The organism is Candidatus Solirubrobacter pratensis, from assembly GCF_000425945.1.
Taxonomy (GTDB): Bacteria; Actinomycetota; Thermoleophilia; order Solirubrobacterales; family Solirubrobacteraceae; genus Solirubrobacter; species Solirubrobacter pratensis.
On record NZ_AUEK01000011.1, the window covers coordinates 1 to 57,671 of the forward strand.

General features: G+C 71.1%; 34 protein-coding genes and 1 pseudogene (1 of these 35 running past the window's edge). 22 read left to right on the top strand and 13 right to left on the bottom strand.

The window, feature by feature from the left end:
• Window positions 1-224: pseudogene (locus H958_RS38065) on the bottom strand (hypothetical protein); the annotation flags it as partial.
• A gap of 172 nt (window positions 225-396) precedes the next feature.
• On the opposite strand from H958_RS38065, the gene H958_RS0117080 reads away from it, so the two are divergent.
• A complete protein-coding gene (locus tag H958_RS0117080; protein WP_028059563.1) occupies window positions 397-3,150 on the top strand; it encodes a helix-turn-helix transcriptional regulator in 2,754 nt (917 codons plus the stop codon).
• Between the two features lie 111 nt (window positions 3,151-3,261).
• On the opposite strand, the gene H958_RS49105 is transcribed toward H958_RS0117080, so the two are convergent.
• Together H958_RS49105 and H958_RS48255 are read right to left on the bottom strand one after the other, a co-directional pair.
• Window positions 3,262-3,999 (bottom strand): AAA family ATPase, encoded by a 738-nt coding sequence (locus tag H958_RS49105; protein WP_028059564.1) that lies wholly within the window; start codon window positions 3,997-3,999, stop codon window positions 3,262-3,264.
• Window positions 4,000-4,039: 40 nt separating this feature from the next.
• Window positions 4,040-5,191, bottom strand: a complete 1,152-nt coding sequence (locus H958_RS48255) for an MFS transporter (protein WP_051324415.1) — start codon at window positions 5,189-5,191, stop codon at window positions 4,040-4,042.
• A gap of 330 nt (window positions 5,192-5,521) precedes the next feature.
• On the opposite strand from H958_RS48255, the gene H958_RS48885 reads away from it, so the two are divergent.
• Window positions 5,522-13,750 (top strand): OmpL47-type beta-barrel domain-containing protein, encoded by an 8,229-nt coding sequence (locus H958_RS48885; RefSeq protein WP_051324416.1) that lies wholly within the window; start codon window positions 5,522-5,524, stop codon window positions 13,748-13,750.
• Between the two features lie 172 nt (window positions 13,751-13,922).
• A complete protein-coding gene (locus H958_RS38080; protein WP_081685978.1) occupies window positions 13,923-14,960 on the top strand; it encodes a metallophosphoesterase family protein in 1,038 nt (345 codons plus the stop codon).
• A 173-nt stretch (window positions 14,961-15,133) separates the two neighbouring features.
• On the opposite strand, the gene H958_RS48275 is transcribed toward H958_RS38080, so the two are convergent.
• Window positions 15,134-15,385, bottom strand: a complete 252-nt coding sequence (locus tag H958_RS48275; protein WP_231379294.1) for a hypothetical protein — start codon at window positions 15,383-15,385, stop codon at window positions 15,134-15,136.
• A 37-nt stretch (window positions 15,386-15,422) separates the two neighbouring features.
• Here H958_RS48275 and H958_RS0117105 point away from each other — a divergent pair, with 37 nt between their 5' ends.
• Entirely contained in the window at window positions 15,423-17,141 is a 1,719-nt protein-coding gene (locus H958_RS0117105) for an alpha/beta fold hydrolase (RefSeq protein ID WP_231379289.1), read from the top strand.
• A 440-nt stretch (window positions 17,142-17,581) separates the two neighbouring features.
• On the opposite strand, the gene H958_RS43545 is transcribed toward H958_RS0117105, so the two are convergent.
• Window positions 17,582-18,844 carry a protein-L-isoaspartate O-methyltransferase family protein gene (locus H958_RS43545; RefSeq protein WP_028059566.1) on the bottom strand — a complete coding sequence of 421 codons (1,263 nt, stop codon included), beginning with the start codon at window positions 18,842-18,844 and terminating at the stop codon, window positions 17,582-17,584.
• A 554-nt stretch (window positions 18,845-19,398) separates the two neighbouring features.
• Entirely contained in the window at window positions 19,399-19,635 is a 237-nt protein-coding gene (locus tag H958_RS47615) for a hypothetical protein (protein WP_196807403.1), read from the bottom strand.
• On the opposite strand from H958_RS47615, the gene H958_RS43550 reads away from it, so the two are divergent.
• Complete coding sequence (locus tag H958_RS43550; protein ID WP_051324418.1) at window positions 19,625-20,026, top strand: cupin domain-containing protein; 402 nt, start codon at window positions 19,625-19,627, stop codon at window positions 20,024-20,026. The genes H958_RS47615 and H958_RS43550 overlap by 11 nt on opposite strands.
• A 327-nt stretch (window positions 20,027-20,353) precedes the next feature.
• Here the strand turns inward: H958_RS43550 and H958_RS0117130 are convergent, their stop codons facing one another.
• From H958_RS0117130 to H958_RS38095, 3 genes are all read right to left on the bottom strand, one after another.
• Window positions 20,354-23,917: a beta strand repeat-containing protein gene (locus H958_RS0117130; protein ID WP_028059568.1), complete on the bottom strand. Its 3,564-nt coding sequence runs from the start codon at window positions 23,915-23,917 to the stop codon at window positions 20,354-20,356.
• 221 nt (window positions 23,918-24,138) lie between these two features.
• Complete coding sequence (locus tag H958_RS0117135; protein WP_028059569.1) at window positions 24,139-27,282, bottom strand: fibronectin type III domain-containing protein; 3,144 nt, start codon at window positions 27,280-27,282, stop codon at window positions 24,139-24,141.
• Between the two features lie 538 nt (window positions 27,283-27,820).
• Window positions 27,821-32,728 (bottom strand): AAA family ATPase, encoded by a 4,908-nt coding sequence (locus H958_RS38095; protein WP_231379280.1) that lies wholly within the window; start codon window positions 32,726-32,728, stop codon window positions 27,821-27,823.
• A gap of 347 nt (window positions 32,729-33,075) precedes the next feature.
• On the opposite strand from H958_RS38095, the gene H958_RS0117145 reads away from it, so the two are divergent.
• Window positions 33,076-33,744 carry a GntR family transcriptional regulator gene (locus H958_RS0117145; RefSeq protein WP_028059570.1) on the top strand — a complete coding sequence of 223 codons (669 nt, stop codon included), beginning with the start codon at window positions 33,076-33,078 and terminating at the stop codon, window positions 33,742-33,744.
• 1 nt (window position 33,745) lies between these two features.
• Here H958_RS0117145 and H958_RS38100 read toward each other — a convergent pair whose 3' ends face one another.
• The gene (locus H958_RS38100) at window positions 33,746-34,720 is read right to left on the bottom strand and encodes an ornithine cyclodeaminase family protein (protein ID WP_156028033.1); all 975 of its coding nucleotides are present in this window, start codon (window positions 34,718-34,720) and stop codon (window positions 33,746-33,748) included.
• Window positions 34,721-34,934: 214 nt separating this feature from the next.
• Between H958_RS38100 and H958_RS0117155 the strand changes: the two genes are divergently transcribed.
• From H958_RS0117155 to H958_RS0117205, 10 genes are all read left to right on the top strand, one after another.
• Window positions 34,935-36,527: an ABC transporter substrate-binding protein gene (locus tag H958_RS0117155; protein ID WP_051324420.1), complete on the top strand. Its 1,593-nt coding sequence runs from the start codon at window positions 34,935-34,937 to the stop codon at window positions 36,525-36,527.
• Between the two features lie 23 nt (window positions 36,528-36,550).
• The gene (locus H958_RS0117160; protein ID WP_028059572.1) at window positions 36,551-38,599 is read left to right on the top strand and encodes a hydantoinase/oxoprolinase family protein; all 2,049 of its coding nucleotides are present in this window, start codon (window positions 36,551-36,553) and stop codon (window positions 38,597-38,599) included.
• On the top strand, window positions 38,596-40,335 hold the full coding sequence (locus tag H958_RS0117165) for a hydantoinase B/oxoprolinase family protein (protein ID WP_028059573.1): 1,740 nt from the start codon (window positions 38,596-38,598) through the stop codon (window positions 40,333-40,335). Before H958_RS0117160 ends, H958_RS0117165 begins: the two co-directional genes overlap by 4 nt.
• Window positions 40,332-41,243, top strand: coding sequence for an ABC transporter permease (locus H958_RS0117170; RefSeq protein WP_196807405.1), 912 nt, complete (start codon window positions 40,332-40,334; stop codon window positions 41,241-41,243). Before H958_RS0117165 ends, H958_RS0117170 begins: the two co-directional genes overlap by 4 nt.
• Window positions 41,240-42,259, top strand: coding sequence for an ABC transporter permease (locus tag H958_RS0117175; protein WP_028059575.1), 1,020 nt, complete (start codon window positions 41,240-41,242; stop codon window positions 42,257-42,259). Before H958_RS0117170 ends, H958_RS0117175 begins: the two co-directional genes overlap by 4 nt.
• Window positions 42,256-43,266, top strand: coding sequence for an ABC transporter ATP-binding protein (locus H958_RS38105; RefSeq protein WP_051324421.1), 1,011 nt, complete (start codon window positions 42,256-42,258; stop codon window positions 43,264-43,266). Before H958_RS0117175 ends, H958_RS38105 begins: the two co-directional genes overlap by 4 nt.
• The gene (locus H958_RS38110; RefSeq protein ID WP_037410509.1) at window positions 43,263-44,258 is read left to right on the top strand and encodes an ABC transporter ATP-binding protein; all 996 of its coding nucleotides are present in this window, start codon (window positions 43,263-43,265) and stop codon (window positions 44,256-44,258) included. Before H958_RS38105 ends, H958_RS38110 begins: the two co-directional genes overlap by 4 nt.
• Window positions 44,251-45,207 carry an aminopeptidase gene (locus H958_RS0117190; RefSeq protein ID WP_028059576.1) on the top strand — a complete coding sequence of 319 codons (957 nt, stop codon included), beginning with the start codon at window positions 44,251-44,253 and terminating at the stop codon, window positions 45,205-45,207. The genes H958_RS38110 and H958_RS0117190 overlap by 8 nt, the downstream gene beginning before the upstream one ends.
• Entirely contained in the window at window positions 45,204-46,919 is a 1,716-nt protein-coding gene (locus H958_RS0117195) for a hydantoinase B/oxoprolinase family protein (RefSeq protein WP_037410510.1), read from the top strand. The genes H958_RS0117190 and H958_RS0117195 overlap by 4 nt, the downstream gene beginning before the upstream one ends.
• A 235-nt stretch (window positions 46,920-47,154) precedes the next feature.
• The gene (locus tag H958_RS0117205; RefSeq protein WP_196807406.1) at window positions 47,155-47,637 is read left to right on the top strand and encodes a VOC family protein; all 483 of its coding nucleotides are present in this window, start codon (window positions 47,155-47,157) and stop codon (window positions 47,635-47,637) included.
• A 126-nt stretch (window positions 47,638-47,763) separates the two neighbouring features.
• On the opposite strand, the gene H958_RS43555 is transcribed toward H958_RS0117205, so the two are convergent.
• Both H958_RS43555 and H958_RS43560 read right to left on the bottom strand, forming a co-directional pair.
• Window positions 47,764-48,273 (bottom strand): COG4315 family predicted lipoprotein, encoded by a 510-nt coding sequence (locus tag H958_RS43555; RefSeq protein ID WP_156028034.1) that lies wholly within the window; start codon window positions 48,271-48,273, stop codon window positions 47,764-47,766.
• A gap of 14 nt (window positions 48,274-48,287) precedes the next feature.
• Entirely contained in the window at window positions 48,288-50,123 is a 1,836-nt protein-coding gene (locus H958_RS43560; protein ID WP_051324424.1) for a serine/threonine-protein kinase, read from the bottom strand.
• A gap of 292 nt (window positions 50,124-50,415) precedes the next feature.
• Between H958_RS43560 and H958_RS0117220 the strand changes: the two genes are divergently transcribed.
• The 6 genes from H958_RS0117220 to H958_RS0117245 all read left to right on the top strand — a co-directional run bounded on the left by H958_RS0117220 (window position 50,416) and on the right by H958_RS0117245 (window position 56,786).
• Entirely contained in the window at window positions 50,416-51,105 is a 690-nt protein-coding gene (locus tag H958_RS0117220) for an FHA domain-containing protein (RefSeq protein ID WP_081685983.1), read from the top strand.
• Between the two features lie 130 nt (window positions 51,106-51,235).
• On the top strand, window positions 51,236-51,763 hold the full coding sequence (locus tag H958_RS0117225; RefSeq protein ID WP_028059580.1) for a hypothetical protein: 528 nt from the start codon (window positions 51,236-51,238) through the stop codon (window positions 51,761-51,763).
• A 106-nt stretch (window positions 51,764-51,869) separates the two neighbouring features.
• Window positions 51,870-54,161: an FHA domain-containing protein gene (locus H958_RS0117230; RefSeq protein WP_028059581.1), complete on the top strand. Its 2,292-nt coding sequence runs from the start codon at window positions 51,870-51,872 to the stop codon at window positions 54,159-54,161.
• Complete coding sequence (locus H958_RS38125) at window positions 54,158-55,456, top strand: alkaline phosphatase family protein (protein WP_037410512.1); 1,299 nt, start codon at window positions 54,158-54,160, stop codon at window positions 55,454-55,456. Before H958_RS0117230 ends, H958_RS38125 begins: the two co-directional genes overlap by 4 nt.
• A gap of 121 nt (window positions 55,457-55,577) precedes the next feature.
• The gene (locus H958_RS0117240; protein WP_028059582.1) at window positions 55,578-56,048 is read left to right on the top strand and encodes a VOC family protein; all 471 of its coding nucleotides are present in this window, start codon (window positions 55,578-55,580) and stop codon (window positions 56,046-56,048) included.
• Window positions 56,049-56,156: 108 nt separating this feature from the next.
• Window positions 56,157-56,786, top strand: a complete 630-nt coding sequence (locus tag H958_RS0117245) for a DUF1036 domain-containing protein (protein WP_196807407.1) — start codon at window positions 56,157-56,159, stop codon at window positions 56,784-56,786.
• 264 nt (window positions 56,787-57,050) lie between these two features.
• Here H958_RS0117245 and H958_RS38130 read toward each other — a convergent pair whose 3' ends face one another.
• Window positions 57,051-57,671: the 3' portion of a GAF domain-containing sensor histidine kinase gene (locus H958_RS38130; protein WP_231379290.1), read on the bottom strand. It continues 447 nt past the right edge of the window; the window shows 621 of its 1,068 coding nt (coding positions 448-1,068); its start codon lies beyond the right edge, outside the window; the stop codon is at window positions 57,051-57,053.

The window sequence follows — 57,671 nt, forward strand, 5'->3', positions numbered from 1 at the left end:
GACCGCGCCTTGACGATCATCAACCGCACGAACCTGTCCATCGGCACCGTCGGGCGCCCGAACCACACGGCGTCCTCGGCCCACGACGCCTCGATCGGCGCCAACACCCCCGGCTCGGCCAGCAACTCGTCCAGCGCCGCGAGATCCGCGGGCAACTCGGCCACTTGCACCGGCAGCCCGAGATCAAACAACGACTCCACCTGTCCGCCCGACAAGCGCAGCACAGCCAACCTCCAAAATCGCCCGATTTGCAGGCAAATGATCCCTACCGCGTCGGACGGAACCGCGTCAACGACCGCGACTATTTCCGGGGCAAGTAGCTAGCCGACGGGAGCACCGGCAGCAGCGCTGGCCCGGTATCGTCGGCGTTGCATGCTCACCGAGGGGCCGGCGTAGGTGTTGCACGGTCGGCGCGTCGAGCTCGAGGCGCTGGAGCGGCTGCTCGATGAGGTGCGTCGCGGGCAGAGTCGGGTGTTGGTAGTCAGCGGCGAGCCAGGGGTTGGCAAGACGGCGCTGTTGGAGTCTGCGATCGGGTCGGCTTCGGGGTTTCGGGTTGCGCGGGCGGTTGGTGTGGAGTCGGAGATGGAGCTTGCGTTCGCGGCCTTGCAGCAGTTGTGCGCGCCGCTGCTGGATCGGCTGGACCGGCTTCCTGCGCCTCAGCGGGATGCGCTGGAGGTTGCGTTCGGGTTGCGGGCGGGGGACGCTCCGGATCGGTTTCTCGTGGGGTTGGCGGTGCTGAGCCTGTTGGCGGAGGTGGCCGAGGAGCAGCCGTTTCTGTGTGTGGTTGATGATGCGCAGTGGCTTGATCGGGCCTCGGGGCAGGCGTTTGTGTTCGTTGCGCGGCGGCTGTTGGCGGAGTCGGTCGCGCTGGTATTGGTGACGCGCGACCCGGGCGATGAGCTCCAGGGATTTCAGGAGCTGGTGGTCGAAGGGCTGCGGGATGGTGACGCGCGGGCGCTGTTGAGCTCGGCGGTCCGGGTTCCGTTGGATGAGCGGGTGAGGGACCGGCTCGTCGCCGAGACGCGCGGCAATCCGCTGGCGTTGCTGGAGTTGCCGCGGGGGTTGACGCCGGCTGAGCTGGCGGGCGGGTTCGGCTTGCTGGACGCGCCGGGGCTGTCGGGGCGGATCGAGGACAGCTTCCGCCGCAGGCTCGCGGGGCTCCCGGCGGATACTCAGCGGTTGTTGTTGGTGGCGGCGGCAGAGCCTGTCGGCGACCCGGTGCTGGTGTGGCGGGCGGCCGGCCGGCTCGGGATCGGCGTCAAGGCAGCATCGGAGACCGATGGGTTGCTCGCGATCGGCGCGAGCGTGACCTTTCGTCACCCGCTGGTCCGCTCGTCGGTGTACCGCGCCGCGTCGACCGAGGACAGGCAGGCCGTACATCGCGCGCTCGCCGACGCGACCGACCCTGAGGTCGATCCCGATCGCCTCGCCTGGCATCTCGCCCAAGCGACGCCGGGATTCGACGAGGACGTCGCGTCTGAGCTCGAGCGCTCAGCCGGCCGCGCTCAGGCGCGCGGAGGATTGGCGGCAGCAGCCGCGTTCCTAGAACGAGCAGCCGTCCTCACACCCGAGCCCTCGCGCCGCGCAGCACGCGCGCTCGCGGCAGCACAGGCCAAACACCAAGCCGGCGCGTTTGACTCCGCGCTCCGACTCGTCAACATCGCCGAATCCGGACCGCTCAACGAACTCCAGCGCCCCCAAGTCGACCTGCTTCGCGGTCAGATCGCATTCTCGCTGGGCCGCGGTAGCGATGCTCCACCTCTGCTGCTGAAGGCCGCCAAGCGGCTCGAACCACTCGATCAGCAGCTCGCCCGTGACACCTATCTAGAAGCGCTCACCGCCGTGTTCTTCCCCGGTATCCTCGCGAGCGACGAGAGTGTGTTGGAGACCGCGCGGGCCGCCAGAGCGGCGCCTACATCGTCGCAGCCTCCGCGCGCGTCTGACCTGTTGCTGGATGGACTGGGGCTGCTGGTCGCAGAGGGATACGCCGCGGGAACACCGACGTTGCGGACGGCGGTCAACGCCTTCCGAGACGAGGACATCTCGCGAGGCGAAGGGCGTCGGTGGCTGTCGCTCGCATCCCGTGTCGCGGCATTTTTGTGGGACGACGAGACGTGGGATGTGCTGTCGGCGCGCTTCGTCCAGCTAGCGCGTGATGCCGGTGCGCTGAGCGGGCTCCCCTTGGCACTGGCGACACGCTCGGCGGTGCATCTGTTCGCGGGGGAGTTCGCCACGGCCTCTTCACTGCTCGAGGAGGCGGCGGCGGTCAACGAGGTGACGGGCGCGAGCCTCGCGCCGTACGTGGGGCTGGCCCATGTCGCCTTCCACGGCCGCGAAGCCGAGGCCGCCCAGGTGATCGAGGCCACGACACGGGAGGTCGTGCGTCGCGGCGAGGGACAAGGGGGGCTGACATTCGTTCACTGGGTGACCGCTGTGCTCCACAACGGCCTGGGCCGCTACGAGGAGGCGCTCGCCGCGGCGCAGCAGGCCGCCGAGGACACACACGCCTCGTGGTGGCGTAACTGGGGATCGGTCGAGCTGATCGAGGCAGCCGCCCGGAGCGGGGCGGCCGGGCTCGCGGTCGATGCCCTCGCCCAGCTTTCCGAGACAACCGGCGCCAGTGGCACCGACTGGGCGCTCGGCGTCGAAGCCCGCTCGCGGGCGCTGTTGACCGACGGCGAAGCCGCCGAGCCGCTCTATCGCGAGGCGATCCAGCGGCTCGAGCGGACCCGCGTCCGCGTGGAACTCGCCCGCGCCCACCTCGTCTATGGCGAATGGCTGCGCCGCGAGCGCCGCCGGCTGGACGCGCGTGAGCAGCTACGCACCGCCCACGAGCTGTTCGCGGAGTTCGGCATGGAAGCGTTCGCCGAGCGCGCCCGGGTGGAGCTCGAGGCGACCGGCGAGCACGCGCGGAAACGGTCCGTCGAGACGCGCGATGAACTGACCCCCCAGGAAGCACAGATCTCCCGCCTCGCAGCAGGGGGGGCCACGAACCAGGAAATCGCGGCGCAGCTGTTCATCAGCCCCAGCACCGTCGACTACCACCTCCGCAAAGCGTTCCGCAAGCTCGGAATCAAATCCCGCCACCAACTCAAACAGCACCTGCTCCAGCCAGGCGCACACACCAACACCGCGGCTCGGGAGTCCTGATAGGCCCGGATAGATCGGCTCGCGCAGTCGATCGCACTGATCACCGACCGGTCTACCGTGCCACTGCCGACCGCCAAGTGGAGTTCCCAACGCCTTCGCCCAGACGCGTGCCTATGCAGCGGCTCCGTGGCCCGACGGCACAGGGGCGGTCGGCTCGTCAGGCGCGGGCGCCGGTTTCCGACGCCTCTCGAGCGGCCACCGTCTCCACGCTGAGCCGGCCGTCACGCAGGTCGACCCGCACGCGCTGGCGGGCCCGATCTCGCCCGCGAGCAGCCGTTCCGAGAGCTCATCCTCCAACAGCCGCTGGATCGCCCTCCGCAGTGGGCGCGCCCCGTACTGGGGATCGAAGCCGGCGTTCGCCAGGTACTGGACTGCGTCGTCGGACACCTCTAGCTCCACGCCCTGGGCACGCATTCGCCGGGCGACCCGGTCGAGCAGCAGCCGCGTGATCTGCACAAGCTGATCTCGGTCAAGCGAGCGGAACACGATGATGATCTCGTCGATCCGGTTGAGCAGCTCGGGCCTGAAGCTCTGCCGCAGCATGTCCATCAGCTCGTCCTTCAGCTCCTCGAACGGCTCGTTGCGCCGCGCGTGCGCCTGGATGCGGTCGGCCCCCAGGTTCGAGGTCATGATCACGAGCGTGTGCCGGAAGTCGACGGTGCGGCCCTGGCCGTCCGTGAGACGTCCGTCATCGAGCAGCTGCAGGAGGATGTTGAAGACGTCGGCGTGCGCCTTCTCGATCTCGTCGAGCAGCAGCACCGAGTAGGGACGCCGGCGCACGGTCTCGGTGAGCTGACCGGCATCCTCGTAGCCGACGTAGCCCGGCGGCGCGCCGACCAGGCGCGACACGGTGTGGCGAGACTCGGCCCATCCCTGCCCTACCCCGAACCTACGCCGCGAAGTCCTCTCTGCTGGACTCGCCCGACGCGGACTCGATGCTCCGGCTGTCGCGCTCGCTGGCTCGCTCGACGCGGTAGCCGTAAGCGGCCTCCCGCACGGCTTCGTCGGTCTCAAGGCCGGCCCCCAGCCCACCCGCGATCGTCGCGAGCGAGCTTGCCATCCAGGCCAGGGCCGCGTAGTCGCCGACGTCGGCGTCGTGACCGAGTGCCTCCCCCAGAACCCCGGCGTCTATCACCACTGCGGCCGCCCCGATGGTGAGCGCAAACAGCGCCGCATACAGCGACGCGGCTCCGAGTAGCAGGGTCAGCGTCGTAGCCACGTTGAAAAGGACTGTCTGCTGACGGCTCCCTCTCCCCTGCCGCGCCTCCCACAGGCGGTGCGAGACGATCAGCCAGACGACGGTCGCCCCGACCGACAGCACGGTGAGGACAAGGAGGCGAAGCCAATTCAGAGCATCCGCCAGCACCCAAAGGTCCGAGGTGACGAGCGCGAAGACGACCGCCGCTGCGGCGGCCGCCAGCGCCCGCGAGAGCCGAACGATCAGGCGCCAGGGCCTGTTGGCGCGGACCATGCCGGCTAAGAGCCGCACGTTCCCGCGCACCACCGCAGCGACGAAGCGGAGATCGACGTCGTCGTCCGGCGGTTCGACCGCGCGGATCGGTGCCGCCAAAGAGGCGATCCGATGGCTGACCCGCGCGCGACGCCTCGGGCCACGCTCGCCGAGCTCGAGGCTCTCGCCGACCAGTCCGTCGACGAGCCGGATGACCGCGTCGCGCGCGCGACGGCGAGTCTGTACCGCTCCGAGCGCGGGCAGCGAGATCAGTGCCACCCCATGCGTGGCACTGGCGTCCGCGACGACAGGACGTGTTCCGATGCGCAACGGGGCATCAGTGATGCAGACAGCCATATCCCAGCACTCGCGGAGCAAGCGCGCACGCGCGAAGTCGATGGCCTCGACACCCTGACCGATGTCGGCCACCGCGGGGTCGGTCCGGACAGGGACGCGCCACGAGACCACGCCGGACACGCGGTCCGCGAGCAGCCCGGGCAGGTCTTCAGCCAGCGCTTCGGCGACCTCCGTAGGCAGCCCGGGAGCGGCCAGCAGGCCCAACACCAGCTCGTCGCGATCAGACAACCCCACGGTCCGCGACGTTACCCGTCCCGTGCCCTACCACGATGCTGCGCCGCGACCTCGGGGACGTACCCTCGGCCGCGTCCGCGGATGGGGCATGCCGCTGGGAGCGCGACGCCGCTCGTCGATCGGGCCTTTCTTGCGGATCAGCGACTCGTAAAAACATGAGAATGACCCACGGGATTTGGTCGTTCAAGCCCCGATCGCACCATTGGGCAACGAGGACGGGCCCAGCTTCGGTAGCTGGCGAAACCTAAATTTGCGCTCATCTCTGCTCTCCGCTTAGACTTTCGCCGTGCGGACTGACATAAGTCGGTCCGTCGAGAGGAGAGGGATTTGATGCTGGGATACCGGAAGGTGCGGATGGCCATGGCCGCTGCGCTGACGGCGGGCGCGCTTCTCGCGACCGCCGGCGCTGCGCAGGCACAGCGGCCGGCGTCGATGGGCGAGGGTGCGCCCGTGGGCCAGAGCGGCATTCAGCTGTACAACTTCAGGGACTACCTGAGCGGAGGTTCGGGGGAGATCCTCTGCCCGGCCTCGCCGGCGCCGGCGACGCCCTACTGCGTGCCCACGATGCCGGCCAACAACGTGACGGCGCGCATGGAGCGGCTGTTCGCATTCCTGCAAGCGCAGGGCATCAAGAACGTCGAGCTCTACGGCTATCCGGGCAATCCGTTCCCGAGCAGCTCGAATCCGCAGGGCAACCGGCAGGGCATGCTGGACCTGCGAGCGCTGGGCGACAAGTACGGCCTCCGCTTCCCGGCTCGTCACGGGAGCCTGAGCGAGACCACGTGGGACGGCGAGATCGCGGCCGCGAAGATCCTCGGCCAGGACATGGTCGGCGAGGGCGGCGCGGACGGCGCCGGTGGTCTCGGGAGCTATCAGCAGACCTTGCAGACCGCGCTGCAGCTGAACAAGCTCGGCAAGCGCTCGGTCGAGGCCGGCGTCGGTCCCGCGTACTTCCACAACCACAACAGCGAGTTCAGCACGCGGTTCACGGACAACGGGGTGCTCAAGAGCGCCTGGGAGATCGTGATGGAGCACACCGACCCGCGCTACGTCGTCGGCCAGATCGACATCGGCTGGGCGGTCTGCGGCGCATCGGGCCACGCGAGTCCCGCCGATCCGGGCGTGGGTGCCGCGTACGTCAACAGCATGATCCAGAAGTTCGGCAGCCGCGTCATCTCCTTCCATGTCAAGGACATGGCCGCGAGCGGCATCCGCCCGGACTGCGGCGACGCGGACCAGCGCACGGCCGGCCAGGGGGGCATCAACTTCGCGCCACTGTTCGCGTCGGCCAAGAACAAGACCAAGTACTACTTCGTCGAACGCGACCCGGTCGGGATCGGCGGGCCGACGAACTTCAACCCGTTCCGCAACAGCGCCGAGAGCGCGATCGCGACGAAGGGCGACCCCGCCCCGTCGCTGAAGGCCAGTCCGAAGTTCTTCCCTTCGGTGCCCTTGGGCACGCCCGCGGCCGACAACCAGGCGCCGATCCAGGTCACCAACGACGGTGACGCCCCGCTCGTGATCTCGAGCGCCGGCAACGCGATCCGGATCCAGGCCGACGCCGAGGACGGCGGCGACACGACGGCCGGCGACTTCGCCATCGTCAGCGAGAACTGCCGCGGCAAGACGCTGGCGCCGAACGCGAGCTGCACGATCAACGCCGGCTTCAAGCCGACACGCCCGAACTACACCTCGGTCGCCCGTGTCGTGATCGACTCCAACAGCGACGACGCCGTGGAGCGGATCCTGATCGCCGGCGCGCAGACGCCGCCGAAGGTGCTCGTGTTCCATGGGACCGCCGACGCGACCATAGCCGCCGGTGTCGACGCCCTAGAGGCGCTCGGGGACGCCAACGACTTCAAGGTCGATGAGACCTCTGATGCGACTGCCTTCACGGCCGGGAACCTCGCCGGCTACCGCGCCGTCGTCTTCCTCGACAACAAGGGCGACCTCCTCAACCCGGCCCAGGAGACCGCCCTGCAGGGCTACATCCAGGGCGGCGGCGGCTTCGTGGGGATCGGTGAAGCCGCGGAGGCCGAACCCGGCAACGCCTTCGTCACCGGGCTGATCGGCGCCCGCCCCGACGCCGCGAGCCCGACAACGGCTTCTGACCAGGTCGTGGTGTTCGGCGACCGCGTGCATCCGTCCACGAGGAGCCTGCCGCTCGAGTGGACCCGCAACGACATCTATTACCGGTGGAACCCGCGGCCCACGGGCACGGTCCACACCGTCGCGCGCTACCACGCGACCAACGCCCCGGCGGGCGACGGCACCGCCACGGGCGGCACCGACTGGCCGATCTCCTGGTGCCGCGACTACCAGGGCGGCCGCTCCTTCTACACCGGCATGGGCCGGACGGCCGCCGCCTTCGGCCAGGCTGATCTCAAGAAGCACCTGCTGGGCGCGATCCAGTGGTCCGCCGGTCTCGTGCGCGGTGGCTGCAAGGCCACGATCATGTCCAACTACTCGACCGAGCGCGTGGTCAGCGCCGCTTCCGGCGACCTGGCCAACTCGGGCGAGTCGCACGGCGTGTCGCTGGCCAACAACGGGTGGGCGATCTACATCGGCCGCGCCGACTGTCGCACCAACGCCGAGCGCGGCAAGATGATCGGCCAGGCCTCCTCGCCGATCATCCTCGACTTCGCCAACCGCAACGTCGGCGTCGGCTGCGGCCCGATCCACATCTACGACCCGAAGGCCGACAACGGCACCGTCAACTCCGGCGTGACGCAGGCGGCAGTGCTGCCCGTCTATGGCGACCGTGGGGGCGGAAACGAGGTCAACGGCAAGATCGAGACCGGACTGCTCGGCGTTGCCGCCGCGCCCGACTTCGGCACGACCGGCCACGTCTACCTGCAGTACGTCCCGACGTTCAACCCGGACAACCCGGTCCACCCGGGCATGGCCGACGGCGACCAGCGCCGCATCACCAAGATGGCCCAGGCGCGCATCTCGCGCTTCACCATCAATCTGCAGACCAAGAAGCTCGATCTCGACTCCGAGGTCGTGATCTTCAACTACGACCTGCAGATCTGGAGCTGCTGCCACCAGGGCGGCGGCATGGCGTTCGACTCCGAGGGCAACCTCTACGTCACCGTCGGCGACGACAACTCGTCGCAGAGCACGAACGGCTACTCGGGCAACTACCAGCCCCAGCGCTGCCCGACCGGTGACCCGACGCAGGCGACCAACACGCACTGCGGCAGCAACAACGTCGCGTTCAACGACGCACGCAGAACCGCCGGCAACACCAACAACTACAACGGCAAGATGCTGCGCTTCAACCCGATCGACAACCTTGCGGACGGGGCGAAGCCGGTAGTCGGGGTGGGAACCACCTACTCGCTGCCGACCGCGAGCTCGCCCAACGGGCCGAACCTGTTCGACGGCACCGAGGGCGGCGGCGGCAAGGCCAAGCCCGAGATCTACGCCATGGGCCTGCGCAACCCGTCGCGCATGACGATCGATCCCGAGACCGACGTCCCGTTCGCCGCGTGGGTCGGCCCGGACGCCGGCTCGCCGTCGGCGACCCAGGGTCCGTCGACGTACGAGACCGCCACGCAGCTGCCGACGGCGGGCAACTACGGCTGGCCGTACTGCATGGGCAACAAGCAGGCGTATCGCGACCGCGTCGCCGACGGCTCGCTGCGGACCACCAACGGCGCTGGTTTCGTCAACGGCGGTCCGGCGTCCAACCCGACCGCGGGCTGGTACGACTGCAACAACCTCGTCAACGACTCGACGAACAACACGGGTCTCGTGACCCTGCCGCACGAGACCGGCACCGGCAAGGACGCGGGCACCGCGCACTCCAACAACGTGTGGTACTCGCGCGGCAACCCGAACAACGGCAACGGCTGCCCGCAGTTCCCGCGTGAGCTGGGCGCCGACAACGCCCCGAACTACGGCGCGACGCCGACCCAGCTGTGCCCGTACCTGACCGCCTCCGGCGCGACGGTGTTCACGGGCCCGATCTACCGCTACAAGGAGGGCGCGGACAACTCCGCGCGCTGGCCGAAGTACTGGGACGGCCGCTGGTTCCTGAACGACTTCGGCAACACCAGCGCCAAGCACGCGCTGCTGTTGGATCCGGCGACCGATCAGGACGGCTCGCAGCCGATCTACGCGGACAGCTTCCGCGGCTCGCTGCCCTGGGCTGCGAACTACATGGACTCGAAGTTCGGTCCGGACGGCGCGCTTTACGTGCAGGTCTACGAGGGCTTCTTCACCACCGGTTCCAACGCCGGCCTGTACCGCTTCAAGTACACCGGCGGCGCCGACACCCCGGGCCCCGACCCGCAATGGCAGAAGACCGCCTCGGCACGTCAGATCCAGTTCTCGATCGGCGCCTCCGGCGGCGTCTCCTACCAGTGGGACTTCGGAGACGGCCAGACCGCGGCGGGCACCGATCCGACGCATGTCTACGCCGAGCCCGGCACCTACAGCGCCAAGCTGACGGTGACCTACGCCGACGACGAGAAGGCGACCAAGACCACGGCCGTGCCGGTCAGCGACGACACCGTCGCGCCGACGACGACGGTCCAGCTCAACGACCAGACTCCGGCCGGCAGCTACACCGCGGCGGTGAAGGTCGCGCTGCGCGCCAACGACGGCGCCGGCGGTGCCGGCGTCGAGTGGACCGAGTACCGGATCGACGGCGGCGCCTACACGCGTCGCGAGAACTCCGGCAACGCCTCCCCGTTCGTGACCGAGTTCACGATCGGCGACGAGGGCTACCACACAGTCGAGTTCCGCTCGCGTGACCGCGCGGGCAATGTCGAGACACCGAACGGGTCGGTCACGTTCGCGATCGACCTCCCAGGCGGCGGAAACGGCTCCTGCTCGCCGCAGTCGGATCAGTTCAGCGGCTCGGCCCTCGATCCGAAGTGGCAGATCGTCAACCCGGCCGCGGGTAACCCGCCGACCGTGGGCGGCGGGCGTCTCACGATGCCGATGCTGCAGGGCGACCTCTACACCGATCAGGGCAACGCGCAGGCGCTGATGCAGAACGCGCCGACCGGCTCGTGGGTGGCGACCGCGAAGGTCGCCCACGCGAGCATCGACCGTGACGGCGAGGCGGCCGGACTGGCGCTGATCAACCAGCTCAACCCGAACCACCTGCTCAAGACGACGGTGCAATACAAGGCCGACACCGATCCGAACACCTCCGGCAACCAGCCCGGCAAGTGGGCGGAGCGCGTGCTGACGGTCAACAACCAGTCGGTCGTCCTGCCGCCGGCGACGGTCCCGTGGCCCAACTCCGGTGGACTCAGCACCTCCGGTGACTTCATCTGGGTGCGGTTCGTCTACGACGACACCACCAAGACGATCACGACCTGGTCGTCGACCAACGGAACGACGTTCACCTCGTTCGGCGCGCCGATCTCGGTCACGCAGTACCTGTCCCAGCCCGGCGGGCTCCGAGTCGGCGTGTTCGCCAAGCACGACGCCGGGGGGACCGACGACGTCGCCCAGTTCGACGCGTTCAACGTCGTCGCTTCCGCCGACCCGCAGATCTCCGGTGAGGACTGCGGCGGCAACGGGCAGTGCCCGGAGACCGACGAGTTCACCGGTTCGACCATCGACCCGAAGTGGCAGCTGGTGAACCCGATCGCGGGTGCGGACCTGACGGTGGCCAACGGCCGCCTGGTGGTCCCGCTGCGCCAGGCCGACCTGTACGCGGCGACGGGCAACGCCCAGCTGCTGCTGCAGCAGGCCCCGGCGGGCTCGTGGACCGCGACCGCGAAGGTCGTGCATGCCGGCCTGTCCGCGGATGGCGAGGCGCTCGGACTGGGGCTGGTGAACAGCTTCAGCCCGAACTACTTCGTCAAGGCGACGGTGCAGTACAAGAACGACACCGATCCGAACACGTCCGGCAGCCAGCCGGGCAAGTGGGCGGAGCGGGTGCTGACGTCCAACGGGGCGGCGATCACGCTGCCGCCGGCTACCGTGCCCTACCCGAACTCGGGTGCGCTCGCGGTCAGCGGCGACTACGTCTGGGTCCGGCTCGCCTACGACGACGTGGCCAAGACGCTGACCACGGCGACGTCGCTGGACGGGGTCACGTTCACGACGTTCGGCGCGCCGATCTCGACGACGCAGTACCTCAACCAGCCGGGCGGCTACCGCATCGGCGTGTTCGGCAAGCGCGACGCCAACACGGCGAACAAGAACGTCGAGCTCGAGTCGTTCACGGTCGCCTCGGACGGCTGCAGCACCGGTGGCGACTCGACGGCGCCGAACACGACGAGCGTGCTCGACCCGACGACGCCCAACGGTGACGGCGGCTGGTACGACTCCGACGTCAAGGTCACGCTCAACGCCACCGACAACAACGGCGGGTCGGGCCTCGACAAGACCGAGTACCGCGAGCAGGGCACCGCGACCTGGACCGCCTACACGGCGCCGTTCACGGTCAGCTCGGCCGGCTCGCACACGATCGAGTACCGCTCGACCGACAAGAAGGGCAACGTCGAGTCGACGCGGACGGTGACGTTCAAGATCGACAAGACCGCCCCGACGACCTCGGCCAAGCTCAACGGCGAGGCGCCGAAGGCCACCTACGACGGCGACGTCGCGGTCGATCTCGACGCGACCGACGCGACCTCGGGCGTGAAGGCGACCGAGATCCGCGTCGACGGCGGCGCGTGGAAGCCCTATGTCGAGGAGGAGACGATCCTCAACTCCGCGGCCGACCTCGCCAAGTGGGCGCAGGCCGGTCCGGGCGGCCTGACCTGGAACACCGCGGACGGCGGCTTCGCCCGCCCGAACGGTGGCCTGGGCATGCCGTGGTACCCGGTCAAGGACTACGGCGACTTCTCGCTGAAGTTCCAGTGGCGCGACTCGGGCACCGGCTCGACGGGCAACGGCGGCGCGTTCGTGCGCTTCCCGAACCCGGCCGAGGCCGTGACCCGCACGGCGGCCAACCGGTACCCGTGCCAGGTGGGCTCGGCCCAGAGCGATCAGGCGTGGGTCGCGATCTACTGCGGCCACGAGATCCAGGTCAACGACAACCAGGCGAGCGAGCCGCAGAAGACCGGTTCGGTCTACAACTTCTCGCCGCTGGACACCACGCAGGCGAAGGTCCAGCCGCGGGGCACGTGGGTCGACTACGAGATCAAGGTCGTCGGCCAGACGTACACGATCATCCGAAACGGCGAGGTCCTGCAGACGTTCCAGAACACCCCGGACAAGCCCTCCTCGCGGGCGGGCGATCCGTCGACGAGCGCGCGCCAGTTCACGCGCGGCTACATCGGCCTGCAGAACCACAGCAACAGCGACGTCATCGACTACCGCAACGTCCGCGTGCTCCCGCTCGACGCGGGCTCGGCGCGCGGTCCGGTGACGGTCTCCGGCAACGGTGCCCACACGGTCGAGTACCGCTCGACCGACGTCGCGGGCAACGTGGAGGCGACCAAGAAGGTCGACTTCACGATCGGCGCCGCCGGTGGCGACACCACCGCGCCGGTGACCACGAGCTCGCTGACGCCGGCGACCCCGGGCGCGGGCGGGACCTACAACGGTCCGGTCAACGTCCAGCTGTCGGCCACCGATCCGGCTCAGGCCGGCGGGGGCGGCGGCGCGCCGAAGACGGTCGACGCCAACGCGTTCCCGGATCACTGGGAGCCGAACGCGCTGACCGCGACGGTCGGCGACACCGTGCGCTGGAACTTCCCGGCGGCCACGGCGGGCACGGTCCACGACCTGTGGATCATCAAGCCCGGCGAGTCTCCGACCAGCGACGGCACCAAGCTCAACCCGGGCGCGATCGTCCTGCCGGGCGACCCGCCGGTCACGAGCCTGGTCGACACCGCCGGCACCTACACGTTCCTGTGCAAGATCCACTCGCACAAGGGCGCGGAAGGCTGGCAGGGCATGGTCGGGACCGCCACCGTCACGCAGGGCGGCGGCTCGACCGCGGGCTCCGGCGTGGACTACACGGAGTACCGCGTCAACACCGGCGGGGCGACCGGCGAGTGGGTCCGCAAGGACAACACGAGCTCGGCGAGCCCGTTCGTGACGACGCTCCAGGTCTCGGCGGCCGGTTCGCACGTGGTTGAGTACCGCTCCAAGGACAAGGCCGGCAACACCGAGGCCGCCAAGTCCATGGCGTTCTCGATCCAGGCGGCGTCGGGGTCTGACTCCGAGGACGCCGACGTCAGCGCGGACGTCCCGCTGGTGATGTCGCTCGAGATCTCCGGGACAGCGACCCTCGGCTCGCTGATCCCGGGCGTGGCGAAGGACTACACCACGTCGCTGACGGCGAAGGTGACGTCCAGCTCCCCGACCACGTCGCTGACCGCGGTGGACTCGAGCACGAACGCTCCGGGCCATCTGGTCAACGGCGCCACGGCGCTCCCGCAGGCGCTGCAGGTCGCCGCCGGCGGCCCGTTCGGGCCGATCGGCGGCACTCCCAGGCTCGTGAAGTCCTGGGCCGAGCCGCTGGCCAACGACCCCGTCGGCCTCGAGTTCAAGCAGCCTGTCGGCGCCACCGACAAGCTGGTCGTGGGTCGCTACAGCAAGCGGATCACGTTCACCCTGTCGGCGACCACGCCGTAGGCAGCAGTCCGCAAGTCCCGGTCCCCGCGGCGCGCCGTGGGGACCGGGACTGCCGTCACCGCGGCTCGTTCTCCGCCGGCAGACCGCGGGCGCGCGTCGGCACACAAATCTCGTGACTGCGCTTCCCGAGGTGTACACATCCCCGGCCCGGGCGCTTCATAGCGTGGCGCGGATGAAGCGCCTATTGCTCGTCGCGGCCTCGGCCGCCGCGCTCGCCGCGGTGCCAGCCGCGGCCGCCGAAGGACACCATGACCACGGGCCGAAGCCGGGCCGCGAGTCGACGATCGCGGTCATCGGCGACATCCCCTACGGCCCCGCCCTGATCTCGGAATTCCCCCAGGACGTCCAGGAGCTCAACGCCGATCCCGACGTCTCGCGCGTGATCCACCTCGGCGACATCAAGGACGGCTCGAGCCGCTGCGACACGACGTACTTCCAGGCTCGCCTCGCCGATTTCGAGGCGTTCGATGACCCGTTCGTCTACACGCCCGGCGACAACGAGTGGACCGACTGCCATCGCGCGAACAACGGCGGCTACGTGCCGACCGAGCGGCTGGACACGCTGCGCAAGCTGTTCTTCTCGCGCCCGGGCCGCACGCTCGGCCGCCATGCGGCCAAGGTCGGCTACCAGTCGAGGGCATACCCCGAGAACGTCAGCTGGACCGACGACGACGTCGTGTTCGGCACCGTGCACGTGGTCGGCTCCAACGACGACCAGGACGCATGGTTCGGCGACCGCAAGGACGCCGCCGGCAACCCGGCGCCTGAGACGCGCGCGGAGTCCGCGCTGCGCGCACGGGAGTACACGCGTCGCGAGGCGGCGACGCTGGACTGGGTCGACGCGATCTTCGACCAGGCCGAGCGCACCCATGCGCCCGGCGTCGTGATCGGGATGCAGGCCGACATGTGGTCCGGGTCGGCGGCGTCGTCCCCGGCGTTCGCCGCCGTCAAGGCGGTGCTCGCCGAGCGGACGGAGCACTTCGGCAAGCCCGTCCTGCTGCTCGAGGGCGACTCGCACCTGCTCACGATCGACAAGCCGGCCGGCCAGCCGGCGAACCTGACGCGCATCGTCGTGCAGGGCTCGACCAACGTCCCGCACGAGTGGACGAAGCTCACGGTCAACCCGTCGCGCCCCGGCGTGTTCTCCTGCCAGACGGTCGAGTTCGTGACCAAGAAGGTCACGGCCTGCCCCGCGCCGCTCGCGCCGTAGCCGCACCCAGGGTCGGCGCCCGCCCGAGCGTGGGCGCCGGTCCGGTCGGACATGCGATCGCGGTCGCGAAGCGCGGCACGGCGTCAACCGATGCCTCTGGCCGTTCACGGAAGCTCGCGGTTGGGAGCGCCGCCGCGAAGAACCCGCGGGCTTGTTCGCTCCATGACGATCGGTCAGCCGGTGACCCCGGCGGCCCTCGGCGCGGAGCAGTACCGTGCCGCCATGTCCGGTCGCAGAGCAGTCCTCGGATCCTTGGCCGCCATCGCCGCGCTCACGCTGCCGAGCGCCGCGGCGGCCGCCCCTAGGGCGGTGTTCGGGAAGTGCGGCGCGGGCGCCGCGGCCAACGCGAAGTGCGGCACGGTGAGCGTGCCGCTCGACCGCGCGAACCCATCCGGTCCGGCGATTCCGATCGCTTTCCAGCTCACCCCTCACTCCGAGTCCGGCCCCGCGGTCAGCGCGATCGTGACCTCGAACGGCGGGCCTGGCGTCTCGAACATCCTGTCTGACGCCCTGTGGCGGGCTAGGCTCGCGCCGTTGCTCAAGAATCACGACCTGCTCGCGATCGACCACCGCGGGATCGGGCAGTCGGCGGCGATCGACTGCCCGGCGCTCCAGCACGTGCAGGGCAATCAGCTCGACGCGGCGCGCGCATGCGGCGCCTCACTGGGCGCTGCGTCAGACCGCTACGGCTCAGGGGACGTCGCTGACGACGTCGACGACGTCCGCTCCGCGCTTGGCTACGCGAAGATCGACTACGTCGGCGTCTCATATGGCGGCGTCGACGTCCGGGCGTACGCGTACCGCCACGCCGATCACCTGCACGCGGCAGTGCTCGACTCGCCGGACTTCTCCAGCGACGACGCGTTCTTCCGCACGCTGCCGGGCGCGATGGCGAAGATCACCGTGCGCGTATGCCGGCGGTCGCCCGCGTGCTCGGCGGGCGAGAAGCACCCGCTCGCGACGCTCGCGGCACTCGTGAAGCGGCTGCGCGCGCATCCGGTCTCCGGCACCGGCTTCGACGCGTCCGGCAAGCCGCACAAGCTGCGCGTCGGCGAGCGCGAGGTGCTCGGCATCCTCTATGACGACTACTTCGCGGACCCGGCGTTCCTCAATCAGGGCGAGATCTTCGCCGCCGCGCACGCGTTGGATGCCGGTGACAAGGCGCCGCTGTTGCGGCTGGCGGCCCAGAGCAGCGCGCCGACGGACTTCGGGCCGCCGACCGGGCAGTCAGTGGGCGCTGACTACGCCGTGTTCTGCGCCGACAGCGTGTTCCCGTGGGACAAGTCTGCGCCCGAGGCGACGCGCCGCGCGCAGTACCTGACCGCCGCCCAGGCGATCCCGAATTCCGCGACCGCGCCGTTCACCGTCGCTGCATGGACCGGCTTCATCGCCTCGCAACCCGTGCTGCTGATCCCCGGCGCCGACGCATGCACGCCGTGGCCCGCGCCGACGCGTCCCGAGCCGCCGTTCCCGCCCGGCCAGCCGTTCCCCGCGAACGTGCCGGCACTGCTGCTCGGCGGCGGGCTCGACTACCTCGACGCGGCAGCCGAGCGGACGCTGCTGCCGCTGTTCGCTGCCGGCACGCGGTTCGTGACGGTCCAGAACGCGGGCCATGTGACGACGCTGTGGAGCGACTGCGCGGGCGGCATCGCCGTGCACTTCCTGAACGCTCTGAAGGTGGGCGGCACAGCATGTGCGGCTAGGACGAACTCGCAGGTCGGCATGCCCTTCGGCGGCGCAACCGGCGTGGAGCAGATCCAGGGCGTGTCCGGGTTCCCCCTCCGGGCGCGGGAGTCGCGGCCGGCCTCGGGGACCGGTCCCCCCTTGGCGCGCCGCGTGGCCGCCGTCGCGTGGGCTGCGGTGGAGGACGCGGTCTATCAGACGCCGCGGCTCGCAGGCGCGCGCGGGCGCGGGCTGCGCGGCGGCTCGTTCAAGGTCCAGCGCCGCAAAGCCGCAACGAGGTACACATACCGCGGCGCACGCTTCAGCGGTGACGTGGCGGTGTCCGGCGACGTCCTGCTCGACTCGGCGTCGCGCATCGGCGGGACGGTCTCCGTGAGCGGACCCGTGTCCGGCACCCTGACCGTGAAGGCGACGATGTGGAGCCCGTCGCGACCGGACGCGGAGTTGCGGGGGGTTCTCGGTGGAAAGAGGGTTGCCCTGCGCGCTCCAGCGCGCTGAGGGCGCGCGCGCTCGCCGGGGAGGTCGATCTCAGCGCCGCCGACGCGCGTGAAGCGCAGCGGCGGGAACGCGTCGCCGGGTGCAAGCCGAGTCATCGAGCCGCCTCCGGGTGCGCCGGCGCGTCTCATCTGCGCCGTCTCGTGACCGGCCAGGTGGCCGGGCAGCACCTCCGCGGAGCGCTCCGGCGTAATCAGGGCGCCCTCCGCGTGCGAGCGCACGAACCGCTCGTGAAGCGCCGCGCCGATGACGTCTGGGTTCTGCTCGCGGATCCACGACTGCATCGCCGTGTCGACCATCCTCGCTTTCGCTCGGGACGGAAGCCTGCTCGTGCTGGAGATGGTCAGGAACCCCCTGGCGTCGGGCGACCCGGCCGGCGCTCTCGTTGACGGCCTGGTCTCGCCATCGGCCGTGGTGGTCGGGCGCGGCGGCGTGCCAAGCCGTCAGCCAGACGCGACCGCGGTCCAGCCGAATTCGAGCTTGGCGTCGCGCCCGCGCGAGCGGCGCGCCGTGATCTCAAACCGCGTCCTGCGAGCGCGGACCAATTCGCGCCACTCGTCGAGCAGCTCCGTCAGCTCGGGCACCTCGCCAGCGTCACCGTAGCGTTCGAGCCGCCAACGCCGGCGCCGCGAACGCAACATCGCCTCACTCGGGGTCTGGCCGCGCTCGAGGCTATCGACGGGGAAGACGGCGATCGTCGCGCCACCCCCGTCGCGCGCGACGACACCGACGCCGCGCAGGCGCGGTTCGTGGATCACGATCAGCCGAGCCTTCGGGACGCGCAACGCGAGGAAGAGCAGCAGGTCGGGCGGCGCGGGCCAATGCACCGCGACCGCGCCGCCGTGCTCGCGCGCAAGCGGCTCGCCGAGCAACGACGCGAGCAGCCGCCGCCGCGCGTGTACCGACAATCGCGCGAGCCCGGGACCGCTCGCCTGCGTCAGCAGCGCGTGCCGCCCGCGCACGGACACGCTCGCGCTCACCGCGTCCTCCGGCGGACCGTTCGGGCCGCCGTCGCCGCCCTCGCCGCCGTGCAGCGGCATGAACCCGCCCCAGGTCATCGCGGTCGAACGCAGGCTGACGCCGTGGCGCGTGTATGCGGCAATCGTCTGCGGGAGCACGTCGACCCCGAAGCGCAGCGGGAGCACGATGCGGCCGCCGGGACGCAGCTGGTCTAGCCACGCGTTGGGGATCGCGTCGGTGCTGGCGGTCACGATGATCCGGTCGAACGGTGCGGCTTCCTGATACCCGGCGTGGCCGTCGCCCGTGAGCACCCGGGCGTCGTAGCCGGCCGTTGCGAGGGCGTCGCCGGCGCGGTCCGCGAGCTCGGCGTCGATCTCGATCGAGCTCACCTCGCCGTCGGCGCCGACGAGGTGGCGCAGCAGCGCGGCGTTGTAGCCGCTGCCGGCACCGATCTCGAGCACTCGCTGCCCTGGCTCCGGATCGAGCTGCTCGAGCATCGCGGCCATGATCAGCGGCTGCGAGGACGAGCTCAGCCAGCGCCCGAAGCGATCGGCCTTGACCGCGATCGCCTCGTCGCGATAGACGGCCACGAGCCCGTCGCGCGAGGCGACCTCGCGAAGGAACGCTTCGCGGGGCACGGCCGCGAACGCGTCCGCGACCGCCTCGCTGCGCAGGCCGCGCGCACGCAGCTGCTCGACCAGACCGCGACGCAGCGCCGCGGCCTCCGACTCGTGCGCTCGATGCATTCGGGTGACGCTACCGTTCCGCGCGCGACGCTTTTGAAGGCCGGTTAGACGGCCCTCACCAGGCGATGCCTCGTGCTGACGGGCAACGCGGATGGCCTCACCAGGGCGCCTCCTCTCACGGGAGTAGAGGGCCAGGTGTCCTCCCTCCTCCTAGGGAAAGCAGTAGGTAGAGCAAGGGCTGGCAGGACTGAGCGCCCAAGGCCCACGCCGATAGCCTCGACGGCATGGACACGCCGGAGGCCAGACCGTGAACCGCGAGCGCATCATCGAGGAATCCACGGTCGTATCGCGCACTCACCTGGCTCTATGTACCTGTGCGTTGTGTCGGGCCTCCGAGGGGGACGAGGACGCCATCGCCGAAGTGAGGGCGATGCTCCTGCTGGCCATGCTGCGGCATAGCGACTCGAACTAGGCCGCTCGCCTGCGCGCAGCTGGGCGAACCTCAGAAGGGCGCGGTCACGCGATCGCCGACCGCCTCGCCCTTCTTCGAGAGGATCGCCGCCTTGAGGGTCACGTCATCGCGGATGATCGTCCGCCGGAAGGTCGCCGCTCGATCACGCTCCGGAGCGCCGAATCAGCCCCTCGCGCGCTGCCATCTCCGCCACCCCTCGGCGCGCGAGGGTGACGCTGCTGCGCAGAAGCAGCACGCTCGTGACATCGGGCACGATGACGTCGCTCGGGCGGACGCCGCGCTGCCGCGCGCGCTGCTCATCCGCTGCGGCCGAGACCAGGTTATGTAGCGCGGTGGCAGGTCCTGCGCGGTGCCATAGGATTTCCGCCGTGCCGTTCACGCTCAGGAACATCAAGGAGGATCTGGAGGACCTCGGCTCTAGGTTCGACGGCGCGCCGGACCTGGAGTTCCGCTTGGCGACCAAGGCGCTCGAGCTGGAGAAATCCGGCCTGAGCTACCAGCGCGTCCCGCCCGGCTATCGCTTTCCGTACGGCCACACGCACAAGAAGCAAGAGGAGGTGTACGTGGTCCTGCGCGGGAGCGGGCGGATGAAGGTCGACGACGAGATCGTCGAGCTCAAGGAATGGGACGCGGTGCGCGTCCCGCCCGGTACGTGGCGAGGCTACGAAGCCGGGCCGGAGGGCCTCGAGATCCTCGTCATCGGCGCGCCCAATCTCGGCGAGGCTCCGCGCGAAGACGTCGACGGCCGGCGCGACTGGTGGGCTGACTAGCACATCAGCCGCGCTGTGGGTAGGCGTCGGCGCCGCTTGAGGCAGCGACTGACGGTCGCGTGCGCCATCCCGAGCTCCGAGGCGATCAACGGTGAGCCCCACCCGGTCCGCCGGCGAACCGCGCAGACCCGGTCACGCATCGCCTCAGAGACCCGGGCCGGCTGACGATGCGGCGTCGCCGGGCGATCCTGCGCCCACGTCCCGGGACTTGACTCCTCCGAAACCGTGGATGCACGGAGCCGTCTGCGCCGGGCGAGCCGCCCGCCCAGCTCGGCGCGAGCGACCTCGCGCCTGGTCAGCGCGCGTCGCTCGCGCCCGCCAGGCGCCTCAGTGGGCGCCGCGCTTGATCGTCAGCGTCGTGTGCGCCGAGACGCTCTTGCCCGTCGAGGACTTGAACGTGATCGTCTCCGTCACCTTCACAGAGGCATGCTTGATCCTCGATCGGGCCGACGCGCTGAGCTTCACGGACGTCGAGAGCGTGTCGGCCTTCTCGACCGTCACCTTGCGCGTCCCGAGCGTGATCGTCTTCTTGCCCGACTTCATCGTGATCTTGACGGTGACCGAGCCCTTGCCGGACACGCGAAGCTTGAGCCTGACGGCGCCGCCCTTGTAGCTGCTCGAGGAGACCTTCGGCGCGGCGACCCTTGTCGTGGCCGGGGGCGTCGACCCACCGGACAGCGGCGGCGTGGGGTTGCCAGGAGCGGGCGATCCGCCCGGGCCGAGGTCGCCGGCGAGGGCAGCGACCGTGACGTCAGCGGCAATGGCCGAGACCGGCACGTACCAGTCCGGAGCCTCGGAGACCTCCACCGCGAGGTGCTGCCCGGCGTCGCCCGGCGCGACGGTGTAGGTCGCCGAGGTCGCGCCCGGGATCGGGAGGCCGTTCCGCAGCCACTGATACTTCGGAGCCACCAGGCCGGCCCAGCCCGTGAGCTTCGCCGTGAGCGTCTCGCCGACCGCGGCGGTGCCGGCGATCGACACGGTCCCGGCCCGCTGCGGGGAGAGGTAGAGCAGCACGGTCACCTTCACCGGCGCCGCGTGGAAGCCGTACTCGTCGACACCGGTGATCGTCGCCGAGTACGTCCCCGCCACGGTCCCGTCCACGGCCGAGGTATCCGCGGAGAGCGTCCCGGCGACCGCGTTGCCGTGACCATCGGTCAGGCTCGCGCCGGAGTTCGCGAGCAGCGTCGCGGCCGGGAGCGGGTCGTTCGCGTTGACCGGCAGATACACCGTCGTCACCGGGAGCGTGACGACGGGCACCGGCACGACGCGGATCGAGGCCTTCACGGTGTCGGCCGCGTCATGCGCGTCGTCGTCGCCGACGATGACGCTGTAGCGCCCGGGGATGCTCCAGTCCACGCTCGAGGTATCCACCACAGGCCGGCCGCCGCGCGTGCTGCCCGAGACGGTCGCACCGAGCGCGCTGACCAGCGCGGCCTGCGACGGCGCCGACCCCGTGTCGGTGAACGTCGCGGTGTCGTTCGCCACCGAGACCACGGCCGCCGACACGTCGACCGTCACCGTGACCGGCGCGGTCGTGAAGCCGTACATGTCGACGCCGCTGATCGTCGCCGTATAGGTTCCGGCGGTGGAGCCGTCGACCTGCGAGACGTCCGCGCTCAGCGAGCCGGCGACGGTGTTTCCGCTTCCGTCGGTGATCTTCGCACCGGCCTGGCTCAGCACATTGGCCGCGGTCGGCGGCTTGGTCGTGTTGAAGTACACCGTCCCGTCCGGCACCGTGGTGACCGACACAGGCACGACCTCGATCGTCGCGGTCACCGGCGGAACGCCCTCCGACGTGTCGCTGTCGGACACGGTCACCAAATACTGACCGGGCGTCTGGAAGTCGCCGGCCGTGTAACCGCTGACGGTCGCCGTCCCGGTCGTGCCGGCCGGCATCACCACGCCAAGCGCGCTCAGGATCGCCTGTTCGCTGGGCTCAGTGGTCGTCACCTGGAACACCGGCGTGGAATCACCGAGCAGGATGTTGCCCTTGGAGATCGCCACTGTGATCGTCACGGGCGCACTGGTAAAGCCGTACCGGTCGGTCGCGGTGATCGTCGCCGTGTACTGACCGACGGCCGAGCCGACGCTCGAGATATCTGCCGTCACGGTGCCCGAGTCCCCCGGCGAGTACGTCGCCGTCGGGCTCACCGCGTCGAGCACGTCCTGCGCGGTCACCGTCGTGCCGGAACGGAAGCTGACCGTGGAGTTGGCGACCGTCACCGTCGGCGGAGCGACCACACGGATCGTCGCCGTCGCCGGCTTCAAGCCGTCCGCGCCACCGGTGTCGGTCACCTTGACCGTGTAGCTGCCCGGCGTGTCCCAATCCGGCTCGCCACCCGGATACTCGACGCCCAGCGTCCCGCCGTCGTCGTGCGGCAGCACGGCGCCAAGTGCCGTGAGCAGCTCCGCCGCGCTCGGCGCCGTGGCCGACGTCTCCAGCCCGCCGGTGGTCCTGGCGAGCGGCACGGTGTCCGAGGCGATCACGATCGTCAGCGACTTCGACGCCGAGAACCCGCCGTTGGTCGCCGTGACCGTCGCGCTGTAGGTACCCGGCGTCGACCAGTCGACGCCGCCGGTGTCGACTGACAGCGTCCCGCGATTCGTCTTGGCGCCGGCATCGACGAGGACGGTCGACGCTGACGGAGCGGTCCCCGCGAGGAACGCCACCACGCCGCTGTCCAGCGCGACCCTCGGCGCGACCGCCGGAGCCGGCGACCCGTCGGTCGCGGTTCCGGTCCAGCCCCAGCCGGTCGTCCCGCCGGTGCCGAAGTCCCAGCCGAGATCGTCGTACGTCGCGCTCGTCGTCGGATCGGTCAAGCCCGTGTCCGTACCCGAGTACGTCGACTCGGTCTTGAGCGTCGCGGGTGAGACCGAGGTGCCGTCGGCGTTCGGGAGCCCCGATCCGGTCTCGTTCGTGTACTGGATATCGGAGCTGACGAGGTTGTTCGTCGACGTCCAGTTGCTCGCCGTGGGGCTTGTGGCAGTCCCTACGTGCCCCGCCACGGTGGCGTATCCGACCGTGGCGGAGGCGAAGTTCACGCCATTGTTCGATCGGTGGCCTGTCGACGAGCCCTTGATGGTCCCCCCGATCACGTTGCCGGACATCGAGACCCCAGCCGCCTGTGCCCCGTCGGAGGTCGTGTAGGTCGTGCCCACCTCACCGGCCAGGCCGCCGATGACGTAGTAGTACGTATTGACCTGGCCACCGGTGCCGTCGACCGGGTGGGAGGGGTTGCTCAGCGTCGTGTTGACGAAGTTGTCGGCGACCGTCGTCGGCCCCGTGGCCATGCCGACGATCCCTCCGGTGCGGTTGGCGTCGGCGATCGATCCGCCGGACACCAGGTTGTTGCTCAGGCTGGTGCTTCCGCCGTCGGACACGGTCGAGGCGGAGTTGGCGTAGCCGTTGGCGTACGCGAGGGCGACGAGCCCGCCGACGTAGCTGCTTCCCCCGCCCGGTGAATCGAGGATGGTCGGACTGGTCAGCGCGACCCCGGCGACGGTCGAGGCGAAGCTCCACACCGAGACGCCGCCGATCGAGAGATTGGAGACGGCGGAGTTGCTCGCCCGCACGTTCTGCAGCGTCAGGTTCTCGACGGTGGCGCCGTTCAGGACGCGGAAGAAGCCCAGGTGCAGGCCGGTCGTCCCGGGGCTGGCCGGGAGGGTGGTGGAGAAGGTATCGCTCGTGTAGTTCAGGTTGCTGATCGTGTGCCCGTCGCCGTTGAACGTCCCCGAGAACCAGTCGATTCCGCTCCAGTTCTCAGTCGCTCCGTACGAGGTGGCCGGGCCGGCGGTTCCCGTCGAGTACGTCGTGGCGTCGATGTCCGCCGTCAGCTCGTAATCGTCGGTCGCGGCCCCGTGATGGGTGGTGTCGGCGTTGATCGCGCTCATCGCCTCATACAGGTCGGCGGCGCTGCCGATCAGACACGGCGATGCAGCAGTGCCTAGGCCGCTGAGCCCAGACGCGCAATCGGCTGAGGCAGGCGCCGCCGCAGCGACGCTTGAGCCGACGCTCAAGACAGCGAGCGCGCCGACGACGACGAGCGCAGCCGCGCGTGAGCCCAAAAGGGCAACGGTTCTCATGTGCGGTTCTCCTGCGGAGTGGGAAGTTGTCAGGCCCGGACCGGGGCGGTCGCGGCGGAGGTCTTCACGACGGTCTCGTAGCCGGGCGCGCGACCGGTCACCTGCACGGTGATGCGCTTGCCACGGTCCTGCCGGCGGACCTTGTAGGCGACGCCGGTCACGCCGCGCTCCTGCCGGCGGAGCTTGGAGGAATCGGTCTCGGGCTTCGCGGGACGGCCGCCGACATACCAGCGGTAGCTGAACCCCGGCCTCGGCTCCCATGCGCCGTGCACGACGTGCAGCAACTCTCCGACCCGCGCCTGGCCCGTGATTCGCGGAGCCGATACCTTCAACGCGCCCTTGCGAACGACGACGGCCTCCGAGGTCGTCTCGCGGGTCACGTACCCGGTCCGCTTCGCGGTGACGCGAACGCTGATCGACTTCCCGGCATGCGCCCGAGCGACGACGAGGGTCGTGCGGGTCTTCCCTCTGATCGGCTTGCCGTCGAGCAGCCACTGATACGTGAACGCCGGGTTGGGTGACCACCGCCCCGCGATCGCCGTGAGCGTCTTGCCGACCGCGGGCGTCCCGTGGATCTCCGGGTGCATGGCGCGAAACTCCGCCGCCTGCACGGTCACCGCCTCGGAGACGACCGAGACGGCCGGCGACGTGAGATGGACCTGCAACTGCCGGCCGGCATCGGCGGCCACCGGCGTGTACGACGCGGCCGTGGCGCGGTCGATCGGCGATCCGTCGAGCAGCCACCGGTACGCGACGCCGGCCGTCGGCGTGCCTGACGCCGTCAAGCGGGTCCCGACGACCGCCGTCCCGGAGATCGCCGGGACGGCCGCCGCGAAACCGGACGAGCCGACGCCCTTGGCGACGGTCACCGGCACGGATGTCGCCGACGCCGGCTCATACCCGGTCGCGGTCCCCGTCACCTGCATCTCCAGCACCTGGCCCGCGTCCGAGGCGACCGGCTGGTACGAGGTTGCGGTCGCCCCGCGGATCGGCGACCCGTTCAGCAGCCACTCATACGTCAAGGTCGCGGTCGGCGTCCACGGCGTCGCGACGGCCATGACCGTCCCGCCGACCTGGAAGCTCCCGCTGAGCGTCACCACGTCCGGGCTCAGCGTCCCGCCGGCGACGACGGCCTCGGCCGACGTCACCGCAGTCGTCTTGTACCCGTCCCCCTTCCCGGTGACCTGCACCTGCAGCCTCTTGCCGATGTCAGCGGGCTCGATCGTGTAGGTCTCGGACGTCGCACCGTCGATCGCGGCGCCGTCGAGCAGCCACTGATAGCTCAAGCTCACCGACGGCAGCGACCACGTACCGGGATCGGCCGTGACGGTGCGCCCGACGCTCACGGTGCCGTCGATCGCCGCGACGCCGGCCGTCATCTCCCCCGACCTGCGTGCGAACACGAGCTTCTCCAGCGGCGTGGTCGGCGTCGGCGAACCGGTGCTCGGCATCGAGAACCACTGGAACGTGATCGACGTCTGACCCGGACCCTCACCCGGATCGACGTCGAAGACCGCGTAGCCGTAGGCGTTCGCCGTGTCATAGAACGCCAGCCAAGGGGCGTCCTCCACAGCCTGTGCGTTGCTCGAGACGTCTGCGAACGGGTGCGCCTGCACCAGCCCCGTCGCAGGGTCGATGGTCTCGCCGATGGTGGAGCCGGCGCCGCCGCCACCGACGACGAGATGCACCGTTCCCAGCGATGTGTCCCACGTCTGCTCGCCGTTGAGCATGAGCGGCTCGGTTTGGGTCACGGTCGGGCGACGTGTGTCGATCGTCGCGCCCGCCGCGTACGTGCCGAACGGGTTGGTGAGCGCCTTGGTCGTCACCCCGGACGGCGGGTCATAGCCGCGGACCGGAAGGCTCCGGCAGTAGTTGTGGTTGTGCCCCGCCAGGACCAGGTCGACCTCATACTTGTCGAACAACGGTCCCCACGCGGTGCGGGCCCCCATGTCGCAGCTGTTGCCCGTGTCCACGCTCGCCGCGGGGAAGTGCATCTGGACCACGATCATCTCGATCCCGGAGCCCTCCCCCCTGGCTGCCCGGAGCTGGTGCTCGAGCCATTGCGTCTGGAGGTTCGGCGTCCCGTTCGAGTCGTCCGGCACGAGCTGCATGTTGGACGGGTCCGCCTTCAACGCACCCGTGTACTGAGCCGGCTTCGTCTGGCTGAAATCCGAGGTCTGCCAGATGACGTCGTTACCGGCCAGGCCGATGAACAGGACGGTGCCGACATGGAAGCTGTAGAAGCTGCCCTGCAGGCTGTTTCCGTCCCAGTTGGTCAGACCGTTGTCCGGCAGCAGGAAGCGCGAGAAATAGCCGCCACTGCCGTACGGGCCGTTGTAGTAGCTGCCTGATGTGCCGGTCGTCTGTGGTGTTCCGCTGAGGCTCGTGACGCCACGCTCGACCTCATGGTTGCCGGGAACCGGCATCCAGGGGAAGCTCTTGGAGGCCGCGGAGACCATCGTCAGCCACTTACGCCACACCGGCGGCGGGTTGCTGCCGTCCGCATACGCGAGATCGCCCACCATCAGGTGAAACAGCGGCGCACCGTTGCCATCACCCGGGTTCGCCACGCCGGCCGTCGTGTAAGGCGACGGAGGATTGTTCCCGTGATCGCCAAACGCCGTGAACCGGAAGGAGGCACGACCGGTCGGAGCCGTCTGGAAGGACGCAGAGGCGGTCGTCGGGTCTTGACCGCCGTCCGTCACCGCGTAGTGGTAGGTCGTATCCGGCTTCAGACCGGTCAACGGAACGTGGTAGTGGTACGTCGTCTGCCCGGTCTGACCGTCGGTGAAGCGCGTCACACAGGGCCTGGTGCGCGGCTCCTTGAGATCCAGTGGCTCCGGGTCCGGCAAGAACACCTCCGAACCCGGATTCGCAGCCGTGATCGGCGACGTCGAATAGGCCAACATCGGCGCCGCCATCGGCACCGTGTCAGGGACGCTCCAGGAGACCGTCACCTCGGTCGCGGGATCCGCGCCCCACTCCAGGTGCAGCTGCTCCGGCGCGGTCGCCGACGGCGTAGCGGCGAGCGCGGCGGCGGCATCCAAGCCCCGCCCCGCGCCCATCAGGCCACCGACCCCGAGCGCCCCGCTGATCAGCGCGCTGCGACGCGTGACGCGCAGGCCCCGCGAATCGGACTCGTCCACGACATCGGCGCCGTCGACAGACGCCATGCCGTCACCACCAGCACCGCCGGCGAGATCAACGAGATCGTCACGGACGTCATCATCGTCCGATCGCTCGTGCGTACCGCGCTTGAACAACTGGCTGACCCCTTCGGTCCGTATTCAGCTAGCGACGCTGCAGGACAGCCGTGCGAGGCTCACGGGCGAGCCCGCCCGTGAATAGGTGCTCGGACCAGACCCCCGATCCGCGCCAGAGCGAATCGGCCCCGGCGCTGGGGACGATCCTCGGGCAGATGAGCCCCACGTGCGGCCGCTAGTAAGAGAGAGCATCTTCAATCCGCGTCGCGAGGACGACGAACGACCGGCGCGACAGCGAGCCATTCAATCCACCAGCCCCGCACGGAATGTGACTGCGGCGTTACCGCGATTGTTACCGTCCTGTTTCTCCACGAGATTCTGAGCAGAGCCGGGCACTGAACATGAGCGCCCTGCCGGCCGCGCCGACCGCACGCGCATCGGTCCGCGGCGCGTCACGAGAGCCAGCGCGGCGGGGCGCTTCTGCATCTGCCTTCGAAGCGGCAGCCTGCTAGCTGGAGCTCGTGGGTCTGTCGGCGTTGACCGGGACCTCGGCGATGACGCGTGTGCCCCGGCCGGGGCGGCTTTGGACCGTTAGTGTTCCGCCAAGGGCCTCGACGCGGTCTGTGAGGCCGATCAGGCCGGAGCCGCGCGCCGGGTCTACGCCGCCGACGCCGTCGTCGCTGATCGAGAGCCGCAGGTTGCCGTCGGTGGTGTCGAGCGTGACTTGCACGGCGGAGGCGTTGGAGTGCTTGGCCGCGTTGGTGAGCGCTTCGGAGACGACGTAGTAGGCGGTCACCTCGACGTGCTCGGGCAGGCGGGCGTCGGTCCGTAGGTCAAGCGTCACGGGGATCGCGGAATGGCCGGCGATCGTCTTGAGCGCCGGGCCGAGACCGCCTGACGACAGGTTCCTCGGATGGATGCCGCGCGCCAGCTCGCGCGTCTCGTCGATGGCGCGCTGGGCGTTCCCGAGCGCCTCGTCGACGAGCTCGGCGACCTGCCCGCCCTGGTCGCCGAGCGCCTGCCGGGCGAGCTTGAGCGTGATGATCGTATGGACGAGCCGCTGTTGGGCGCCGTCGTGCAGGTCCCGGCCGATGCGCCGGCGCGCCTGGTCGGCGGCGGTGACGATGCGCGCGCGCGACGCCGCGAGCTCGGCGTAGAGCTGGGCGTTGTCGAGCGAGACGGCGAGTTGGCCGGCGATCAGCTTGACCGCGTCGAGCCGCTCGGCGGAGAACGCGCCGCGGATGAGGCGGTTCTCCAGCACCAGCGCCGCCCGCAGCGTGCCGCGACTGAAGACGGGTACGGCCAGCAGCGAGCAGGAGCCGACGTCCGTGAAGTACGGATCGCGGGCGAAGCGGTCGTCGCGGCCGGCGTCCCCCACGACCAGCGGCTCACCAACCCGCTGCATGTATCGCAGCACCGACATCGGGACCGCGGCTTCGTGGGCGGTGCCGTCGACTGCGATGACGCCGCCGCCGTCGGGTGCGGGCAGCAGCCAGTCTCGCCGCTCGTCGCTCCACAGCAGCAGGTGGACGCCGGTCGCGCCGGTCAGCGCGCCGAGCACCTCGACCACGCGCGCGCGCAGCCGTTCGATGCTGGTCTCCGAGCTGAGCGCCTGCGACGCGGACACGATCCCCAGCAGGTCGATCGTCCCGCTGCTGACCGCGCCGCGGCGTCGGGCGAGATCCCCCGGCTCCTCGCCCCCACGGCCGGTGATCGCGTCTGCCCGCGGCCGCAGGGTCGGGTAAGCCCAGTCCAGCCGGGCGACCTTCGCGGTTGCGCCCCACGCGAGGTAGTCCCGGCGGGCCTGGGCGAGAAGGTCGTAGCCGACCTGTTCGACGCCGTGGGCCAGGTAGAAGCGGGCCGCGCGTTCGGCGATCAGGGCGCGATGCCACGGCCGCTGACGGTCAGCCACCTCGCGCCGCGCGGCGTCGAAGGCGAGCACGGCGGCGCGGAAGTCGCCGACCGCCCAGGCCCGCTCCGCCTCCAGCAGCCGCAGCAGGTGCAGGAAGTTCGCCGGCGCATTCGCGGCGCGATCGGCCAGCCAGCGCGTCACCTCGTCCAGCTCGGACACCAGATCGCCGCGCTCGTCGCCGTCCGTGGCGCGGGCCTGCGCGGCGAGGACCAGCCCACGCAGCAAGTGGGCCACAGCGGTGGCGTAGGAGCCGGCGGCAGCGGGGAGCAGCGGCATCGCCGCCGCACTGTGCTGTGCCAGGCCGACCGGGTCATCGAAGATGGCGCCGGCGAGGGCGTGGCAGAGATGCGCGTAGAGCAGCGGAAGCGGGTTGCCGGCATACCGTTCGATGGGGATGGCCTCGGTCGCCGCGGCGGAGCTTTCGCCCTGCAGCACGCGGGCCAGCCATTCGTAGCCCTCGAGCCACTGCCCGGTCTGCTCGTTGCCGGTCCGGCGCAAGAAGCCCATCCCCCCGTCGACCTCGGCGACGAAGCTCTCCAGCGATGGCGCGCAGTCCGCCAGGTAAGGCACGGCGAGTTGGTAGGTGTAGCCGGCGTAGGCCAGATCGTCCCCCGCGATCAGCCCTTCCCGGGCCCGCTGAGCCGCGTGGACACCGTTCTCGATCGGCTCGAACCAGCAGGTGATGGCGGCGAGCATGTGGCGCGCCTGCGAGGTGCCCGGCTCGTAGCCGCGGGCCTCGCCCAGCGCCACGATCCGCCGCAACCCTCGGTACCCGGCGGCGTACTCGCCGCGCTGCGGCCCAGCGTGGTAGGCGGCGTGGCCGGCCGGGCCGACCAGGGTGGGGCCCGGGCCGTGCTCGATCCAGATCCGCAGCGCCTCCAGGGCCAGCCAGGCGATCAAGGCGGGGTCGGCGACGAAGTAGGCGACCGGGAGGACGGCATCGATCAGACGGGTCCTGGCCAGCAGCGTCGGCTCGGTGAGCTCGGGGCGGGTCAGATCGCCGGCAGCGTCGGTGCGGTCCAGCCACCGGTGCAGGCGGTCGAACCCGCGATCGAGCTCGCGGGGGAACCCATCGGCGGCCGGGACGGTGATGCCGCACTCGCGCAGCGACTCGAGGCCCAGCGCGAGCGCCTCCGCGAAACGGGTCCGGTGGCTCAGGCTGCGCACCTGCACCGCCGTCGCGTCCGCGCGGCCCACCGCGGTGGGACATAGCCCCTCGATGGCGCGGTACTCCTCGTCCGCCTCCTCCAGGCGCGCAAGGCTGAACAGGGCGGCGTGGCGGCCGGTGCGCAGGTCGACCACCGTGGCAGCCTCGGCCGGCTCGACCAGCCGGAGTGCGGCCGCCAGCAGCGTGTTCACCAACGCGTGGTCGCCGATCAGCGCCGCCGGGTCGGCGGCGCGCCGCAGCAGCCCCACCACCACCCGCCGCTCGTCCGGGTCGCCGACCGCGCCGGCCACCGGCAGGTACTGCTCGGCCGCGACCGCGAACAGCTCCGGCACCCGGGCCAGCCGCCGCGCCAGCGTCAGCTGCAACCGGCGTCGACCCGGCTCGTCCAGCCGGCCCAGGATCGCCTCGCGGATCCGGTCGTGGCGGAACCGCACCGCCGGATGCGCCCCGGGCTCTGCCACCAGCAGGCCCTCGTCGAGGGCGGGCGCCAGCCGCTGCTCCACCACGTCCGCGGGCTCGCCGGTCGCGGCCAGCAGCAGCCCAAGCTCGGCTCGCCCGCCCAGACACGCCATCGCCTCCATCATCTGCCGCGACGCCACCGGCATCACCTCGAGCCGCCCGGCCGCCGGCCCGGGGACCTCGGACTGGCCCAGATGCGCGCGCACTGCCGCCGCCTCCCACCGCCACCCGTCCGTGGTCGCCGCCAACACGCCGTCGCGGCGCAGCCCGTCGAGCAGCTCCACCGTCTCGTACGGATTGCCGCGCGTACGCGGTTCGATCACCTCGACCAAGCCCGCCGTCGTGGCCCGGTCCGCGTGCAGCATCTCGGCCACCATCGCGACGAGACTCGGCGCCGGCAGGTTGGGCAGCCGGAGGTGCCGCACTCCGGCCTGATCACGCCAGCGCGACAGCCGGGCCGCCAGCTGATCGTCCACGTCGCCGTCACGGTACGCGCCCACCAGCAGCAGCCCGTCGACCGGCCCCTCGCTCAGGACCAGGTCGACGGCACCGAGCGGCGTACGCCCCGCCCACTGCAGGTCATCGACGAACACGATCAGCGGCCGTTTCCGCGACGCGACCGCCCGCAGCACCTGCAAAGCCGCTCGCTGCGTCCGAGCCTGTGCAGTCAGCGGATCGCCCGCATCAGGCGGCACGCCCAGCAGCACCGCGAGCTCGGGCACCGTCGCGGTCAGCAGCGCCGCGTTCGCGCCGACCGCCGCCAAGATCCGCTCGCGGACCTCGGCCAGCTCAGCCTCCGGCTCAGCCAGCAACAGCCGGCCCAGCGCGCGCAACGCCTGACGTAGCGCGTCGAACTCCAGATCCCGCCGGTACTGGTCGAACTTGCCGGCCACGAACCAGCCATCAGCGCTCGTCACCACCGGCCGCAGCTCATCGACCAACGCCGTCTTGCCCACCCCCGCCGCGCCACCGACCAGCACCCCACGGCACGTCCCCGACAAAGCCGCCGCAAACGCCGCCTCCAGCGCCGCCACCTCGGCGTCACGGCCCACCAACCGCGACGGCGGCGGCAACCGCAGTGGAACATCATGCTCGCCGACCCGCAGCGCAGCGGCCGCACGCACGTCGGCGTCCCGCAACCGCTCCAGGTCGTAGACCAGGCCGTCGGCCGTCTGGTAGCGGTTGTCCGGTTCCTTCTCCAGCAGATGCATGACGATCTCGGACAGCGCCGCCGGTATCGCCGGGTCGGCCTCGGCCGGCGGCACCGGCACGCGAGCCAGGTGGTCATGCGTGAGCCGCAACGCATCGCCGGAACCGAACGGCGGCGCGCCCATCGCCAGCTCGTACAACGTCGCGCCCACCGCGTACAGATCGGCACGCTGATCGACCGAGCGGCCGGTCCGCCCCGTCTGCTCGGGCGCCACGTACGCCAACGTCCCCATGATCTCGCTGTGGTGCGTGAACTCGGGGCGGATCTCGCCCAAGGACGTCGCCAACCCGAACCCGACCAGGCACGGCGCGCCGTCGCGGGCGAGCACGATGTTCGCCGGAGTGATGTCCCGGTGCATCACACCCCGGCGGTGCATCCCCGCCACCGCCTGAGCCAGCGCCACCGCCAGCCCGATCAGCTCATCGACCGCCAACGGCTTCGCCACCCCCGCCAGGGTCGTATCACTGGCGTCCGCCATCACGATCGACCCCGGGTACCGCGGCGCCTCCACCAGCTGCGCGACCCCCACCACACCGCGCAGCCGCTCCAGCATCGCCACCTCATGCCGCAACCCGCGTTGGGCGCCCGGCCCCAGCGGCTCCTTGCGGATCACCGTGCGCCCGGCAAGGAACACCCGAGTCACACGCGTGCGTTCGCTCTCGTACACCACTTCAGCCCGAACGGGCGGATCCCGGCCCGGCGGCACCTCACCCATCTCCACCGGACACCTCCACACCCGCCCGGACCGAGCTCATACGCCTGCTCGCCGACAAGCTCACCACCAGCTGGTCAAAGCAGGACACGGCTCTCCGCTGTCCGCACCGGCGATCGACCTTAACACCGGCCGCACCAGCCTGCCAGCGGTCGCCCCCGGCCCTTGGCGCGCTTGCGCTTCGCCTGCAGGCGAGCGTCTCGCAAGTCGCGCCGGGGGTGTCCTGCGCGACGAAGCCGACCTTTGCGAGCTGCCGGGCCGGCGCTGCCCGCGACGTACGATGGAAGGTGTAACATTTTACTGTGCGACAGCTAACTCCAACCAGCCTGCGCGAGCAGGCGCAGCAGGTGATCCGCGCCAGCATCCTCGCCGGCGAGCTGGAGTCCGGGCAGATCTACTCGTCCGCGACACTGGCCGAGCGGCTCGGCGTCTCGCCCACTCCCGTTCGCGAGGCGATGCTGGAGCTCGCCAACGGCGGCCTGGTCGAGCCGGTCCGGAACCGCGGGTTCCGCATCCTGACGCCCGATGAGGGTGACCTTGACGAGATCAGCGCGCTGCGCATCATGCTCGAGGCGCCGTCGATGCGCACCGTCGTGGAACGCGCCACCGATGCGCAGCTGCGCGACCTGCGAGAGCTCGTGACGCGCATCGAGGCTGCCGCGGCGGACGCGGACGTCGCGGGGTTCCTGCTCGCCGATCGCGCGTTTCACCTCGGGATGCTCGAGCTCACCGGGAACGGGCGGCTGGTCCGGCTCGTCGCGCAGTTACGCGACCAGACCCGCATCGCCGGCATCAGCGAGCTCGCGCGCGAGGGGAACCTGATGAGGTCCGCGGCCGAGCACCGCGAGATCCTCGACGCGCTCGAGGCGCGCGACGCCGACCAGGCGGAGGCACTGATGCGACGGCACCTGATCCACACGCGCGGGATCTGGGCCGGACGTGCCGAAGCTGACGCGACCACCGTGCCCTGAGTCAACCGACCGGCGCGGGCCGCCCAGCGGGCGCGACCCCGAGCCGGCGCGCCGCAGCCGCCGCGACCGCCAGGTCCTCGAGCGCGAGCCCGACCGACTTGAACACCGTCACCTGGTCGGGTCCGGCGCGGCCGACCGTGCCGCGCACGACCCCGGCGAGCTCGTGGCGCACGGCGTCCTCGGTCAGCGCGCCGTCGGCGATCGCCAGCAGGACGTCACCCGCCTCCAGCAGCGCGGACTCGCGCGTCTCCACGACGAGCAGCCCGCGCAGGAGCGCCTCCGGCGGCAGCTCGCGCATGTCGGGCCGGTAGGCGCCGATCGCGTTGACGTGCACCCCGGCCGGTAGCCGCGAGGCGGCAAAGAGCGGCTCGCGGCTGGTCGTGCAGGTGCAGACGACGTCGGCTGCGGCGACCGCCTCCGGGCCGGCCGCGACCGCGTCGAGGCCGTCGCCGGCCAGCTCCGCGACGAGCGCCGCGGCGCGGGCGGGGTCGCGTCCGACGATCGCGACGTGCTCGATCGGCCGCACGGACCGCATCGCGGCGACGTGGGCGCGAGCCTGCGTCCCGGCGCCGAAGACGACGAGCCGGCGCGCGTCGGCGCGGGCGAGCCGGCGGGTCGCGAGCGCCGACACGGCGGCGGTCCGCACGGCGGTCAGCGCGGCGCCGTCGATGACGGCCGCCGCCGCGAGCGTGCCAGGCGCGAAGAGCACGTAGACCCCGTGGATGAACGGCAGCCCGAGCTCGGCGTTGCCGGGCGCGAGGGTGACGAGCTTGACGCCTACCCCCTCGCCCCCGGCGGCGGGCATCAGCAGCAGCTCACCGCCGGGCACCGCGAGGTGCGCGCGCGCGGGCCCAGGGGCCGACTCGGCGAGGAAGGCCTCCTCCAGCGCATCGACGGCCTCGATCCACGACAGCGCCGCGGACAGCTGCTCAGCGCCGATGAAGCGGGGGACGCCGCCCTGATCCGCGCCCCTCACTCGCCGCCCGCCGGCGGGACGACCAGATGGGGCGAGCGCTTCGACCCCGTGTCGCTAGCAGACAACATCATGGGTAATATGGTACACCTTACGCCGTCAATGCGGCGACGGTCATCGCCGCGACGAGCACGGGGCGTCAGCCCGCGAGCGACGGAGGATGGGAATGCGGTTGTCGAATCGAGCGAGCCTGGCGGCTGCCACGGCCGCTGTCGGGTTGGGCCTCGCAGCCTGCGGAGGCTCCTACAACGGTGGCTCCGGGGCGAGCGGCTCGGGTTCCGGCAGCTCGTCGGCCCAGGGCGGCGACGGCTCGCCGCTGAAGGTCAACATGGCGGTCGCGCCCGGGACGCTCGATCCCGCGTCCGGGTGCGGTGTGAACGATCTCTCGATCATCGGCAACCTTTACAGCCGGCTGACGCAGTACGGCAGCAAGCCAGGCCCGGACGGGACGACCGAGGTCGACCCCGCCGCGATCAAGCCCTACGCCGCGGAGTCGTGGACGATCGGCGACGCCGGCAAGACGTATACGTTCAAGCTGCGCCCCGGCGCGAAGTTCCCCAGCGGCAAGCCGGTTGACGCCAATGCCGTCAAGTACTCGTTCGAGCGCACGCTGACGATGAACGGCTGCGGCGGCTACTTCCTGCACGACGGACTGCTCGATCCGCCGCTGATCAAGTCGATCGAGGCCAAGGACCCGACGACGGTCGTGTTCAAGCTCAGCCAGGCCGATCACAACGCCCTGCAGGCGTGGGCGCAGCCAGCCGCGTCGATCGTCGATCCCTCGGTCGTCGAGGCCCACGGCGGCGTCAAGAAGGACAGCGTCAACCAGTACATGGCGGGCCACGCCGCGGGCGCGGGCGCGTACGTGGTCGAGTCCTACGAGCCGAACAAGAGCATCGTGCTGACGGCCAACCCCGATTACGTGGGGCCGGGGAAGCCGGCGTCCAAGACGATCCGGATCGACTTCGTCAACTCGGACCCGACGCTTCTGCTGCAGGCGAAGTCGGGCGACGCGGACATCACGATCGGGCTCTCGAAGCAGAGCGCCAAGAGCCTCGAGGGCGCCGGCAATGTGCGCGTGGTCGCCAACGACACGCCGCTGTCGGAGCAGATCGGCCTGCCGAACACCAAGGCACCGTTCAACAACCGCGACTTCCGCGAGGCGCTCACGCTCGCGCTTCCTTACCAGCAGATCGTCGACAAGGCCGCGTTCGGCTACGGACGCCTGTTCTCGGGTCCGCTGCAGCCGGTCTTCCCCGACTACGACCCGTCGATCGGCGGCCCGCCGCAGACCGATCCGGCGAAGGCGAAGCAGCTGATCGCCCAGTCGGGCGTCAAGACGCCGGTGACGATCCAGATGGTCGTGCAGGAAGGCAACAGCGCCGATCAGCAGATCGCGACCATCGCGCAGGGCGAGTGGCGCAAGCTCGGCGTCGACGTGAAGATCCGCAACCTGCCGGCCAGCGAGTACATCAGCGGCCTGCAGCAGCACAAGTACCAGTCCTACGTCCGCCTCGACGGCCCCGGTGTGATCGACGCCGGCTACTACCTCGGCTACGACATGCTGTGCAAGGTCGGCTTCAACCTCTCCGAGGTCTGCATCCCCGAAGCCGACAAGCTCGCGGCGCGGGCGCGCAACGAGACTGACGCGGCCAAGCGCAAGCAGCTCTACGACCAGATCAGCAAGCTCTGGCTGGCCGACTTCCCGAAGATCCAGGTCTACGCCGACAAGAACGTCACCGTGCTCTCGAAGCGAGTGAAGTCCTTCTTCTACTCGCACGAGCCGGACTTCCGGACCTGGTCGAAGTAAGCAAGCGACGACCCGGAGATTCGATGACCACACGACTCGGCGTGGACGTGGGCGGCACGTTCACGGACCTGATCTTCTATGACGAGGCGTCCGGCGAGACGCGCGTGGCGAAGGCGCCGACCACCCCCGCCTCGCCGGAGCAGGGCATCCTGCACGCGATCGCGGCGGGCGTGCCCGCGGAGCGCCTGTCACAGGCGGAGTTCTTCCTGCACGGCACCACGGTCGGTCTCAACGCGCTGCTCGAGCGGCGCGGGGCCGTCGTCGGGCTGCTCGCCACCGAGGGCTTCCGCGACGTACTGGAGATCCGCCGCGGCGATCGCGCGGAGATGTACGACCTGTTCTGGCGCCAGCCGGAGCCGCTGGTCCCGCGACGGCTGCGCGTCCCGGTGCGCGAGCGCCTGTATGCGACCGGAGCGGTGCACACGCCGATCGTGCTCGACGACGTGCGCGCCGCGGCCGCGACCTTCAAGGCCGAGGGCTGCACCGCCGTGGCGATCGCGTTCCTGCACGCGTACGCCAACGATGAGCATGAGCTGGCGGCCGCGCAGGCGCTGCGCGAGGCCGGCTTCGAGGGCGAGATCTCGCTCTCGCACCAGGTCAGCGGCGAGTACCGCGAGTACGAGCGCACGACCACGACGGTGATCGACGCGTTCGTGCGCGGGCGGATGGCGAACTACCTCGGCCGGCTCGGCGACGCCCTCGCCGACCGCGGCTTCGGCGGCGCGTCGCTGGTGACCCGCTCAGGCGGCGGCGCGTTCACGTTCGCAGAGGCCGCCGAGCGGCCGTTCGAGACGATCATGTCCGGGCCCGTGGCCGGTGCCGAGGGCGCCTCGGAGGTCGCGACCGCGTTCGGCTACAAATACGTGATCACTGCCGATGTCGGCGGCACGAGCTTCGACACGTGCCTGATAACCGACGGCCGCCCGACGACGCTCTACGAAGGCGAGGTCGTCGGTCTCCCGGTGCAGACGCCGTGGGTGGACGTGCGCTCGATCGGCGCCGGCGGCGGCTCGATCGCGTACGTCGACCAGGGCGGCCTGCTGCGCGTCGGCCCGCGGAGCGCGGGCGCTGTGCCCGGTCCCGCCTGCTACGGCCGCGGCGGCACGGAGCCGACGGTGACCGACGCCGCGCTGCTGCTCGGGATGCTCGGGGACGGCGAGCTGGCCGGCGAGGTCCGGCTCGACCGCGAGGCCGCCGAGCGCGCCGTCGCGCCGCTCGCCGCGGCGCTCGGCTTCAGCGCCGAGGAGGTCGCGCGCGGGATCCTCACGATCGCGAACGCGAACATGGCCGGCGCGATCCGCGAGATCACGGTCGAGCAGGGCACCGATCCGCGCAGCGCCGTCCTGATGCCGTTCGGCGGCGCGGGTCCGCTGTTCCTCTCGCTGCTGGCAAGCGAGCTGGAGATCGGCGAGATCCTGCTGCCGCCGTACGCCGGCAACTTCTCGGCCTGGGGCCTGCTCGGGGCCGACCTGACCCAGACCGTCGCGCGCACGCGGATCACGCCGCTGACCGCCGACGGGCTCGCGGATGCCAACGCGCTGCTGGCCGAGCTCTACGCCGAGGTCGAGCGGCGCGCGGCGCACGCCGGCTCCGCGGGCTCGCAGCGCGAGACGGCATTGGACATGCGCTACGTCGGCCAGGAGCACACGTTGACCGTGCTTGCCGGCGACGAGCGCGGCGCCGTCGCGGCGACGCCCGAGGAGGTGCGCGAGCGCTTCCGGGCCGAATACGAGCAGACGTTCGGCCTGCGGATGGACGAGGCGGTGGAGATCGTCTCGCTGCGGGCGACGATCCGCACGCCGCTGCCGCGCCGCTCCGCGCCGACCGTCGTGTCCTCCAACGGCGCGGGCCACGACGCCGAGCCGGCCGGCACCACGCGCGCGTACTCGTTCGCCGCCGGCGAGTGGACCGACTTCGCAGTCATCCAGCGCGACGGCCTCGAGGCCGGCGCGCGCATCGCCGGCCCGGCGATCCTGCTCGAGGAGACCGCCACGGCCTACATCGACGGCGGCTTCAGCGGCCGCGTGCACGAGTCCGGAGCCATCGTCCTGAAGGCGGAGGCGCAGGCATGACCGCGATCGAGACCGTCGTCCACCGCGCCGGAGCCAGCGCGAGCAGCGGCGTCGCCGACGCCGACCCGGTGACCACGGAGGTCATCCGGCACGGCCTGAACTCGGCCGCCAACCAGATGAAGCGCGCCCTCGTGCGCACCGCGTTCTCGCCGGTGATCTACGAGGTGCTCGACTTCGCCGTCGCGATCTACGACGACCAGGTTCGCCTGCTCGCCCAGGCGCCGAGCCTGCCGCTGTTCATGGGCACGATGAACTTCTGCGTCGAGGCGGCCGTGCGCGGCGTGGGCGGCACGGACAAGCTGCTGCCCGGCGACATCATCCTGTTCAACGAGCCCTACGGCACCGGCTCGCATCCGCAGGATGCGGCGGTCGTGATGCCGGTGTTCCTCGGCGGCGAGCTCGTCGCTTACACCGCGATCAAGGGCCACTGGCTCGACATCGGCGGCAAGGAGCCCTATTCGACCGACACGGTGGACGTCTTCCAGGAGGGCACGATCTTCCCGGGCGTCAAGCTCTACCGCGGCGGCGAGCTGGTCGACGACATCTACCGGATGGCGCTCGCGAACTCGCGCGTGCCGAAGATGGTCGCGGGCGACCTCAATGCCGAAGTGGTGGGCGTCCGCACCGGCGCCGCGGCGCTCCTCGCGCTGATCGAGCGGCACGGGCTCGAGACGTTCCGGGCCTCGGTCGAGCGCATGTACGACCACGGCGAGGCGGTCGTGCGCGCGTACCTCGACAAGATGCCCGACGGCCGCTACGTCGGCCATGGCGAGATGGACTCCAACGGCATCACCGACGAGCGGATCCCGTTCGAGGTCGTGCTGGAGATCGACGGCTCCTCGGCGCGCGTGGACTTCTCTCGCGCCCCAGATGCGCAGGAGGGGCCGGTCAATTGCCCGATTCCGTCGACCGTGTCGGCCAGCCGGATCGCGATGTCGATGCTCGCCGGCAACGGCGAGCCGCCGAACGAGGGCCACTTCCGCGCGATCGAGGTCGTCACCCGCCCGGGCTCGATGTTCCATCCCGTCTCCCCCTCGCCCTGCTTCCTCTACGGCTGGCCGGCGATGCAGGCGATGGAGGTGATCTACAACGCCGTCGCGCAGGCAATGCCCGACGCGGTCACGGCCTGCAGCGGCGGCGACATCTGCTCGCTGGTCTGGTGGGGCAACCGCGAGGAGACCGGCGAGCCCTGGGCCGACGGCTCGCCGCATCCGGTCGGCCAGGGCGCGCACGTCCGCGGCGACGGCGCCAACAGCCTCCTGCACGTCGCGGAGTCGGCGACTCGGTTCTCGCCGACCGAGGTGTGGGAGACCAAGAACCCCTGGCTATTGGAGCGCGTCGAGTTGCTGCCGGACTCGGGCGGCGCCGGCCGCCACCGCGGCGGGCTCGGGCTGCAGATGGACTTCCAGATGCTCGAGGACGCCTACGTCACCGCGGTCGTCGAGCGCACCAAGAACCCGGGCTGGGGCCTCGAGGGTGGCGAGCCGGCCGGGATCGCCAACTCCTGCGCCCTGCGCGAGGCCGACGGGACGCGCACCGTCTTCGGCAAGGCGACCCGGCTCAAGGTGCCGAAGGGCGCGACGCTGGAGCTCACGTGCGGAGGCGGCGGAGGCTACGGCGCTCCCGCCGAGCGCGATCCCGAGGCGGTTCGCGCGGACGTCCGCGAGGGCTACGTGAGCGAGACGCGCGCGCGGGAGCAGTACCCGCACGCATATCGAACCCCGCCCACCCGGTGACCGCGGCACCCTCCACCCCGGTCCCCACGGCGCTGGAGGCCGAGCCCGCCTCCGCCGCCGCGCGCCCCGGCGCGCGCCTGCGGGCGCTGCTGTTCGGCGAGCCTGCGGCCGCCGTCGCGACGGTGTGCCTGCTCGTGCTGATCGCGCTCGCGGTGCTCGGTCCACTGGTGTGGAGCAAGGACCCGGCGGCCGTCGACGTCGGCTCGGCGCTGCAGGCGCCGTCGGCGGCGCACCCGATGGGCACCGACTCGAGCGGGCGCGACATCTTCACGCGCTTCAACCACGGCGCGCGGCTGTCGCTCCTGGTCGCGCCGCTCGTCGTCGTGGTGGGTGCCGCGATCGGCGGCCTGATCGGCCTCGTGGCCGGCGTGCTCGGGGGATGGGCCGACTCCGGGCTGATGCGTGTGATGGACGCGGTGCTCGCGTTCCCGCCGCTGATCCTCGCGATGGCGGTGACGGTCGGCCTCGGCGTGGGGGTCACGTCGGCGGGCGTCGGGATCATGCTCACGTCCATCCCGTGGTACGCGCGGCTGCTGCGCAGCGACGCGATGAGCATCCGCTCGCGCCCGTTCATCGAGGCGGCGCTCGCGCTTGGCGCGGACCGCCGCCGGATCGTTCGTCGCCATGTGCTGCCGCACGTCGTGCCGACGCTGCTGGTGCAGGGCGCGAGCGTGTTCGGCTACTCGATCCTCACGCTCGCCGCGCTCGGCTTCGTCGGGCTCGGCGCGCAATCTCCGACCGCGGAGTGGGGCACGATGATCACCGAAGGGCTGCAGTACGCGATCACCGGGCAGTGGTGGATCGTCGCGTTCCCCGGCCTCGGCGTCCTCGTCGCCGTGACCGCCGCGAACGTCCTGGCGGACCGCATCCAGGCCGTGCTCGACCCGCGCGCCGGGGACCGAGCATGAGGCTGCTGCGGTTCATCGGCTCGCGCGTGGGCGGCGGCGCCGTCTCGATCTTCGGCGCCTCGATCCTCGCGTTCGTGTTCCTGCGCAAGCTGCCCGGTGACCCGGCGCGGCTCGTGCTCGGCCCCCTGGCCTCCGACGACGCGGTCGCCGGACTGCGCCGCCAGATGGGGCTCGACGACCCGATCTGGGTTCAGTACTGGCATTACGTGCGTGACTTCTTCACCGGCGACTGGGGGTTCTCGTACACCGCCGGCCAGCCCGTCGCGACGCAGATCTCCAGCCGCCTGCCGGCCAGCATCGAGCTGGGCCTGTGGGCGTTCGGGTTCGCGTTCGTGGCGGCCGTGCTGCTGGCGCTCGCATCGACCTACCGCCGCCGCCCCGTCGTCGACGGCATCGTCCGCGGCGCCGCCTTCATCGGCCTCGGCACGCCGCCGTTCTGGCTCGGTCTGATGCTGCTGGTGATCTTCTTCTCGTGGCTCGGCTGGCTGCCCGGGCCGGAGGGGCGGATCGCCGACGGGATACCGCTGCCGCCCAAGATCACCGGCATGATCACGGTCGACGCCCTGCTGGCCGGCAACCTGCGGGCGTTTTGGGACGGGTTCCTGCACCTGTTGCTGCCCGCCATCAGCCTCGGCCTGGGCGCGTTCGCGCTGCTCGTCCGGCTGCTGCGCGCCAACCTGCAGGAGGTCGGTCGCGAGCCGTTTCTGATTGTCGCGCGCAGCAAGGGCCTGAGCCGCTGGAGCGCCTACTGGCGGCATGCGCTGCCCAACGCCTTCCTGCCGACGCTGACCGCCGCCGGCCTGCTGCTGGCGCAGATGATCGGCGGCAGCGTGCTGGTCGAGAAGGTCTACAACTGGCCAGGCATCGGCTCGCTGGTGGTGGACTCGATCCTGCGCCAGGACTTCAGCGTCGTGCAGGCGTTCATCCTGCTGAGCGCCTGCGCCTATGTCGTGGTCAACCTGCTGGTCGACGTGCTCTACGGCGTGCTCGACCCGCGCGTACGGGAGGCACGATGAGCGAGGCATCGGTCCTGTCGGTCGACGGCCTGGAGACCGTCTTCCACACCGCCGCGGGCATCGTGCGCGCGGTCCGCGGCGTGTCGTTCGACGTGCGCCGCGGGGAGAAACTCGGGATCGTCGGCGAGTCGGGCTCCGGCAAGTCCGCGATGGCGCTCTCGATCCTCGGGCTGATCGAGCCGCCCGGCGAGGTCGTCGCGGGCTCGGTGAAGCTCAACGGGCGCGAGCTCGCCGGCCGGCCGGACCGCGAGCTGCGTGCGGTCCGCGGCAAGGAGATCTCGCTGGTCTATCAGGACCCTATGAGCGCGCTCGACCCGGTCAAGACGGTCGGCGCCCAGCTCGTCGAGACGATTCGCCGCCATGACCGGTCCGTGTCGCGCGGCGCGGCGCGGCGCGCCGCCGTCGAGCTGCTGCGCGACGTAGAGGTGCCGCAGCCCGAGCGCCGGCTCGACGACTACCCGCACCAGTACTCCGGCGGCATGCGCCAGCGCGTCATGATCGCGAGCGCGCTCGCCAACCGGCCGGACCTCGTGATCGCCGACGAGCCGACCACCGCTCTCGACGTCACGACCCAGGCGCAGGTGCTCGAGCTGCTCGACCGGCTCGTGTCCGAGCGCGGTGCGGCGATCGTCCTGATCACGCACAACCTCGGGATCGTCGCCGAGTTCTGCGACACCGTGCGCGTGATGTACGCGGGCCGGCTCGTCGAGGGCTCGGATACACGCACGCTGTTCCGCGCCCCCGCCCACCCTTATGCCGACGCCCTGCTGCGCGCGGTGCCGCGCCCGGACCGGCTCGAGCGCGGTCCGCTGCCGGCGATCGAGGGCGCGCCGCCGAACCTGGCGCAGCTGCCGCCGGGCTGCGCGTTCGAGCCGCGCTGCCCGCTCGGCGCAGGACGACCGGAGTGCATCGGCGAGCCCCCCGCGATTCGGACGTTCGACGGTGGCCGCAGCGCCGAGTGCCACTTCGCCGAAGAACAGCTCGCGCGCTCGGAGGTGGCCTCGTGAAGGACGCATTGCTGGTTGTCGACGACCTGGTCAAGGAGTTCCCGGCCGGGCGCCGCAGCGACGCGCCGGTGCGCGCGGTCGACGGCGTCTCCTTCACCGTCCGCCGCGGCGAGACGTTCGGCGTTGTCGGCGAGTCCGGCTGCGGCAAGTCGACGCTCACTCGGGCGATCCTGCGGCTGCTCGAGCCGACCGCGGGGACGGTCGCGTTCGACGGCATCGACGTGCGAGGCCTCGGCACGCAGGAGCTGCGGCGCCTGCGCCGGCGCGTGCAGATCGTCTTCCAGGACCCGCTCGGGTCGCTTGACCCGCGTATGACCGCACGCGCGATCGTGGAGGAGCCGCTCGAGATCCACGGGATCGGCGACCGCGTCGAGCGCGCGCGGCGGGCGTCGGCGATGCTCGAGCTGGTGGGCATTCCGCCGGCCCAGCACGGCCGCAAGCCGTATGCGTTCTCGGGCGGCCAGCGGCAGCGCATCGGCGTCGCCCGCGCGCTCGTGCTCGAGCCCGACCTCGTGTTCCTCGACGAGCCGATCTCGGCGCTGGACGTATCGATCCAGGCACAGGTGCTCAACCTGCTGCGCGAGTTGCAGCAGCGGCTGGGCCTGACCTACGTGTTCATCGTCCACGACCTCGCCGTCGCGGAGTACTTCTGCGACCGCGTCGCCGTGCTCTACCGCGGCGCGGTGATGGAGCTTGCCTCGAGCGAGGCGATCTTCCGCGAGCCGCTGCACCCGTACACCTCGTCGCTGCTCTCGGCGGTGCCGATCCCGGACCCCGAGATCGAGCGCCGGCGCGACCGCGTCGTGCTGCGCGGCGACGTGACGCCGCTCGCTCCGCAGGCCGGCGGCTGCCGCTTCCGCGACCGCTGCCCCGTTGGGCGCGATCGCGCGATCTGCGCCGAGCAGGAGCCGCCGCTGGCCGAGCATCGCCCGGGCCAGCTGGCGGCGTGCCACTTCCCGGGCGAGCTCCAGGGGGTCTTGCCGCATGTCTGAGCTGTTCGCCGCTGCCGAACTCGCCGTCGAGCGTCTCGGCGTCCGCGCGGGCGAGCGCGTCGCCGTCCTCCACAACGCCGCGCAGGCGCCGATCGCCGCGGCGCTCGCGGCGGCCGCGAGCGAGCGCGGAGCCGAGCTGGAGATCATGCCGTTCCCGACGCTCGCACGGCATGGCGAGGAGCCGCCCGCCGAGATCGCGGAGGCGATCCTATGGGCCGACGCCTGCTTCGCGGCGACCGACACGTCGCTCAGTCACACACGCGCGCGCCAGGCGGGCACCGCCCGCGGCGGGCGCTTCGCGTCGCTGCCGACCGTGACGCGCGAGATCTTCGAGCGCGCGATCGCTGTCGACTACGCCGAGATGACGCGGCGGGGCGCGGCGATCGCGGAGCTGATCACGGCGGCTGACAGCGTCCATATCAGCAGCCCGCAGGGCACGGATGTGACGCTCAGCATCCGCGGCCGCGACGGCCGCAACGACGACGGCGACCTGGGCGCGGCGGGCGCATTCGGCAACCTCCCGGCCGGCGAGGCGTACGTCGCGCCCGTGGAGGTGGAGGGCGACGGCGTGATCGTGTTCGACGGATCGGTCGCGGGCTACGGCCTGTTGTCCGAGCCGCTCGAGGTCCGCATCGCAGGCGGCCGGCTCGTGAGCGCGTCGGGCCCCGCGGGCGCGTGGCTGGAGGCGACGCTCGACGCGGGCGGTGACGGCGCTCGCAGCGTCGCCGAGCTCGGGATCGGCACCAACCCGGCCGCCGCGCTGGGCGGCGTGGTCCTCGAGGACGAGAAGATCATCGGGACCGCCCACGTCGCGTTCGGATCGAGCGCCGGGATCGGCGGCGTCGTCCAATCCGCCGTGCACATCGACGCGATCCTGCGGGAGCCGACGATCGAGATCGCAGGCGTGACGGTCGCGATGGGCGGGCGCCTGCTGATCGGCGACCGATGATCGGCGAGGCGATCGTCCACCGCGGCGGAGCGCCCGCGCAGGACGCCTCCGCGGCCGCCGTCGATCCAGTCGTCGCCGAAGTCATCCGCCACGGCCTCAACTCGGCGGCCGGGCAGATGAAGCGAGCGCTCGTGCGGACCGCATTCTCGCCGATCATCTACGAGGTCCTGGACTTCGCCGTCGCGCTCTATGACGACCAGGTCCGCCTGCTCGCCCAGGCGCCGAGCTTGCCGATGTTCATGGGGCGGCTCAGCTTCTGCGTCGAGGCGGCGGTCGCGGCGGTCGGCGGGGCCGCCGCGCTGGAGCCCGGGGACGTCGTGCTCTACAACGACCCGTATGGCACGGGCTCGCATCCGCAGGACGCCGCCGTCGTGGCGCCCGCGTTCCTCGACGGCGAGCTGGTCGGGTACGCCGCCATCAAGGCACATTGGCTCGATGTGGGGGGCAAGGAGCCCTACTCGACCGACACCGTCGACCTGTTCCAGGAGGGGACGATCTTCCCTGGCGTCAAGCTGGTGCGGCGCGGCGAGCTGGTCGACGACGTCTACCGGATGATCCTCAGCAACAGCCGCGTGCCGCAGCTGGTGGCCGGTGACGTGAACGCCGAGCTCGTCGGCGTCGCGACCGGCGTCAAGGCGCTGCTCGCGGTCGTGCGGCAGCATGCGCTGCCCACGTTCCGGGCCGCCGTCGAGCGGATCTTCGACCACGGCGAGGCGGTGGTACGCAGCTACTTCGAGCGGCTGCCGGACGGTGTCTACCGCGCCTGCGGGCAGCTCGACGACGACGGCGTCTCGGCCGACCCGGTCACGTTCGAGATCGCCGTCACGGTCGACGGATCCGACCTGACGGTCGACTTCTCCAACGCTCCCGAGCAGCGTCCGGGTCCTGTCAACTGCACGCTCCCGAAGACCGTCGCGATCAGCCGCGTCGCCGTCGGGATGCTGGCGGGCGCCGGCGAGCCGCCGAACGAAGGACATCAGCGCCCGATCCAGGTCATCACCCGCCCCGGGACGCTGTTCCACCCACAGCGGCCCGCGCCCTCGTTCATCGGCGGCTGGGCGTCGTTCCAAGCGCTCGAGACGGTGCTGCTCGCGGTCGGGCGCGCGCTCCCGGATGCCGTCCCGGCCGGCAGCGGCGGCGACATCTGCTCGCTCGTATGGTGGGGCGAGCGCGCGGACGGCCGCCCCTGGGCTGACGGCTCTCCGCACCCAGTCGGCCAGGGTGCGCACGCCGGCGGCGACGGCGCGAGCGCCCTCATGCACATCTCCGAGTCGGCCACCCGGGTGACGCCGGCCGAGGTGTGGGAGACGAAGAACCCGTGGCTGCTGGAGCGCACCGAGTTGATCCCCGACTCCGGCGGCGCGGGCCGGCGGCGCGGCGGGCTCGGCGTCCACTACCGCGTCCGCGCGCTGGAGGACATGTGGCTGACCGCGGTGATCGAGCGCACGCGCTCGGCGCCGTCGGCGCTCGCCGGGGGCGGCGAAGGCCGGTCCAATCGCGCCCGGCTCGAGTTGCCGGACGGCATGAGACGACCGCTCGCCAAGGCGACGCGCGTCCGCGTGCCCGCGGGCGCCGTGCTCGACCTCCAGACCGGCGGCGGCGGCGGTCACGGCCCGGCCGCCGAGCGGCCGCCGGCCGCGGTGCGCGCCGACCTGCGCGAGGGCTATGTGACCGAGCGGCGGGCGCGGGAGGACTACCCGCACGCGTTCTGAGCAGGCGAGGCCGGGCCGAGGGCCTCGGCCGTGAGCCTGGCGCTGCGGCCCGGCGGCGCCTGCGCCATCACCACTCCGGGCTTGTCCGCCGCGGCAAGGGCGGCCGCCGCCGCGAAGTCGGCATGGACCACGCGGCGGTCGCGGAGCTGGCCGGCCGCGGCGTCGAGTTCGAGCGCTACGACCGGTTCGAGCAGGAGGGTTGCGTTCCCTTAGGGAACTGAATACGCTGCCGGACATGAGCCGTTCGACCTCAATGGACAGCCATCGCCCCGGCGTCACCAACTTCGTCCACATCGGACTCGTCGTCGAGGACCTCGACGAGACAGTCCGGTTCCTTGCGCTGCTCGGCTTCGACTGCGGCGAGCCCGGGGTGTTCAGCGGCGAGTGGATCGATCGGATCATCGGTCTGCGGGACGCGAGGGTCGAGATCGTGATGGCTCGCGCCCCCGACGGCAGCGACATGTTCGAGGTCGTGCGCTTCCACTCGCCTTCCGCCCGCGCTCAAGAGCCGGCGCCGGCCGCGAACCGTCCTGGGCTCCGGCACATTGCCTTCACCGTCGACGACGTGCGTGGCGTCGTCGACCGCGTCCGAGAGGCCGGCTGGGAAACGGTCGGGGAGATCGTCGACTTCGAGAACACCTTCCTCCTCTGCTACGTCCGCGGACCCGAAGGGCTGATCGTCGAACTCGCCGAGCGGCTCGACGGCGCGCCGGCTTAACGGCCAGACCGAACCGCCCCGGGTTTGAGGGAGGCGGCGGTCAGCGGCGGGGCGCGCCCGATCGCATCTCTCCCCCGGATCGCACCCCGGCGAAGAAGCTGTCGGCGACGACTGCGGCGAGCGGCGTCAGTAGCTCTGCGGCGACGTCTGCGCAGCGCCCTTGACCACGCGCGAGCCGCTCGGTGCCACGACGAACCAGACCCCGTCGTAGCCCTGCCCCGTGACCTGGCCCGGCCGCTTGTCGCTCACCACCCGGTACAGCGGGTGGCCGTGGTAGACGAGTTGCAGCCGGTGGTCCTTGCGCCGCGTCGTGCCGAGCTCCGCCGCGCTGACGCCCGGCGCGGCGCGGGGGCGGCCCTGGACGAGCGCGGGAGGCCAGATACGCGAGCAGCCGTCGTAGCAGACGCTCCTGCGGCGCTTGTCCGGGGTGTAGAGGTACAGCGTCCGCGCGCGACCGTCGACGAGGATCGGGCCTAGCCGGGTCTGCGCCACGCGCACCAGCGATGCGTCCCCCAGGGGCGCGGGCCCCGAGGCGGCGCCGTTGCCCGATCGCATGAGCACGACGGCCAGGACGACACCGGCGACGATCGCGGCGGCGGCCGCAGCCGCGAGCGTCCTCTCGCGCCTCGTCCGCATGAGCACGGTCGGTCTCACTGAAGCTTCTGCGGCTCGCCGGGCACGTCGCAGAACAACGACGCGATCGACGAGGAGATGCCGTCGTGAGCGGGCGCGAGCGTGGCCGCGTAGACCGTGGTGCCGCCGGCCTTGGCGGACTGGGCGTTCGACCCCTTGGACTTGAGCGGTCCGCAGAGCGCCGGCGCCGTGGATTCGACATTGCGCCCCTCGCCGGTCCCCAGGACAGCGTCGTACCGGCGGTTGCGGTTGTAGTCGATGCCGTGGACCACGATGACGGCCTGGTTCGCGCGCACCTGGGCGGCCGTGACCGGCCCGAGGTTCACGGTGCGGTTGTAGTTGATCGCGCCGGCCGTCGGGAAGCGCGCGAAGTCGTGAAGGCCCTTCGCCGTCGTGGGGCCGTGCGTCGTCAGCGACGTCTGGACCGGGCCGTAGTACGGAGCCCCATCCTCCGTCGTGATCACGAGATGCCCGTTATGGCGCGCGGCCGCCGAGCCGGGAGGGCACTCGCCGAGCTTGCCCGCGTGGATGTGCATCAGGTGGGGCTTGCCGTCGAGCAGGCCCTTGGACGTCAGCGTGACCTTCGCCGTGTCGCCGTTGAGGTGCAGCACCACCTTCCCGAAGCCGTCCGACACTCGGCTGAACGGCACGGAGGCGAGCGAGGCGTTCGCCTGGTCGCCGGACGAGTTGCCGCCGAGGAGGATGAAGATCGCCGCGACGGCCACGATGAGCGCGGCAAGGCCTCCGGCCAGCAGCGCGCGGCGGCGGCCCGGGCGTCTCGCGGGCGGAGCGCCGCCGGCGCCGGGGCCGTCGGGCGGCGGCGCATACGCGGGCGCACGCACGTGTGGGGGCGGAGGTGGGGCGGCGGGAGGCGAGCTCTCGCCACGCGTCGGCAGGGGACCCGCCGTGTCCGCTGCCACCGTCGCATCCGCGCTCGGGGCGTTCCCGGTGCCCGCGAGGCGGCTCTGCGGCTGAGCGCTGCGTTCCTGCTCGGCGACCGCCGCCCGCACCCCGGCGGCCAGATCGCCGGCGGTGGCGTAGCGCTCGTCGCGATTCTTCGCCGTCGCGCGGGCGATGACGTCGTCCCAGCCGGACACCAGATCCGCCCGCCGCGTCCGCGGGAGCGGCGGAGGGTCCGTGACGTGCGCCCACAGCTTGGCCATGTTGCTGTCCTTGGGGTAGGCGACCTCCCCGGTGAGCATCTCGTAGACGACGCATCCCAGCGAGTAGACATCGGCGCGCCGGTCGATCGTCAGACCCTGGATCTGCTCTGGGGCGACGTAGTCGGGCGTGCCGACCCAGCTGCCGCTGTGCGTGAGATCGCCGACGGACCCGAGGTGCTTGGTGAGGCCGAAATCCGTCAGGTACACGTGCTCGGAGCCGCCCTCGACGCAGACCAGGATGTTCGCCGGCTTGACGTCGCGATGCACGAGGCCACGGTCGTGGGCGGCGTCGAGCGCATCCGCGACCTTGCTGACGATGTGCCCGAGGCGAGGGAGCTCGACCGGCCCGGCGTCGATCACGTGGCGCAGGTTCGAGCCCTGCACGTAGCGCATGGCGAGGTACAGCACGCCATCGTGCTCGCCGCCCCGGTGGACCGGCACGATGTTCGGGTGCTCGAGCGAGGCGGCGAGCCGAGCTTCGGACCTGAAGCGCGCCACCGCGGTGGCGTCTTGCGTGTACTCCGGCGCGATGATCTTCAGCGCCACCGTCCGGTCGAGGTCCGGGTCGCGGGCCTTGTAGACGATCCCCATCCCGCCCCGGTCGAGCAGCCCCTCGATCCGGTAGCCGGCGAACATCGAGCCGGGCTCAAGGCGGGGCAGCATGCCCGCCGCGCCGCTTCGGTTAGCCATGGTTCACCGCTTCCAGTCGACGGCGAAACGCTGTCACGGCGACCCTAATGGCGGCGGAGAAGCCAAGCAAGATCCGACGACGGAGCAGAGCAGGTGGTCGACGGCACGCCGCGAGGCCGATACGGCCGTGAACCAGGCCGCGACGGCGACCGCAATTCGGCGCCGAGCCGCTCAGCATCGCGATCGAGGCCGTAAACGAACTGACCGCGAGACAGACCGAGGGGTGCGTGCCGGCGCCTGGACACGCCGGCGCGGTTCGGGTAGTAGTGGGACCAGCGATCACCGCCGGCGCATGACTCATCCTGGAAGCGCACACCAGTGGTCGCCCGCCGAGCTGAGAGCGCAGATCGAGGCCGAGCGTGCGGGGCTTCCCTTCCTGCTCTATCGCGATGGACAGGGGACGCAGCGCCTCGTCACGCTCGACGCCGCCGGCTCGCCGCTGAGTGTGGGTCGCCAGCAGGGGTTGGACGTGCCGCTCGAATGGGACGCCGAGGTCTCGCGTGTGCATGCCGACCTGCGTCGTGTGGGGGATCACTGGGTGCTGGCCGACGACGGGCTCTCGCGCAACGGCACCTACGTCAACGGCGAGCGCGTGAGCGGCCGGCGCCGGCTCCACGACGGGGACGTGTTGCGGTTCGGCAGCACTTTGGCGCTGTTCCGCCAGCCGCTGCCGGTGCCCGCCGACCGCAGCACGATGGCGTCCACGGCACCGTTGTCGCGCTCCGACGTCTCGGAGGCCCAGCGCCGCGTCCTGCTCGCGCTCTGCCGGCCGTTCGCGGCCGCGCCCGCCTTCGCGACCCCTCCGGGCAATCAGGAGATCGCCGACGAGCTCGTCCTGAGCGTGGACGCGGTCAAGACGCATATGCGGACGCTGTACGCCAAGTTCGGCCTCGACGACCTCCCGCAGCAGCGAAAGCGCACGCGCCTGGTCGAGCTCGCGCTGCTGACCGGCATCGTCACCCGCCGAGAGCTCGAGCCCTGAGCCAATCCCGCGGGGTGGCGCCTGCCACCCCGGGGGCGGCCCCACCCCATCCCGCGGGTCCCTGGCCGCCTCGAGGGTCCGGGCAGACACTGCGGGCATGCCTTCCACCGCGACCCATAGGAGCTCGGAGATGACCGCGGTTCTCGATCGCCCCGCCGACGCGACTGCCACTCCCCGCGCCGGGGGGCACCGTACGCGCCGCGCGCTCCTCTGCACAGCGGCGGCGGCGGCTGCTCTGCTCGGGGCCCTGCAGCTTGTCCTGCCCGCGGTCGCCGAGCAGCGCGTGCGCAGCCGCCTGGAGCACTTCGGGACCGTTTCGCAGGTCGAGGTCGGAGCCCTTCCGGCCGTCAAGCTGCTGTGGGGGCAGGCCGACGACGCGAAGGTCCGCATGACGAAGCTTGATGCCGGGCCGCTTAGCCTGGAGGACGTCAGCGTCGTCAAGCACGGCGACTCACTCGACGTGCGCGGCGCCCTGCCGGTCTCGGCGCTCCCCCCGGGCCTCCATCTGCGCCCCTCCGATCTTCCCGGCGCGCACCTGCTGCTCGATGCCGCCGCCGGCTCGCTGGACGTCCCCGGCGGCAAGCTCGAAGTCCGCACGGTCGAGCTCGAGTCGCTCCCGCACCGCCTGATCCTGCACACGACGGCGACGCTCGGCTAACAGGCGGCTCGTCCGGCTTCTAACGCTCGCGGTCGTGGATCGCTTGCCGCGAGTCGGACCTACCTGGTAGGTGTCGCACAGGCACCATTCGGCTTTCTCACGCCCCATGGGCATTCGAACCGCACACCCCGAGTCCGTCGCCGGCCGTGCTCCGCCGGCGCTGGTCCTCCACGCGGGACGGCGCATCCCGCTCGCCCACGAGCTGCGGATCGGCCGGCTCGCGGACAACGACGTCGTCCTCGACCACGAGTCGGTGTCGCGCCACCACGCGCGCATCCAAGCCGCTCCCGGCGGCTATGCGATCACCGATCTGCGGTCGCGCAACGGGACGCGGCTCAACGGCGAGCGCTTGCACGGCGAGACGCGAATGCTGGCCAACGGCGACACGCTGCTGATCGGCGGCGAAGCCCTGCGCTTCCTCACCGGCGCGGAGACGCACTACGCCGGCCGGCAGCCCGCCGCGCTACGCACGCATCACATCCAGTTCCCCGGCGAGCGCCTCACCCTCGGGCGCGACGCGGCCAACGACGTCGTCCTCGACGACCCCAACGTCTCGCGCTTCCACGCCGAGATCGTGCGGGACGGCGACCGCGTCGAGCTGCGCGATCTCGCGTCGCGCAACGGCACGCGCGTCAATGGCATCCAGGTGCGCGCGGCGGTCCTCGTCCCCGGGTCGGAGATCGGGATCGGCAGCTACCGGCTCATCTTCGACGGGTCCGCCTTCGTCGCCCGCGCCGAGCGGGGCGCCCTGCGGCTCGATGCCGAGGACGTCGTCGTGCGGGTCAAGGGCAAGCAGATCCTCTCCTCCACGACCGTCAGCGTCGCGCCGGGCGACTTCGTGGCGATCATCGGGGAGAGCGGCGCGGGCAAATCCACGCTGATCCGCGCCCTGGCCGGCGTGACCGAGGTGACCGAAGGCTCGATCACCGTCAACGCCGAGCCCGTCAGCAGCCGGTCGACCGACATCGGCTACCTGCCGCAGGACGAGATCGTGCACGGCAAGCTCACGGTGCGCGAGGCGCTGCGCTACTCGGCCCGGCTGCGCCTGCCCAACGACACGAGCGACGAGGAGGTCGAGGCGACGCTCGCGCGCGTGCTCGACGAGCTTCAGCTCGGCGAGCAGGCCGACACGCGGATCGAGTCGCTCTCCGGTGGTCAGCGCAAGCGCGTCGGCCTCGCCGCCGAGCTGCTGAGCCGGCCGAGCCTGCTCTTCCTCGACGAGCCGACCACGGGTCTGGATCCCGGCCTCGAGACGCGCATGATGCTGCTGCTGCGGGAGCTCGCCGATCACTCCCGGGCGGTCGTGCTCGTCACCCACGCGACCAAGAACCTCGCCCTCTGCGGTCGCCTGATCGTGATGGGGCGCGGCGGGCTGCTGTGCTTCGAGGGCTCGCCGGAGGAGGCGCGGACGTTCTTCGGTGCGGCGAGCTACGACGACATCTACGTCGAGCTGGACCGCCGTCCGGCGCTCGAGTGGCGACAGCGGTTCGTGGAACGCCAGGCTCGCGCGGCGGCCGACCAGCGCCGGGCGCGCGCGCCGGAGCCCGCCCCGCCCGCGCCCGCCCGCCGTCGGCGCGGCTCGGGCGCGGTCATCCCGCAGGCGCGGGTCCTGACCGCCCGCTACACGCGCCTGTTCCTGCGCGATCGCCGCAACGTGAGCATCCTGCTGGCGCAGGTGCCGATCCTCGCGCTCGCCGTCATCGGGCTGTTCGGCGCTGAGGTGTTCGGACGCGGCGCGCAGGCCGGGGACACGGTCAAGCTGCTGTTCCTCGTGGTCACCGTGGCCGTATGGCTCGGGACGATCGACTCGGCGCGCGAGATCGTCAAGGAGCGCAGCGTGTTCGCTCGCGAGCACGCCGTGGGGGTCCGCCTGAGCGCCTACCTGTTCTCGAAGCTGGCGGTCCTGTTCACGCTGGTCGCGATCCAGATCCTGCTGTTGCTGGCGATCGTGTTCGCGTTCAAGCCCCTGCACGACAAGATCGGGACGTACGGTCTGATCGCCGGAATCCTGGTCTTCACGGGGTTCGCGGCAGTGGCGATGGGCCTCGTGATGTCGGCGCTGGTGCGCACGCAGGACCAGGCGACGAGCTTCATCCCGCTGCTGCTGATCCCGCAGATGTTCTTCGGGGGGTCGATCGTGCCCGTGGCGACCATGAGCGCCGGCCTGGCCGGCGTCTCGAAGGTCGTCATCGCGCAGTGGTCCTACGCGGGGGTCGGCAGTGCGGTCGGGCTGGACAAGCGAATCGCCGCCGACAAGGCCTACGCGAAGGTCAGCCAGTTCGGCACGGACTACTTCGCCATCTCCCAACGAACCGTGTTCCTGGTCCTCGCCGCGCTGCTCGCGGCCTTGCTCGCGGCGACGACGGTCCTCCTCCACCGGCGCGCCTCGGTCCAGTGAGCGGGGACCGCTGGACCCGGCAGGAGTTCCTCCGGCGAGCCGCGGCCGCCGGGCTGACGGCAGCCGGCGCCGGGCAGATCACGGGCGCCCAGGCGGCGGCCCTCCCTCCGCCTCGGCGCTCGGGCATCGAGCACGTCGTCGTCGTGATGATGGAGAACCGCTCCTTCGACCACCTCCTCGGCTGGCTGCCGGGCGCGGACGGCCGGCAGGCCGGCCTGACCTACGCGGACGCGGCGGGCGCAGCCCACCCGACCTTCGCGCTCGCCCCCGACTACCAGGGGTGCGCATACGCGGACCCGAACCACAGCTACGAGGGCGGGCGGATCGCCCTCAACGGCGGCGCGTGCGACGGCTGGCTGCGGATCCCCGGCAACGACCCCTTCGCGATCGGCTACTACGGCGAGGCGGACGTGCCCTTCCTGGGCGCCGCCGCCCGCTACTGGACCGCCTGCGACCGCTACTTCGCATCGACCATGGCGGAAACCTTCCCCAACCGGTTCTACCTGCACGCCGCGCAGACCGACCGCCTCCACAACTCCCTCGCCATCAGCCGCCTGCCGACGATCTGGGACCGGCTCGCCAAGGCCGGGATAAGCCATCGCTACTACTTCAGCGACGTGCCCTTCCTGGCGCTGTGGGGCGCCCGCTACGTGCCCATCAGCCGCTCGTTCCAGGGCTTCCTCAGCGACTGCCGCCGCGGCCGGCTGCCGAACGTCTCCGTCGTCGAGCCGCGGCTGCTCGGCGAGAACCCGGGGCTGTCGAACGACGACCATCCGCATGCCGACGTACGCGCGGGCCAGCTCTTCCTGCGACGCGTCTACCGCGCCGTGACCACGAGCCCGAACTGGCGCCGCACCGTCCTCGTGATCACCTACGACGAGTGGGGCGGCTTCTTCGACCACGTCCCCCCCGCCCCGGCGGCAATCCCGTCCGCCGACAAGGCGGCCGGCAACGCCGACGGCCTGCGCGGCTTCCGCGTTCCCTCCCTCGTCATCTCGCCCTTCGCGCAACGCGGCGCCGTCTCGCACGAGACCCTCGATCACACCTCCATCCTGCGCATGATCGAGTGGCGCTGGGGTCTCGACCCGCTGACGGAGCGCGACGCGACCGCCACCAACCTCGCGCGCGTCCTGAACCTCTCCTCGCCGACGGCCACCACCGCCCCCCTCTTCCCCGCGCCCAGCCGCCCGAGCGTCGGCTGCGCGAACAGGGCGCCGAGCGAGCCGGACAAGTGGGCTCGCCTGCTGGCGAAGGCGCGAAGACGCGGCTGGAACCACGCCCACCTGCCGGCGTAGCCGCGGCGCGGCGCTAGGCGGGGATCGGTGAGATCCAGGCTTAGCCGACCACCGATGAGTTTCGCCGGCCGGGCCGGTCTACCAGGACGTACGCCATCGAGCCACCGATTGGAGACCCATCATGCCCACTCCCGCACACCCCGGCCGCATGCTGTTCGTGAACATCCCCGTAGCGGACATCGAGCGCAGCAAGGCGTTCTTCGCCAAGCTCGGGTTCAGCTACAACCCGAAGTTCACCGACGAGACCGCCGCCTGCATGCTGGTCGGCGAGCACGCCTTCGTCATGCTGCTCAGCCGCGAGAAGTTCGCGGAGTTCGCGAAGCTGCCGATCGCCGATCCCACCACGCACATGCTGGCGCTGTACTGCTTCAGCGTGGCATCCCGCGATGAGGTCGATTCGGTCAGCGCCGCTGCGCTCGCGGCGGGCGGCACCGAGGCGGATGACGCCGAGGACTACGGCTTCATGTACTCACGCAGCTTCTTCGACCTCGACGGCCACGGCTGGCAGGTCATGTGGATGGACCCGGCGGCGGCAGAGCAGGGCCCCGAGGCGTTCGCGGCCTCCATGCAGGACGCCGACGCCCCGGCCTGACCCACCACCACGTTTCGCACGTGCGCCGTCGTCGTGCGGTACGGGCAGCAGCGAGAGATCATCCGGCAGGTAGTCGTGGTCGTAGGCCTCATCTGCGACCACGACTAGGTGGCCGCCAGAGAGCTCGATCCCCGGTCGTCAACGCCGACCGCCGTTGTCGCGCTCGCACCCGCCTCAGGGCCGCTGGGTTGCCAGTCGGCACCGAGCCGCCGGGGCGAACCCGCGGCCGCGCTGCTGCCCGCGCTCGTCGCCGACGAGGCCAACGCGACGGCCACCACCACGGCCAGGCCGAGCCACGGCAGCGCCGCGTCGCATCACAAGATGCCGGCGAGCCCCGCAGCGGCGACGCTCGGGAAGCCCCGGGCGTCCGCGTCTGGCGTGATCGACCGCGCCGTCAACTTCCGCAACAGCTATGGCAAGACGGTCTGGGTCGCGATCATGCGCAACGACCCGGATCGCTGCGGCGGCTACGGCGACTGGCAGACCAAGGGCTGGTGGCGGCTCGCTCCGGGTGAGGTCAAGCAGGCCTTCACCACGTCGAACCGGTACGCCGCCTACTACGCGAGGGCCGAAGACGGCACCCAGTGGACTGGGGATCGCGGGCCCGTCTACGTCTACCACGACACGTTCGACTCATGCCTCAACATCGGGTCGACGGCCGCGTATGGAACGGTGAACATGCGGCTGATCGACCTCAACGGAGCTGGGCTCTCCCACACCATCGACCTCATCCCTTGACTCTGCCCCTTCCGCCGCGGCCCTGAACGAGCCGCGGACGGCCGGCCCGCCACGACGGCCTCGGTATCACCGGGGCCGTCGCCGCGCGTACGGCCGGCACCTTTTCCATCACCGGGCAGGCCTGACGGTGGCACGCCCACAGACACCGCTGGCTCCCGAACCGCAACTCTGGCTGCCGAGATCCGCAGGGATCGGTGCCCTCACGCTCCGGGATCGTGTCGACACCGGCACACAACCCGGCGCGAGTTTCACACTGACTCGACGCTAGTCGCGAAGGGGGAGCTCCGCGGCGACGAGCGTTCCGCCGCCGGCTGGGCTCTCGAGGGCGAGCCTGCCGTCGAGAACGGCGAGCCGGTCGGCAAGCCCGAGCAAACCGGCCCCATCAGGCCGAGCGCCTCCCACGCCGTCGTCGCGCACGCGGATCCGCAGAGTGCCGTCCTGCACCCACGCCGTGACCGTCACGCGGCGGGCACCAGAGTGCTTGGCGACGTTCGTCAGCGCCTCGGCAATGACGAAGTACGCGGTTGCCTCAATCGCAGGCGGAAGCCGGTCGACCGACACTTCGTTCCCGACCGGCACCGGCATCCGTGAGGCCAGCGCGTGCACTCCGGCGCGAAGGCCACCGTGAGTGAGCTGGGATGGCAGGATCCCGTGGGCGAGCTCGCGCAGCTCGCTCGTCGCCTCGTCTGCGTGGTGAAGCGCCTCGGTCACGAGCGCCGGAGCATCACCCTGGACGTCTTCAAGCGCCTGCCGCGCCAACTTCAGGGTTATGACCGTGTGGACCAGGCGCTGCTGAGCGCCGTCGTGCAAGTCGCGAACCACCCGCCGACGCTCTGCGTCTGCCGCCGCCACGATGCGCGCCCGCGACGCCGCAAGATCCAACCG

Coding starts and splice junctions, on each gene's coding strand:
- H958_RS48885 (WP_051324416.1), top strand. CDS start 5,522: ATGCTGGGATACCGGAAGGTGCGGATGGCCATGGCCGCTGCGCTGACG.
- H958_RS38080 (WP_081685978.1), top strand. CDS start 13,923: ATGAAGCGCCTATTGCTCGTCGCGGCCTCGGCCGCCGCGCTCGCCGCG.
- H958_RS43545 (WP_028059566.1), bottom strand. CDS start 18,844: ATGCATCGAGCGCACGAGTCGGAGGCCGCGGCGCTGCGTCGCGGTCTG.
- H958_RS0117130 (WP_028059568.1), bottom strand. CDS start 23,917: ATGAGCGCGATCAACGCCGACACCACCCATCACGGGGCCGCGACCGAC.
- H958_RS0117135 (WP_028059569.1), bottom strand. CDS start 27,282: ATGGCGTCTGTCGACGGCGCCGATGTCGTGGACGAGTCCGATTCGCGG.
- H958_RS0117160 (WP_028059572.1), top strand. CDS start 36,551: ATGACCACACGACTCGGCGTGGACGTGGGCGGCACGTTCACGGACCTG.
- H958_RS0117165 (WP_028059573.1), top strand. CDS start 38,596: ATGACCGCGATCGAGACCGTCGTCCACCGCGCCGGAGCCAGCGCGAGC.
- H958_RS0117175 (WP_028059575.1), top strand. CDS start 41,240: ATGAGGCTGCTGCGGTTCATCGGCTCGCGCGTGGGCGGCGGCGCCGTC.
- H958_RS38105 (WP_051324421.1), top strand. CDS start 42,256: ATGAGCGAGGCATCGGTCCTGTCGGTCGACGGCCTGGAGACCGTCTTC.
- H958_RS0117190 (WP_028059576.1), top strand. CDS start 44,251: ATGTCTGAGCTGTTCGCCGCTGCCGAACTCGCCGTCGAGCGTCTCGGC.
- H958_RS0117195 (WP_037410510.1), top strand. CDS start 45,204: ATGATCGGCGAGGCGATCGTCCACCGCGGCGGAGCGCCCGCGCAGGAC.
- H958_RS0117205 (WP_196807406.1), top strand. CDS start 47,155: ATGAGCCGTTCGACCTCAATGGACAGCCATCGCCCCGGCGTCACCAAC.
- H958_RS43555 (WP_156028034.1), bottom strand. CDS start 48,273: ATGCGGACGAGGCGCGAGAGGACGCTCGCGGCTGCGGCCGCCGCCGCG.
- H958_RS43560 (WP_051324424.1), bottom strand. CDS start 50,123: ATGGCTAACCGAAGCGGCGCGGCGGGCATGCTGCCCCGCCTTGAGCCC.
- H958_RS0117220 (WP_081685983.1), top strand. CDS start 50,416: ATGACTCATCCTGGAAGCGCACACCAGTGGTCGCCCGCCGAGCTGAGA.
- H958_RS0117225 (WP_028059580.1), top strand. CDS start 51,236: ATGACCGCGGTTCTCGATCGCCCCGCCGACGCGACTGCCACTCCCCGC.
- H958_RS0117230 (WP_028059581.1), top strand. CDS start 51,870: ATGGGCATTCGAACCGCACACCCCGAGTCCGTCGCCGGCCGTGCTCCG.
- H958_RS0117240 (WP_028059582.1), top strand. CDS start 55,578: ATGCCCACTCCCGCACACCCCGGCCGCATGCTGTTCGTGAACATCCCC.